56 protein-coding genes and 18 tRNA genes (1 of these 74 only partly in view) are annotated in these 57,246 nt (G+C 43.6%); 9 read left to right on the top strand and 65 right to left on the bottom strand.

Translation table 11 applies throughout. The features are described from left to right. The 4 genes from LXO72_RS07865 to LXO72_RS07850 all read right to left on the bottom strand — a co-directional run. Positions 1-152, bottom strand: partial view of a hypothetical protein gene (locus LXO72_RS07865; RefSeq protein WP_233332023.1) — the 5' portion only. It extends 439 nt beyond the left edge of the window; 152 of the gene's 591 nt are visible here — the first part of the coding sequence; its start codon is at positions 150-152; the stop codon falls past the left edge of the window. Between the two features lie 85 nt (positions 153-237). Further along, positions 238-717: a V-type ATP synthase subunit K gene (locus LXO72_RS07860; protein WP_023024938.1), complete on the bottom strand. Its 480-nt coding sequence runs from the start codon at positions 715-717 to the stop codon at positions 238-240. Between the two features lie 41 nt (positions 718-758). Next, entirely contained in the window at positions 759-2,708 is a 1,950-nt protein-coding gene (locus LXO72_RS07855; RefSeq protein WP_233332022.1) for a V-type ATP synthase subunit I, read from the bottom strand. Beyond that, the gene (locus tag LXO72_RS07850) at positions 2,698-3,021 is read right to left on the bottom strand and encodes a hypothetical protein (RefSeq protein ID WP_233332021.1); all 324 of its coding nucleotides are present in this window, start codon (positions 3,019-3,021) and stop codon (positions 2,698-2,700) included. The genes LXO72_RS07855 and LXO72_RS07850 overlap by 11 nt, the downstream gene beginning before the upstream one ends. A gap of 266 nt (positions 3,022-3,287) precedes the next feature. Between LXO72_RS07850 and LXO72_RS07845 the strand changes: the two genes are divergently transcribed. Further along, positions 3,288-4,127 (top strand): MurR/RpiR family transcriptional regulator, encoded by an 840-nt coding sequence (locus tag LXO72_RS07845; protein WP_126403602.1) that lies wholly within the window; start codon positions 3,288-3,290, stop codon positions 4,125-4,127. A gap of 374 nt (positions 4,128-4,501) precedes the next feature. On the opposite strand, the gene LXO72_RS07840 is transcribed toward LXO72_RS07845, so the two are convergent. The 8 genes from LXO72_RS07840 to LXO72_RS07805 all read right to left on the bottom strand — a co-directional run bounded on the left by LXO72_RS07840 (position 4,502) and on the right by LXO72_RS07805 (position 11,778). Beyond that, positions 4,502-5,395: an ROK family protein gene (locus LXO72_RS07840; RefSeq protein ID WP_233332020.1), complete on the bottom strand. Its 894-nt coding sequence runs from the start codon at positions 5,393-5,395 to the stop codon at positions 4,502-4,504. A gap of 30 nt (positions 5,396-5,425) precedes the next feature. After that, the gene (locus LXO72_RS07835; RefSeq protein WP_233332019.1) at positions 5,426-6,343 is read right to left on the bottom strand and encodes a dihydrodipicolinate synthase family protein; all 918 of its coding nucleotides are present in this window, start codon (positions 6,341-6,343) and stop codon (positions 5,426-5,428) included. A gap of 45 nt (positions 6,344-6,388) precedes the next feature. Further along, positions 6,389-7,036 (bottom strand): YesL family protein, encoded by a 648-nt coding sequence (locus tag LXO72_RS07830; protein ID WP_233332018.1) that lies wholly within the window; start codon positions 7,034-7,036, stop codon positions 6,389-6,391. Between the two features lie 21 nt (positions 7,037-7,057). Further along, entirely contained in the window at positions 7,058-7,510 is a 453-nt protein-coding gene (locus tag LXO72_RS07825) for a YhcH/YjgK/YiaL family protein (RefSeq protein WP_233332017.1), read from the bottom strand. A 164-nt stretch (positions 7,511-7,674) separates the two neighbouring features. Further along, a complete protein-coding gene (locus LXO72_RS07820) occupies positions 7,675-8,514 on the bottom strand; it encodes a carbohydrate ABC transporter permease (RefSeq protein ID WP_048717106.1) in 840 nt (279 codons plus the stop codon). 15 nt (positions 8,515-8,529) lie between these two features. After that, complete coding sequence (locus tag LXO72_RS07815; RefSeq protein ID WP_048717104.1) at positions 8,530-9,417, bottom strand: carbohydrate ABC transporter permease; 888 nt, start codon at positions 9,415-9,417, stop codon at positions 8,530-8,532. A 203-nt stretch (positions 9,418-9,620) separates the two neighbouring features. Beyond that, positions 9,621-10,937 carry an extracellular solute-binding protein gene (locus LXO72_RS07810; protein ID WP_233332016.1) on the bottom strand — a complete coding sequence of 439 codons (1,317 nt, stop codon included), beginning with the start codon at positions 10,935-10,937 and terminating at the stop codon, positions 9,621-9,623. Between the two features lie 142 nt (positions 10,938-11,079). Beyond that, on the bottom strand, positions 11,080-11,778 hold the full coding sequence (locus LXO72_RS07805) for an N-acetylmannosamine-6-phosphate 2-epimerase (protein WP_048788698.1): 699 nt from the start codon (positions 11,776-11,778) through the stop codon (positions 11,080-11,082). 537 nt (positions 11,779-12,315) lie between these two features. On the opposite strand from LXO72_RS07805, the gene LXO72_RS10160 reads away from it, so the two are divergent. The 6 genes from LXO72_RS10160 (at position 12,316) to LXO72_RS07780 (ending at position 13,491) form a co-directional block, all read left to right on the top strand. Then, entirely contained in the window at positions 12,316-12,444 is a 129-nt protein-coding gene (locus tag LXO72_RS10160) for a hypothetical protein (protein ID WP_267913793.1), read from the top strand. A gap of 33 nt (positions 12,445-12,477) precedes the next feature. Continuing rightward, the gene (locus LXO72_RS07800) at positions 12,478-12,624 is read left to right on the top strand and encodes a class IIb bacteriocin, lactobin A/cerein 7B family (RefSeq protein ID WP_233332015.1); all 147 of its coding nucleotides are present in this window, start codon (positions 12,478-12,480) and stop codon (positions 12,622-12,624) included. 5 nt (positions 12,625-12,629) lie between these two features. Then, the gene (locus tag LXO72_RS07795) at positions 12,630-12,800 is read left to right on the top strand and encodes a hypothetical protein (protein WP_164555422.1); all 171 of its coding nucleotides are present in this window, start codon (positions 12,630-12,632) and stop codon (positions 12,798-12,800) included. Next, a complete protein-coding gene (locus tag LXO72_RS07790) occupies positions 12,801-12,953 on the top strand; it encodes a class IIb bacteriocin, lactobin A/cerein 7B family (protein WP_233332014.1) in 153 nt (50 codons plus the stop codon). Positions 12,954-13,149: 196 nt separating this feature from the next. After that, a complete protein-coding gene (locus LXO72_RS07785) occupies positions 13,150-13,317 on the top strand; it encodes an alcohol dehydrogenase (protein WP_129270552.1) in 168 nt (55 codons plus the stop codon). A 12-nt stretch (positions 13,318-13,329) separates the two neighbouring features. Further along, positions 13,330-13,491 (top strand): hypothetical protein, encoded by a 162-nt coding sequence (locus tag LXO72_RS07780; RefSeq protein WP_006595272.1) that lies wholly within the window; start codon positions 13,330-13,332, stop codon positions 13,489-13,491. Positions 13,492-13,807: 316 nt separating this feature from the next. Here the strand turns inward: LXO72_RS07780 and LXO72_RS07775 are convergent, their stop codons facing one another. The 14 genes from LXO72_RS07775 to LXO72_RS07710 form a co-directional block, all read right to left on the bottom strand. Beyond that, the gene (locus LXO72_RS07775) at positions 13,808-14,857 is read right to left on the bottom strand and encodes a zinc-dependent alcohol dehydrogenase family protein (RefSeq protein WP_023027479.1); all 1,050 of its coding nucleotides are present in this window, start codon (positions 14,855-14,857) and stop codon (positions 13,808-13,810) included. A gap of 220 nt (positions 14,858-15,077) precedes the next feature. After that, the gene (gene adhE / locus LXO72_RS07770) at positions 15,078-17,729 is read right to left on the bottom strand and encodes a bifunctional acetaldehyde-CoA/alcohol dehydrogenase (protein WP_233332013.1); all 2,652 of its coding nucleotides are present in this window, start codon (positions 17,727-17,729) and stop codon (positions 15,078-15,080) included. Between the two features lie 358 nt (positions 17,730-18,087). Next, on the bottom strand, positions 18,088-19,905 hold the full coding sequence (locus LXO72_RS07765; protein WP_233332012.1) for an acyltransferase family protein: 1,818 nt from the start codon (positions 19,903-19,905) through the stop codon (positions 18,088-18,090). Further along, positions 19,895-20,308 carry a hypothetical protein gene (locus tag LXO72_RS07760; RefSeq protein ID WP_129270555.1) on the bottom strand — a complete coding sequence of 138 codons (414 nt, stop codon included), beginning with the start codon at positions 20,306-20,308 and terminating at the stop codon, positions 19,895-19,897. Before LXO72_RS07760 ends, LXO72_RS07765 begins: the two co-directional genes overlap by 11 nt. A gap of 57 nt (positions 20,309-20,365) precedes the next feature. After that, a complete protein-coding gene (locus LXO72_RS07755; RefSeq protein ID WP_061564578.1) occupies positions 20,366-20,788 on the bottom strand; it encodes a low molecular weight protein-tyrosine-phosphatase in 423 nt (140 codons plus the stop codon). A gap of 119 nt (positions 20,789-20,907) precedes the next feature. After that, a complete protein-coding gene (locus tag LXO72_RS07750; protein ID WP_233332011.1) occupies positions 20,908-21,474 on the bottom strand; it encodes a nucleotidyltransferase family protein in 567 nt (188 codons plus the stop codon). Positions 21,475-21,480: 6 nt separating this feature from the next. Continuing rightward, entirely contained in the window at positions 21,481-22,479 is a 999-nt protein-coding gene (gene ruvB / locus LXO72_RS07745) for a Holliday junction branch migration DNA helicase RuvB (RefSeq protein WP_045760104.1), read from the bottom strand. A 705-nt stretch (positions 22,480-23,184) separates the two neighbouring features. Further along, a complete protein-coding gene (locus LXO72_RS07740; RefSeq protein ID WP_233332010.1) occupies positions 23,185-24,225 on the bottom strand; it encodes an aldose epimerase family protein in 1,041 nt (346 codons plus the stop codon). Between the two features lie 27 nt (positions 24,226-24,252). Beyond that, positions 24,253-25,416, bottom strand: coding sequence for an SIS domain-containing protein (locus tag LXO72_RS07735; protein ID WP_233332009.1), 1,164 nt, complete (start codon positions 25,414-25,416; stop codon positions 24,253-24,255). A 97-nt stretch (positions 25,417-25,513) separates the two neighbouring features. After that, entirely contained in the window at positions 25,514-25,918 is a 405-nt protein-coding gene (locus LXO72_RS07730; protein WP_233332008.1) for a PTS sugar transporter subunit IIA, read from the bottom strand. Positions 25,919-25,929: 11 nt separating this feature from the next. Then, a complete protein-coding gene (locus tag LXO72_RS07725; RefSeq protein WP_118096341.1) occupies positions 25,930-26,748 on the bottom strand; it encodes a PTS system mannose/fructose/sorbose family transporter subunit IID in 819 nt (272 codons plus the stop codon). Continuing rightward, positions 26,735-27,649, bottom strand: a complete 915-nt coding sequence (locus LXO72_RS07720) for a PTS mannose/fructose/sorbose/N-acetylgalactosamine transporter subunit IIC (protein WP_129270569.1) — start codon at positions 27,647-27,649, stop codon at positions 26,735-26,737. The genes LXO72_RS07725 and LXO72_RS07720 overlap by 14 nt, the downstream gene beginning before the upstream one ends. A gap of 39 nt (positions 27,650-27,688) precedes the next feature. Further along, a complete protein-coding gene (locus tag LXO72_RS07715) occupies positions 27,689-28,165 on the bottom strand; it encodes a PTS system mannose/fructose/N-acetylgalactosamine-transporter subunit IIB (protein ID WP_006595287.1) in 477 nt (158 codons plus the stop codon). Then, entirely contained in the window at positions 28,162-29,949 is a 1,788-nt protein-coding gene (locus tag LXO72_RS07710) for a glycoside hydrolase family 35 protein (RefSeq protein ID WP_233332007.1), read from the bottom strand. The genes LXO72_RS07715 and LXO72_RS07710 overlap by 4 nt, the downstream gene beginning before the upstream one ends. Before the next feature lie 132 nt (positions 29,950-30,081). On the opposite strand from LXO72_RS07710, the gene LXO72_RS07705 reads away from it, so the two are divergent. Next, entirely contained in the window at positions 30,082-30,798 is a 717-nt protein-coding gene (locus LXO72_RS07705) for a GntR family transcriptional regulator (protein ID WP_006595289.1), read from the top strand. Between the two features lie 397 nt (positions 30,799-31,195). Here the strand turns inward: LXO72_RS07705 and purB are convergent, their stop codons facing one another. From purB to purD, 8 genes are all read right to left on the bottom strand, one after another. After that, on the bottom strand, positions 31,196-32,494 hold the full coding sequence (gene purB, locus LXO72_RS07700; protein WP_233332006.1) for an adenylosuccinate lyase: 1,299 nt from the start codon (positions 32,492-32,494) through the stop codon (positions 31,196-31,198). 13 nt (positions 32,495-32,507) lie between these two features. Then, positions 32,508-33,374, bottom strand: coding sequence for a hypothetical protein (locus LXO72_RS07695; RefSeq protein ID WP_233332005.1), 867 nt, complete (start codon positions 33,372-33,374; stop codon positions 32,508-32,510). A 145-nt stretch (positions 33,375-33,519) separates the two neighbouring features. Next, positions 33,520-33,759, bottom strand: coding sequence for a DUF6261 family protein (locus tag LXO72_RS10200; RefSeq protein ID WP_006149148.1), 240 nt, complete (start codon positions 33,757-33,759; stop codon positions 33,520-33,522). 42 nt (positions 33,760-33,801) lie between these two features. Next, complete coding sequence (locus LXO72_RS07690) at positions 33,802-33,969, bottom strand: hypothetical protein (RefSeq protein WP_006149146.1); 168 nt, start codon at positions 33,967-33,969, stop codon at positions 33,802-33,804. Between the two features lie 169 nt (positions 33,970-34,138). Next, positions 34,139-34,816: a hypothetical protein gene (locus LXO72_RS07685; protein ID WP_233332004.1), complete on the bottom strand. Its 678-nt coding sequence runs from the start codon at positions 34,814-34,816 to the stop codon at positions 34,139-34,141. Positions 34,817-34,825: 9 nt separating this feature from the next. Further along, positions 34,826-35,917: a 5-(carboxyamino)imidazole ribonucleotide synthase gene (gene purK, locus LXO72_RS07680; RefSeq protein WP_233332003.1), complete on the bottom strand. Its 1,092-nt coding sequence runs from the start codon at positions 35,915-35,917 to the stop codon at positions 34,826-34,828. Continuing rightward, positions 35,904-36,392, bottom strand: coding sequence for a 5-(carboxyamino)imidazole ribonucleotide mutase (purE, locus tag LXO72_RS07675; RefSeq protein ID WP_233332002.1), 489 nt, complete (start codon positions 36,390-36,392; stop codon positions 35,904-35,906). Before purE ends, purK begins: the two co-directional genes overlap by 14 nt. 234 nt (positions 36,393-36,626) lie before the next feature. Next, positions 36,627-37,892, bottom strand: coding sequence for a phosphoribosylamine--glycine ligase (purD, locus tag LXO72_RS07670; protein ID WP_233332001.1), 1,266 nt, complete (start codon positions 37,890-37,892; stop codon positions 36,627-36,629). Positions 37,893-38,077: 185 nt separating this feature from the next. Between purD and LXO72_RS07665 the strand changes: the two genes are divergently transcribed. Beyond that, complete coding sequence (locus LXO72_RS07665; protein WP_233332000.1) at positions 38,078-39,091, top strand: GBS Bsp-like repeat-containing protein; 1,014 nt, start codon at positions 38,078-38,080, stop codon at positions 39,089-39,091. Between the two features lie 51 nt (positions 39,092-39,142). Here LXO72_RS07665 and purH read toward each other — a convergent pair whose 3' ends face one another. From purH to LXO72_RS07510, 31 genes are all read right to left on the bottom strand, one after another. After that, positions 39,143-40,690: a bifunctional phosphoribosylaminoimidazolecarboxamide formyltransferase/IMP cyclohydrolase gene (gene purH / locus LXO72_RS07660; protein WP_233331999.1), complete on the bottom strand. Its 1,548-nt coding sequence runs from the start codon at positions 40,688-40,690 to the stop codon at positions 39,143-39,145. Positions 40,691-40,764: 74 nt separating this feature from the next. Further along, positions 40,765-41,319 (bottom strand): phosphoribosylglycinamide formyltransferase, encoded by a 555-nt coding sequence (purN, locus tag LXO72_RS07655; protein ID WP_233331998.1) that lies wholly within the window; start codon positions 41,317-41,319, stop codon positions 40,765-40,767. After that, complete coding sequence (gene purM, locus LXO72_RS07650) at positions 41,319-42,341, bottom strand: phosphoribosylformylglycinamidine cyclo-ligase (protein ID WP_233331997.1); 1,023 nt, start codon at positions 42,339-42,341, stop codon at positions 41,319-41,321. Before purM ends, purN begins: the two co-directional genes overlap by 1 nt. Positions 42,342-42,586: 245 nt before the next feature. Then, positions 42,587-44,026 (bottom strand): amidophosphoribosyltransferase, encoded by a 1,440-nt coding sequence (gene purF, locus LXO72_RS07645; RefSeq protein WP_154859181.1) that lies wholly within the window; start codon positions 44,024-44,026, stop codon positions 42,587-42,589. Between the two features lie 12 nt (positions 44,027-44,038). After that, entirely contained in the window at positions 44,039-47,764 is a 3,726-nt protein-coding gene (locus LXO72_RS07640; protein ID WP_233331996.1) for a phosphoribosylformylglycinamidine synthase, read from the bottom strand. A gap of 55 nt (positions 47,765-47,819) precedes the next feature. Continuing rightward, complete coding sequence (gene purC, locus LXO72_RS07635) at positions 47,820-48,527, bottom strand: phosphoribosylaminoimidazolesuccinocarboxamide synthase (protein WP_233331995.1); 708 nt, start codon at positions 48,525-48,527, stop codon at positions 47,820-47,822. Positions 48,528-48,696: 169 nt separating this feature from the next. Further along, complete coding sequence (locus LXO72_RS07630) at positions 48,697-48,942, bottom strand: acyl carrier protein (RefSeq protein WP_023027448.1); 246 nt, start codon at positions 48,940-48,942, stop codon at positions 48,697-48,699. Next, a complete protein-coding gene (plsX, locus tag LXO72_RS07625; RefSeq protein ID WP_233331994.1) occupies positions 48,939-49,943 on the bottom strand; it encodes a phosphate acyltransferase PlsX in 1,005 nt (334 codons plus the stop codon). Before plsX ends, LXO72_RS07630 begins: the two co-directional genes overlap by 4 nt. Further along, a complete protein-coding gene (recO, locus tag LXO72_RS07620) occupies positions 49,940-50,719 on the bottom strand; it encodes a DNA repair protein RecO (RefSeq protein ID WP_048789397.1) in 780 nt (259 codons plus the stop codon). Before recO ends, plsX begins: the two co-directional genes overlap by 4 nt. Next, on the bottom strand, positions 50,703-51,884 hold the full coding sequence (locus LXO72_RS07615) for a pyridoxal phosphate-dependent aminotransferase (protein WP_233331993.1): 1,182 nt from the start codon (positions 51,882-51,884) through the stop codon (positions 50,703-50,705). Before LXO72_RS07615 ends, recO begins: the two co-directional genes overlap by 17 nt. 164 nt (positions 51,885-52,048) lie before the next feature. After that, positions 52,049-52,912, bottom strand: a complete 864-nt coding sequence (srtB, locus tag LXO72_RS07610; RefSeq protein WP_233331992.1) for a class B sortase, LPKTxAVK-specific — start codon at positions 52,910-52,912, stop codon at positions 52,049-52,051. Positions 52,913-53,067: 155 nt separating this feature from the next. Next, on the bottom strand, positions 53,068-54,042 hold the full coding sequence (locus LXO72_RS07605) for a ribose-phosphate diphosphokinase (RefSeq protein WP_154859165.1): 975 nt from the start codon (positions 54,040-54,042) through the stop codon (positions 53,068-53,070). 159 nt (positions 54,043-54,201) lie between these two features. Next, complete coding sequence (pcsB, locus tag LXO72_RS07600) at positions 54,202-55,449, bottom strand: peptidoglycan hydrolase PcsB (RefSeq protein WP_233331991.1); 1,248 nt, start codon at positions 55,447-55,449, stop codon at positions 54,202-54,204. 143 nt (positions 55,450-55,592) lie between these two features. Continuing rightward, positions 55,593-55,680, bottom strand: a tRNA-Ser gene (locus LXO72_RS07595). A gap of 3 nt (positions 55,681-55,683) precedes the next feature. Then, positions 55,684-55,757: transfer RNA gene (locus tag LXO72_RS07590), tRNA-Ile, on the bottom strand. Between the two features lie 33 nt (positions 55,758-55,790). Then, positions 55,791-55,861, bottom strand: a tRNA-Gly gene (locus tag LXO72_RS07585). Between the two features lie 16 nt (positions 55,862-55,877). Continuing rightward, positions 55,878-55,950 (bottom strand) — tRNA-Phe (locus LXO72_RS07580). A 5-nt stretch (positions 55,951-55,955) separates the two neighbouring features. Further along, positions 55,956-56,029, bottom strand: a tRNA-Met gene (locus LXO72_RS07575). A 9-nt stretch (positions 56,030-56,038) separates the two neighbouring features. Beyond that, a tRNA-Ser gene (locus LXO72_RS07570) sits at positions 56,039-56,128 on the bottom strand. A 9-nt stretch (positions 56,129-56,137) separates the two neighbouring features. Continuing rightward, positions 56,138-56,211 (bottom strand) — tRNA-Ile (locus tag LXO72_RS07565). A 16-nt stretch (positions 56,212-56,227) separates the two neighbouring features. Then, positions 56,228-56,301, bottom strand: a tRNA-Met gene (locus LXO72_RS07560). A 5-nt stretch (positions 56,302-56,306) separates the two neighbouring features. Continuing rightward, positions 56,307-56,380 (bottom strand) — tRNA-Pro (locus tag LXO72_RS07555). Positions 56,381-56,399: 19 nt separating this feature from the next. Further along, positions 56,400-56,473, bottom strand: a tRNA-Arg gene (locus tag LXO72_RS07550). Positions 56,474-56,509: 36 nt separating this feature from the next. Continuing rightward, positions 56,510-56,583 (bottom strand) — tRNA-Arg (locus tag LXO72_RS07545). A 21-nt stretch (positions 56,584-56,604) separates the two neighbouring features. Next, positions 56,605-56,690, bottom strand: a tRNA-Leu gene (locus LXO72_RS07540). Between the two features lie 7 nt (positions 56,691-56,697). Beyond that, positions 56,698-56,769: transfer RNA gene (locus LXO72_RS07535), tRNA-Gly, on the bottom strand. Between the two features lie 23 nt (positions 56,770-56,792). Beyond that, positions 56,793-56,865 (bottom strand) — tRNA-Thr (locus LXO72_RS07530). A 17-nt stretch (positions 56,866-56,882) separates the two neighbouring features. Further along, a tRNA-Leu gene (locus LXO72_RS07525) sits at positions 56,883-56,964 on the bottom strand. Positions 56,965-56,969: 5 nt separating this feature from the next. After that, positions 56,970-57,042, bottom strand: a tRNA-Lys gene (locus tag LXO72_RS07520). A 31-nt stretch (positions 57,043-57,073) separates the two neighbouring features. Further along, a tRNA-Asp gene (locus tag LXO72_RS07515) sits at positions 57,074-57,146 on the bottom strand. A 2-nt stretch (positions 57,147-57,148) separates the two neighbouring features. After that, positions 57,149-57,221 (bottom strand) — tRNA-Val (locus tag LXO72_RS07510). Positions 57,222-57,246 lie beyond the last annotated feature (25 nt).

Below are 57,246 nucleotides of genomic sequence, written 5' to 3'. Positions count from 1 at the left end.
ACCGCCCGTTGGTGTAACTTTTCTTCTACCAAACGAGCTTCCTGCAACTGGGACTCTGCTTGAACCTTGGCCGTCGCTTCTGCCACTAATTTCCGGCCTTTTTCATGGGCCTGTTCAAGGATGGAATCCTTTAATTGGGAATAATCCGTCATTGTTTTTATTTCCTCCTTTGGAGTTCTTCGCCACCGATAATAGACGAAGAGAACATTCCTCTTCTTTGACTGAGGTGTGTCTAGATTAGCCGACGCGAAGAGTCAAAAGGAAGGACACAACGAAGGCCAAGATGGCATAGGTTTCAACCATGGCCGCAAGGATAACCCCTTTCATCATGTCTTCAGGGCGTTTTGCCAAGATTTGCATCCCAGCAGTTGCGACATTTCCTTGGTGTTTTGCTGAGAAATAGCCGACAATCGCTACTGGAAGGGCTGTGAAGAAGTAAGCAACTCCTGTTTCAAGAGCCATATCTGGTTTAATTTGCAACCAAATCAAGATCCCGATAACGAAACCGTACAAACCTTGTGTACCTGGCAACAATTGCAAGATCAAGGCTTGGGCAAATTTTTCTGGCTGTTCTTTCAAGAGTGCGGCAGCAGCCTGACCGGTCTTACCAACACCGAGGGCTGAACCCATTCCACTAAGAGCCACTGCAATGGCTACACCAAGTGCGGCAAAGAAGGCACCCCCATGGGTTGAGAAATATGAAGCTAAAGATTCCATGAATATACTCCTATAAAATTTTTTATGATTGATTTACTGAATTATTTTTTTGTTTTGACATAGCGTTCCGACGGTTTTAGAGGTCGGAAGGGCTTGCCACCACCCTCGTAGAACTTGCCAAAGAACTCCACAAATATCAAACGGGCTCCATGCACATAGCCTGATAAAAAGGACAGGAACATGTTGATGGCATGGAGGAGGACAAAGAGGACAAGGCCGACGGTGAATCGTCCCAGGGTTGGGAAGAGATTGACAATCAGGTTAAAGGCTGAACCGATGCTGGCCCCTGATAAACCAAGCGCCATCAAACGAGTAAAGCTGACCAAGTCTCCGACATAACCACTGACGTTGTAGAGATTAAAGAGACCTGCTGCAAGTCCTGATAATTTCTTTGCACTGACAATGGACACGACCAAAATGCCAATCGCATTGAGAATGGCTAGCCACTGGCCAATGGGGACTAGATAGGATAAACCTGGTAGGATGTTTCCGACTGCTAAGAGCATCAAGCCCAATAAGATCAAGACCCAGGCAAAGCCTGCGTTGTAGGCTTCCGTGTAGTCTTTCAGACGAACGTTTTTCATCCCTCCTAGGAAAAGGCCGACCAAAACGGTAATGAAACCAAAGACGACCGATAGGATCAAGATAGTCATGGCATTGGTCGTCGTACTGATCAAAGCAAAGGGCATCTCAAAGCCGAAGAAGGAACCGTAGACGACTCCCCAAAGGGCTACCGAGATTCCTAAAAGGCAGAAAAAGCGAAGGTTTTTTGCTGCGCTCGGCTGAAGCTGGAAGGCCTTTAGAGCAAAGCCAGTTGCCAACGTCAACAAGAGACCATAGCCGATATCTGCTACCATCATGCCGAAGAAAACAAAGTAGAAGAGAGAGACGATTGGGGTCGGATCTTTCTCGTAATACTTGGGCAGAGCATACATTTCCGTCACTAACTCGAAGGGCTCCACCAAGGCATTGTTTTTCAGTTTGATGGGTACCTGGTCCCATTCTTCTTGAGCGACTTCACGTGTCTGCAAGACGACTTGGTTCCCAAACTCCTTTTGAAGTTTGGCTTTTAAAGCATCGAGTTGAGCAGTTTCAATCCATCCCTCTAATGCAACCAAATGAGCTGTACTGGCAAGAGAGCCTTTGGCCTCTTCCCTAGCTCCTAGACTCAAGACATAATCGAGTTGGTACTTGAGCTGGTTGAGGTCTTCCTTGGCTTGACTGAGCGTTTCCAACGTAGCTACTTCGACAGCACCTTGTTCTTTGATCTCTCTCTTGAGTTGCTCCAAACGTTCTTTTGGTAGCGTCTCTCCTCGGTAGTCAAACTCTTTGAAATGCGAACTGGTCAGCGTATCTTGAAGGTCTGTTAAATCCCCAGACTTATACAAGACTACCACTCCATGTTCCGTTTCCGAGCTGAAGACCACATCAACTTCTACATCCGGGTGCGCTAGCAAGGCTTGTCTCGCCTGATCCTGTTCACTATTCGGAATGGTACCGATTAAGCCACGAACATAACGGAAACCTTTGATCTGGTCTGGCGTTGTCGTCAAGCCTGCCCATTTTTCTAAAGAGACAATTTCCTCTTGGGCTTGCTGGATGCGATCCCGAGCCTTTGCTAAGACAGCCAATTGTTTTTGTACGGACTGTAAAAGACGTTGCTCATCACGGATGACCCCATGAGATTCTAAATCGTGAAAAGACAAGGACAAGGGAGCTTCTTTAAGTTTTTCTAATCCCTTCTTCTGAGGAATAAAAGGCTCCAGGGCCTGAATAGCCTTTTCTAACTGCTCTTCCCGACATCTTAGTTCATCCATTCTTAGAGCAGATCCTTTGGACCCATCACTCGTCTGAAAGGCAACTTGCCAATCCTCTTGCTCGCTCAAATCATAGATTTGGACGGATTCCTCTGACTGGAGCGACAAGAGAAGCTCGTCCATTAGATTTGTGGGCAAAACCAGAGAAAGGTGTTGCATTGGACTAATTGCCATAGGTTGCTACCACCTTTTCTACAATTTCGTCTACCAAAGCTGCGCGCTTATCTGTCATGGCTTGTTGCACCTTTTCGTCATTGCGTTGACTGGTCACTGCAAGGTCTGCTTCCAAGCTAGCAATCGTCGCTTTCGAGTACTCTTCCCGCTCTGCAACCAGCTTAGCAGTCTCTTTGTCATAGGATGCTGCTATCTCCTGTAGGTGATCACCTAGCTGTTGGCGCAAATCTTGGACCTGATCCTCGTAACTTGCGACAACGGCTTCTGCCGCCATTTCAATCTCTTGCATCATTTCGAGAGTTGCGTTGGCCATCACTCCACCTCCTTACCTATTCCTTTACAAGAAGGAACAAATTCTTGTGTAAATTATAACATATTTCATCAACTTTTTTCAGTGTCTTTCCTTTGTTTCCAGAGGTTATTTTGTAACAAAATTGTTTCAAAAAAGATGCTGATTCTGTTCCTTCTTTCAGTCGTTCGCTGGTCGTATTCCTTGTATATCTCGGTTTTTTATGTTATACTGTGAAATATATTATAGGATTTTCTCCATGTGTAACCTCAGTTGAAAGGAGGACCGCTGTGAAACAAGATCGTGATCTCCGAAGCATTATTAAGAGCCATCAAGAAGAAATGACGGAGCTAGAGTTAGACATTGCCCGCTATTTTTTATCTCCTGAAGCACAGCAACACTCTCTTTCCTCGTCTAGAGTGACGGAACTGTTGCATGTATCAAAAGCTGCTTTGACCCGTTTTTCCCAAAAGTGTGGCTTCACAGGCTACCGTGAATTTATTTATCACTTTAACGAAGAAACCAAATCTCAAAAGCAACAATCCCCGCACGACGAATTAACCCAGGATGTCTTGCGTCGCTACCAGCAGGTCCTTCAGGCTACAGAAAACCTAGCCAAAGATGACCAAATCAAAGAAGTCGCCAACTTAATCACTCAAGCAGATCGGGTCTACTTCTTTGGAAAAGGAAGCTCAGGATTGGTCGCTTCTGAGATGAAACTTCGTTTCCTCCGACTTGGCGTTGTTTGTGAGGCCTTAACCGATCAAGACGGCTTTGCATGGACGACCAGTATCTTGGATAAATCCTGTCTGGTCATTGCCTTCTCTCTGTCGGGAACCACACGCTCGATTATCCATAGTCTCTTAGATGCTCAAGAAATGGGTGCAAAAACGGTTCTTCTTACTGCTCAACCAGACGCTATCAAGGATGACTTTACGGAAATTTTACCAGTTGCTCCCCTACCTGGAAGCACTTATATTGACCGTATTACGGCAACCCTTCCCTTCTTAACCACGATTGATTTAATCTACGCTCACTTTCTTGAAATGGATCGGGAGCGCAAGGAGAAAATTTTCAATAGCTATTGGGAAAACAAAAAACTCAATGGCTACGATTCACGTAGACGTTAATCTTCCGATTTATCACCAGGAGCTGAGGATCCTTTCCTCTGCATTCTAGTTTTTTTCTAAAAAAATGATGCTCACCACTTAGGTGAGCATTTTTTGAATGTAGACAAACTATTGTTTTACATAAAACGGCTAGATAATTTTCAAAAATTGACTTATATTTATAGTCATTTAAGAAGATTAAAAACTTTCCGCTGTGAGAAAAGTTTCTGAAACACTTGTGTTTCAGGAACTAGGGAGTTTTGGAACCTTAGGTCCAAAACTACGTCATGGAACTTCTTCGAAGTTCGCTGACGTCCGTACTCACCTAAGGAAAGTTTTTCAGAAGACTTTATTTTAAATCAAAAATGCTCACCTAAGTGGTGAGCATTTTTGATTTAATTGCGTCTGGCTTGTTGTTGTTTGAAATGGTAGTAAGCTCCTATCATCCCTGCCGTATTTTGATGATGCGCAAACTCCAAGTGCGTCTTGTCTGCTAGGCTTGGAACGAGGGAGTCTTTCAGGGCAGCTGAAATCCTTGGTTTCAAAATAGCTTCCTGTCCCATGACTCCACCACCAAGAATGACCACTTGAGGATTGACAACATAACAGATATTGGCAAGCCCCTTGCCCAAGTAATCAACCATGCGATCAATTCCTGCCATACAGATGGTATTTCCTTGAGTCGCCTCCTTAAAAATGCGACGACCACTCCATTGTTCAACAGGATCCCCATGCTGCTTGGCAACATATTCAACCAAAGCCGTCGTCGAGGCCAAATCTTGGAAGGCCCCATCTTGAAGATGAAGGTAACCTACCTCGCAGGCAGAATTGCTAAAGCCATGGAAAATCTCCCCATTGATCAAGAGACAGCCACCAATGCCAGTACCAACCGTTAAACAGACGGCAACTTGAGCCCCCTGGCCATTCCCTGACATCACTTCTGCTAAACCAGCACAGTTGACGTCATTTTCAATTTCGCAGGGGATTTGATAGGTCTCTTCAATTTCTTTTTTGAACTGAGTTCCTGCATAATTAGGAATCTGAGGGCCTGCATAAAAGATTTCCCCCTTATCGGGGTCAACCATCCCAGCTGACGAAATACAGACTCCAAGAATGGTATTTTCTTCGAGGTAAGATTCTACTAAAGCTTTGGTTTTCCCTAGAATCCCAGGTCCCCCTTTTTCAGCTTCTGTCGGCATTTCATGCGACTCGATCAAATTCTCTGCTTCATCAATCAGACCATATTTGATATTGGTCCCACCGATATCAATCGCTAGGTAATAGGCCATACACCTCTCCTTTCCGATTTACACTCTTTTTTAGAGGAAACGTTCCTTGACTTCACGGATTAAGCTAGCTGCTTTTTGGACCACTTCCTGGTCTGCTTCAATTACTGGACTTAATGGACTCCGAACAGATCCCAGTTCTAGACCTTCATTGATCCGCAAGACTTCTTTAATGACGCCATACATGTTTCCATGAGCAGACGTCAAGACTCCGATAATGCCATTGATGGCAAACTGCAAGGCACGCGCAGTTTCCAAGTCTTTCTCAGCAATCAGCTGATTGAGTTTCAAGAAGAGCTCCGGCATAGCACCATAGGTGCCTCCAATACCTGCTCCTGCTCCCATAAGGCGGCCACCTAAGAATTGTTCATCTGGACCATTAAAGACGATATGGTCATCGCCTCCCAAAGAAGCAAAGGTCTGGATATCCTGAACAGGCATAGAGGAATTCTTCACCCCAATCACCCGTGGATTTTTCAACATTTCTTTATACAGACTCGGTGTCAAAGCCACCCCTGCCAATTGCGGGATATTGTAGATGACAAAGTCTGTGTTTGGCGCTGCTGCGCTGATTTCATTCCAGTAGTGGGCAACACTGTATTCTGGCAAGCGGAAATAAATTGGCGGAATGGCCGCAATGGCATCTACTCCTAGCTCTTCTGCATGTCGTGCCAATTCCACGCTGTCCTTGGTATTGTTGCAGGCCACGTGAGCGATGATGGTCAATTTCCCTTTAGCCACTGCCATGACTTCTTCCAAGACTAGCTTGCGATCGGCTACGCTCTGGTAGATACATTCGCCGGAAGATCCGTTGACATACAAGCCCTGCACACCTTTCGCGATAAAATATTCTACCAGCGCACGTACCCGCTCCGGGCTAATTTCTCCTTGGTCATCATAACAGGCATAAAAAGCCGGGATGACTCCTTCATATTTTTTTAAATCTGACATTCTTTTCTCCTTTCACGAATGTTTACCAAATCCTATTTTTCTTTTTTATTCTTTAAAACGAGCAAATATCTTTTCCATCAATCCAACCTGTAGGAAGGTCAGGCTAGAAAAACCAATCAAGAAGAAGACCATGAGTCCTAGTAGAAAGCTTAAGACAGAAGTCATAAACACCATAGCTACTAGCAACAAGAGAGCCCCCATAACGAAGAACCATGGGAAATACAAACCAGATACAATCAGAGCTTTTTGAAGGCATTCTACCCAAGTCAATTGGTAACGCGCCGCAATTGGATAGGCCGCTAGCATGACCAGAACTAGGAAGATAAAGAGCCCTAGACAAACAGCTTTTAACACCTGCATTGGCAAGGCTGTCTGGCTCCAAAAGAGGAACAAGTCAAAGAGACAGATCCCTGAAATGAGCAACTCTATCCCTCCGAGCTGAAGCCCCAACTTCCAATTTTCACGAAAGGCGCTGATGTAGGTCCGAATGACTGGTAAGCGACGCTGGTGTTTGATGGCAAAAACCGTTTGATACAAACTAATCTTTGCGATCCCGATTGTGACAATCGGCAGACAGCTCAGCACAAAAAGAAGATTGACTGTGACTAAGTCCGCTATTTTCTCGCTGATTCGCATCACCAGATTGTCAGTATTAAAAACTGTTTTGATCAATCCTGTTTCTCTTTGTGACATACCGTCTCCTTTCTGACTCTCTTAATCGATTAAAATTTTCACTAACTGTTTTCGAACGGTATCTTCTTGACCCGCATAGCCATTGGGCTGATGAGGTTCCCCTGGGAAGAAAATCGCAAAATTATGATACCCCAGATGAAGTGGATAAGACTCCTGGCAATGGACAAAACCGATGTCCGATGCTTCATCAAAGGCGAGCGCCTCACCTGTCACACGAGATCCATAACTCGAAAACTCATGTCCTTCTACCAAAAGATGCAAATCGGCATATTTTTTGTGATGCTCAAAGCGATTGCTTTCTTCTTTATTGAGGGTGTTTTCTTGAACGACGAGAAAGACCTTATCCCCATCAATGTCGTATCTTCCCAATTCAAAAGAATCCTTCCGATGCTCATAGAGAAAGTCAATGGCCTGATCTAGATTGGGATGAATCCCTTTGTAAAAGGTGATGTTTTTTAAATCATCAAATATCATACACTTTTCCTTTCGACACTTCTTAGGACGAGAAAAGAAAACAAGTGATTTCTTCCCCTGCCCCCTCTAGGGCACCGATGAGGTGTAAAGCCTGCAAGAGCCCCACACCTCTCAGCCTAGAAAAAAGTATCTGTACACTATTATCGTTTGTCCAAGCAGACGGCTTATCCCTTGACCGCTCCCATGGTAATCCCTTGAGTGAAGGATTTTTGGAAAACGAGGAAGACCGTAACGATTGGTACCGCAGCTAGGGCTGCCCCAGCCATGATTAAGCCATAGTTGGTGGCCATTTCAGCCTGCATGGTCGCTACCCCTAGTGAAATAGTCAAGTTTTGACGAGAGGTCAGCATTACCAATTGCATAAAGTAGTCGTTCCAGGTATTGATAAAGGTAAAGATGGCAAGGGCTGCAAACCCCGGCTTGACAATTGGGAAGGCAACGCTCCAGAAAGTCCGCAACTCTCCACAACCATCGATCTTAGCAGATTCTAAGAGTTCTGTTGGGATGTTTTCACTAAACTGCTTCATCAAGAAGACCCCGAATGGCCATCCAACCAATGGTAGAATAACCGCTGCTAGAGTATCATGGATTCCCATAAAGTTGATAATACGTACCAATGGAACCAAGACAACTTGTTTTGGAAGGGCCATGGCTGCGATAAAGGTAGCAAAGAGAATCCGCTGACCATAGAAGCGTTTCTTAGCCAAGACATATCCTGCCAAGGAAGAGGTCATACACACCAAAAGCATGGTAGCAAGGGAAATAAAGACACTGTTCCACAACCATTGTAGAGCTGGGTTTTGAACCATCAATTGTTGGAAGTTTTCCATGGTTGGTGTCTTTGGCCACCATTGAGGTGGGATCATAATGGTATCTGGCTGAGACTTAAAGGCCCCTGTCAAAATCCAATAAAATGGGAAAATGAACAAGACCGTCAAAAGGAGCAAAATGATCGTTGAAATCACTGTAAAGGCAGTGATGGGTTTCTTTTGTGTTGGTTTCATCTGAGGCTCCTTTCTTTAGTATTCCACGTCGTTTCCGAGAATCTTGAATTGCGCAAAACTGATAATGGCAATCATCACCGCAAGGAAGACACCCATGGTGTTGGCATAACCGTATTCAGACAGTTTAAAGGCTTTTTCGTAAAGGTAGTACATAAGGGTACTCGTTGAGTAGTTAGGACCACCGGATGTCAACAATTGGATCAAGGCGAAACATTGGAAAGAGTTAATGGTCGTAATGATCGCAATGTAAAGAGTTGTTGGCAATAAGCTTGGCCATTTGATCTTCCAGAAAACTTGAAGTTCTGTCGCACCATCGACACGCGCTGCTTCTACGAGAGAATTATCAATATTTCCCATAGCAGCGATGTAGAGGATGATTGGTTGACCAACGGAGGTGGTCAACAAGATGATGATAATGGCCATCAAAGCCCAGTGTTTGTCTCCCAACCAAGAAATGTTTTGGTTGATGACATGTCCAGATTTCAATACAAAGTTCAAAATCCCTGATAGCGGATCATAGATCCATTTCCACACAACCGTTACCGCTACACTCCCTGTAACAACTGGAAGGAAGAAGACGAAACGGTAGAAGGAACGCGCAATGGCATTTTGATGATAGGTCTGAGAAGCCACAAACAAGGAGAACAATACTACGATCGGAACCGAGCCGATAACGATGATGACAGTATTGATCAAGGACTTGATAAAGACCTTATCCGCAAACATGCGGGAATAATTTTCAAGACCAACGAATTTGAAGGAGGTCATCGAGTAGTTGAAGAAACTAGTGACAAACCCCATAATCATTGGTGCTAATACAAAGACAATAAAGAAGATTAAAATGGGTGCTAAGAATGCGTAGGAAACCAGCGTCTCCCTCATTCGGATTTTGTTTACCTTCACAATAAGGCACCTCCTGATGTTCTTTTTCTATTTTTTCCTTGATTCCTATGTGGAACGGATAGCACTGCCCTTTCCTACATATGATAATTAGGAGAGCGAAAACACGAAGGCCCCCTCTTTCAATCTACACATGGAGATAAGAAATCGAGGGGACCTATGCTTTCTTATTTCTATGAAAGGATCATTTGAGTTTCATAGATGATCTATTTTTTCTTGATCGTTTCGTTTGCTTTTTCAGTAAAGGTCTTCAAAGCTGGTTCTGCTTTTTCATCCCCGTTTGAAACAGATTGCAACATTGGGAACCAAAGTGTACGCATTTCTGCAAAGCCGTCGATTGTGTTGTAGTATGGTGAGTAGTATTGAGTCCAAGTGCTGATGGTTTCCATCCGTTTGTCATCATACAATTTACCAAATGAGCTACGAACTGGGAAGGCACCTGTACGAACAACGTTCTTAGGACCCCATTCTTTGTCATCCGCGATGAATTGAACAAATTTCTTAGCTGCTGCTACTTTCTTTTCATCCTTGTTGTTGAAGACTGCAAAACCATTGACAAGGTATTCCAATTTTGGTTTGCCTGTATCAGATGGGAATGGCACTTCGACTACTTCAACTTTACTTGCATCCAACAATTTAGCTTGGATACCGTTTTGTGAAGGCGCCCACAAGATAGTGTAAGAAGTTTGTCCGTTAGCGAAGTTTTGGATGTCTGCTCCACCGTCGAATTGGGAACCATTCATCATCAAACCATCATTGATCCATTTAGAAGCTTTTTCTAAACCTTTGACAAATTTTGGATCATCTGTTGTATACTTGGTTACTTTTTCATCTGTTACAGAACCACCGTAAAGGTTAGCAATAAAGGCACGAGTACCTTGGTCTCCACCTTGACCGTTACTGAAGAGTGATCCTGGTGTGTAACCTTTGTCTTTCAAAGCTTTCAAGACTTTTTCAAAGTCGTCTGTTGTCCAGCCTTCTTTGACAAGGTCTAGGACTCCTGCATCTTCCAACATCTTCTTGTTCATCGCCATGTAGAATGGTGCTGAACTGATTGGGTACATGTAGGCAGTGTCGCCAGCTTTACTAGCTTGGATGATATTGTCGTTGTTGACATCTTTTACAAAATCTTCTGTAAAGAGGTCGTTCAAGTCAGCCAATTTACCATTTTTACCGTATTGAATAATCCGCCCTGGTGCGTCAAAGAGCACGTCTGGAGCAGTTCCAGCTTCGATAGCTGTCGTAATCTTTTCAGGACCAGATTTGAAGTCGATGGTTTCTAGTTTAACTTTGATATCTGGATTGGCTTTTTCGAAGGCTTCGATAATTGATTTTTCGTAGGTTCCGACACCATCTTCAGCTTTTTCTTGTGTAAAGACTGGGAAAGCCCACCAAGTGATTTCTGTTTTACCAGAGTTATCGCTTGAAGATTCAGACTTAGATCCTCCTCCAGATCCACAAGCTGCAAGTGCTAGCACCGCCGCACCAGCTACCAACGAGCACAGTACTTTTTTCATTTTCATGTGATTTCTCCTCACGTTTGCGGTAAGATTTCTCTTACTTAGTGTATCCTCACTGAGGACGGTGATTGTTAAATATTCTCATTTCTACTGGATGATTTCTCTCTTCCTAGCTTCCTCCTTGTCTCTTTTTACTGTTCTTTTTTTATTTTAAAGCTGCGACGAAGCGTTCTGTAATTTCTTTAGGTCGCGTAATAGCTCCCCCTACCACAAGCCCTCTGACACCCAAGTCATGAATTTCTTTGGCTTGTGCAGGATAGTGGATCTTACCTTCCGCAATGACATCGACACCCGCTTGGCAAAGTTGGCGAATCAAGTCAATGTCAGGTCCGTCTACTTTCGGGCTGTAATCTGTGTAGCCCGATAAGGTTGTTCCGACAAAGTCAACCCCTGCTTCGACAGCTGTTAAGCCTTCTTCAAAGGTGCTGATATCTGCCATCAAGAGTTGATCAGGATATTTCTCCTTCACTTGCTGGATAAAGTCGACAATCGATAGACCGTCATGACGCGGACGTTTGGTACAATCTAGGGCAATCACTGCGATATCTAATACGGCCAATTCATCTACTTCTTTCATGGTAGCAGTAATGAATGGTTCTTCAGGAGGATAATCTCTCTTGATGATCCCGATAATCGGAAGCTTTGTTACTTCCTTGATTTCTTTGATATCGCGGACACTATTCGCCCGGATTCCAACCGCCCCTCCTTGCTCAGCTGCTTTGACCAAGAGAGGAATCACACCTCCTGCCTCTGTGTAGAGAGGTTCATGAGGAAGCGCCTGACAAGAAACGATAATGCCGTCTTTGATCTGTTGAATTAATTCTTCTTTTGTGATCTTGGACATACATTCCATCTCCTTTGTTTATTACGTCAACTCGAGTACTTGTAAGGTTATTATATAGCATTTTTAAAGCGCTTACAATATTGTCGAGCCATTTTGATAATAGTTTCATATTTTAAACTATTATCCCATTCCTCTGAAACTAGTTTCAGAGATGCAAACATTCTAAAACTTTTTAAGAAATTTTTTCCATTTCCAGATTTTTATACGAATAGTATAAGTGACCAAACAAAAAGAAAGGAGGACCACAGATGTACTATACTCCCATTATCATCCCATGGTTTTTGTATTACTTCTTCCGCAAATAAATAAGGAAAGGGAATACCGAACATGAAAAAGAATACACAATTTTTTATTCTATTACTATTCTTATCACTGATCATCCTGTAAGGAGATATCATGAAAATAAGGAAAAATAAAAAAATGGCACTCATCATACTCGCTAGCATTCTAGCACCCGTTTTGATGTATGGCATCTATCAAGTAGGCTACGAACTAGGAAAAACACTAGCCAATGTGCTCTAACAGAAAGGAAATATCATGACAACAATTGATAAAAAGTTTTCAAAACTAAACGAAGCTGAACTAGAAGAATGTACTGGAGGTTTCATCCCTTTCATCCTGATTCCTCTTGGACTTTTGGCTTTAAGTAGTTGCCAAAGAAAGTAATAACAGATAATACATTAGAAAAGGAGATAGCTTATGACACAAACAAATCAACTGATTGACAATCAATTCACTACTCTGACGGATGAAGAGTTAACTCATGTCAACGGTGGGGTAGCACCTTTTATCATCTACGGAGGATGCATCATCACTGGTCTAGCCCTTGGCTTCATTTTAGGATAAGGCTTATGAAACGACATTTACACACCATTATTTTCGCCATCATTATCGGATTAACCATGTTACACGATGCACATCTGATTGCGTTTCAACCCAATATGAATTTAGCCATTGCAGCCACAATCTATTTGGCAGTCGATGCTACCCTAAAACAAGTAAAAAATAAAAAGGAAAACTAAATGACAACAGAATTCACACAAAACTTTGTAACCTTGACGGAAGATGAACTAGTCGATGTTAGCGGCGGAGCAGTAGTTTCAGCAGGAGTCTGCGTCGCCCTCGTCGCTCTATGCTATACAATCGGTAAAGATATCAAAAAGAAATTCTTCTAAAAGGAGGCATTTCTATGATTTCTCTACCCTTTATCACCCTCATCCTTTTGACAGGATACTGCATTCTTGATAAAAAAGCGCCCAAACAGGTAAAAGGGTACTTTCCTAAATTCGCGATTGCCTTCATGGTCACTTTCACCATTCTCAACGAGGCAATTGATTTACTGTACACAATCTTACATTAAGGAGGACACCTATGGATACAAGCATCCATTATACTTGCCTAACGGAAGCTGAACTGGCGACCATTGATGGAGGAGTCTCCGTCTTTGACTCGGCAAAATTCATCGTTCAAACATGGAATATTTTATACAATTCCGGACGTGATTTTGGCCGTAGTATCATCAATGGCATCATGCACTAGAAAGGAGCAAGCATGAAACTCGAAGAAACACGTTTTAGAAGCTTGTCCGAGCAGGAACTCAGCCATGTAGATGGTGGATCCGTCTGGATTACTGTCGGACTAATCGCAACTCCCCTACTCATGGGAACCTTCGCTGGTGCCTTTGACGAATACGCTCGCAAACGAGGCAAATAGTAACACTTCTTTATCATCTCACTTAACAGTACAAACATCCCAGCTATCATTCTATAGCTGGGATGTTCTATTGTTTAAACGATCCTTTTAAGCAGAAAAATGAGGCTGGGACAAAAGTCCTAGCCTCTCAATTATTTTTGGATTGTTGAGAAAGACGCAGTGGTTGAGTGGGCTCTACCACGCTGATTTCATCAGCTTTTACAGCCCTACTCAACTGTGCGGAGGTGGGACGACGAAATCGAATTCTGACGAATTACCGATTTCTGTCCCACTCTCATTTTTCTATCTTATTTAGGCGATGGAACCATCCAACTTCTTAGCTGAGGTCGTTATCAATAATGACTTTCAAGGCATTGTTTTCGCCAGCATGTTTGAAGATTTCGTATGCCTTTTCTGCTTCTGACAGTTTAAAATGATGGGTCACCAACTTCGTTGCATCAATCTTACCAGATTTCAAGACGTTAAGAAGCATTTCAGTTGTATTGGCATTGACCAAACCGGTATTGAGCGTAATGTTCTTGATCCAAAGGTCATCAAGATTGAAGCTAACTGGTTTACCATGTACTCCGACGTTGGCAATATGACCGCCGACAGAGATAATATTTTGACAGACATCAAAGGTAGCTGGATAGCCCACACATTCCATGGAGATATCAACACCACGACCATCAGTCACTTCATTGATAAAGGCCTTGATTTCATCAATATCACTTGAACAGATGGTATGAGTAGCCCCAAACTTCTTAGAAGCTTCAAGACGTGATTCTGACAAGTCTACCATGATAATGGTAGCTGGTGAGAAGAATTGTACGGTTAAGAGGGCTGCCAAACCGATTGGCCCTGCACCAACGATACAAACGTTGTCTCCAGGTTTCACGTGAGATGGGAGCACACCAATCTCATAGGAAGTAGGCAGAATATCAGAGAGCATAACCAAGGCTTCGTCATCTACAGAAGCTGGTGCATGATAAAGACTCCCGTCTGCGTGAGGGATATGGACATACTCTGCTTGGGTACCGTTGATCAAGTGACCAAGGATCCAGCCCCCATCTTCACAGTGGGAAGGCAAGCCACGTTTACAGTAGTAGCAAGTGTTACAAGCTGTTACGCAAGAGATGATAACCTTGTCTCCTACCTTAAAGTTCGTAACCGCATCGCCGACTTCTTCGACAATCCCAATTCCTTCGTGACCCAGGATGGTCCCTTCTTTACAAGCTGGAACATCACCACCCAAAATATGGAGGTCTGTTCCACAAATGGTCGTTTTCACTAAACGCACAATCGCATCAGTTGGTTTCTTGATCACTGGTTTTGGTTGATCAATCAACTGAAGATTTCCTGCGGATACATATGTTGCTGCTTTCATAAGCGACTCCTTTTTTGTTGGTTTTATCAAACCATTTTATTACAGCTTTTATTTTGTGAATATTATAACATATAAAGTAAGCGCTTGCAACTTATTTATTAGATTTCTTTATAAGATAATTTTCAGATCACAAAAACCAATTTTAGCATTAAAATAAAGAAAAATCCCTCGCTCTTTTGAGCGAGGGATAGCTGATAAACATCAGTTGTTCTCTAGCGTCTTATTTACGACGTCCTGGACGTTCTTTGTAACCATAGTATGCATCTTCGATGATTTCTTGCATGTGGTCTACCATTGGAAGACGTGGGTTAGCTGGTGAACATTGATCTTCGTAAGCAAGGAAGGCCAATTCGCGAGAATGTTTCTTCCATTCTTTTTCATCGATTCCTTGTGCTTTGAAGTTCATTTCGATACCTACGCGCTCACCAAGTTCGTAAACAGCTTTCGCGAAAGATTCAACCCCTTCTTCTGGTGTAGAAGCTGGAAGTCCAAGCATACGAGCGATGTCTTGATACTTCTCATCTGCACGGTAGTAGTTGTACTTAGGCCATGTTGCTGTCTTAGCTGGACGTGTACCATTGTAGCGGATAACGTATGGAAGCAAGATTGCATTGGTCCGTCCGTGGATGGTGTGGAATTGCGCACCAATCTTGTGGGCCATTGAGTGAGAAATACCGAGGAAGGCGTTGGCGAAGGCCATACCTGCGATGGTTGACGCATTGTGCATCTTTTCGCGTGAATGGAAGTCCGCGTTCTTCACTGAGCTTTCCAAGTTTTCAAAGACAAGTTTGATGGCTTGAAGCGCAAGACCATCTGTGTAGTCACTGGCCATTTGAGATACGTAAGCTTCAGTCGCGTGAGTCAAGACGTCCATACCAGTATCAGCCGCAACAGATCCTGGAACTGTCAATACCAAAGCAGGGTCTACGATGGCAACGGTTGGTGTCAATGAGTAGTCAGCGATTGGGTATTTACGGTTGTTTGCTTTATCTGAGATAACGGCAAATGGTGTTACTTCAGATCCTGTACCAGATGTTGTTGGGATCGCAATGAATTTAGTCTTCTTACCAAGCAATGGGAATTTGAAGGCACGTTTACGGATATCCATGAATTTTTGTACAAGGTCACGGAAGTCCACTTCTGGTTGTTCGTAGAAGAGCCACATTACTTTGGCAGCATCCATTGGTGATCCACCACCAAGAGCAATGATCGTATCTGGTTTGAAGGAACGCATGATCTCTGTACCACGTTCAACAGTTGTGATGTCAGGATCTGGTTCAACGTCTGCAAAGATTTGGTAAACTACCTTATTGCGACGAAGGTCAAGCTGTTCGATGATACGATCAAGGAAACCAAGCTCTACCATAGCGTGGTCTGTAACGATCATGACACGTTCAACGTCACGACATTTTTGTAGGTATTCAATTGAATCACGTTCAAAGTATGTTTTTGAAGGAAGTTTCATCCATTGCATGTTATTTCTCCGGCGTCCGACTTTTTTGATATTCAAGAGGTTGATGGCACTAACGTTGTCCCCAACAGAGTTGCGTCCGTAAGAACCACATCCAAGTGTCAATGATGGCAAGAAGGCATTGTAAACATCCCCGATACCACCGAAAGTCGAAGGAGAGTTGCAGATCACACGAATGGCTTTAACTGCTTTACCAAATTCTTTGGTCAATTCTTCATCTGCTGTATGGATGGCAGCTGAGTGACCAAGACCGTTGAATTCAACCATTTGGCGTGCTTTGTTAATTCCGTCTTCACGGCTTTCAGATTTCAAGACAGCGATGACTGGTGACAATTTTTCACGAGTCAACGGTTCTTTTTCGCCAACTTCTTTACATTCTGCCGCAAGAATATTGGTTCCTTCTGGGACTGAGAAGCCAGCTTGTTCTGCGATCCATGCTGCTGGTTTCCCAACGATGTCCGCATTCAATTTCGCACCTGCACAGTTCTTGCTGTTAGCTTTCACACCGAAGCAGAACTCTTCAAGAAGGGCTTTTTCTTTTTTGTTAACAAAGTAAGTGTGGTAAGATTTGAATTCTTCAACAAACTCATCGTAGATTTCTTTATCGATGATGACCGCTTGTTCAGACGCACAGACCATACCATTGTCAAATGATTTAGACATAACGATATCGTGTGCTGCTTGGCGGATGTTAGCTGATTTTTCAACATAGGCAGGAACGTTTCCGGCACCGACCCCAAGAGCTGGCTTCCCACATGAGTATGCTGCTTTAACCATGGCGTTACCACCGGTCGCAAGGATAGTCGCAACTCCTTCGTGGTTCATCAGGGCACTGGTTGCTTCCATAGATGGTTGCGTAATCCATTGCACACAGTTTTCAGGAGCTCCTGCTTTAATCGCTGCATCGCGGACGATTTGTGCCGCATGAGCAGATGATTCTTGAGCTGATGGGTGGAAGGCAAAGACGATAGGGTTCCGTGTCTTCAAGGAAATCAAAGCTTTAAAGATTGCTGTTGAAGTAGGGTTGGTTGTAGGTGTGATCCCGCAGACAACTCCGACTGGCTCAGCAATCAAGGTCAAACCAGTGACGTCATCTTCTGAAATGACACCAACTGTTTTCGTGTGACGCATGTTATTTACTACGTGTTCACAAGCGAACAAGTTCTTAGTCGCCTTGTCTTCAAAGACTCCACGACCAGTTTCTTCATAGGCATGAAGAGCGAGCTCACCGTGTGCGTCAAGAGCTGCTACAGATGCTTTCGCCACAATGTAGTCGACTTGCTCCTGATCCAATTTGCGCATTTCTTCAAGCGCTACGAGCGCTTTTTGCACCAACTCGTCTACGTGTTTTTCAGCAGCGAGTTTCTTTTCTTCAGGTGAGAGAGTTTTTTTATCAGCCATTTGATGCTTTCCTCCAATGTTTGAAACCCTTATCCTTTTCCGGAACTTTTTCCTGTTTTCAGAAACTTTCAAGAATAGTGTAAGAAATTTCGATTTGTTAATTTTTTCACAATATTATTGTACTCTATTTTAGAAAATTTGTAAATAGTTTCACAAAGATTTTTTTAACTTTTTTCCATGAACCCTCCTTCTCCTTCTATACAGGAGTATTTTCAAGAAAAAATTGAAGGATTTTTTTGAGAACGCACTTCAATTTCACAAACAAATATTTTCACGCAATTTTTGTAAGCGTTTTCTTAATTTTACTAAAAAAAGCAATTTTCTTCAAGTGAAAATTGCTTAAATTATATAGTAAATTTTAGGGTTTAACCGGTCCCTGATTGGCTTGATCAACTGCTTCTTTCACGACGTTGGCATACAAGTTTCCTCCAACATCAATGGAACCATCTGATTCTAAACCAAAGTGGACACTATCTGTTCCAGCCCAAATCTCTGGATTATCGATAGCAACTTGGTACCAGTCTGCTACATAGACATAGTCATATTTTTTAGCCAACTCCAGCTGATACTGTCGAGTCTGAACGGTAACGCTATTGCTATCATTGGCTTCACGCCCATCATATGGGGTCACAAAGATTAAGCGATGTCCTTTTGGTAGTTCTTGAACAAACTTATCCAACAATTCTTGATAATTATTAGAAGAGTTGGTTCCAAGAGCGATTACCACGTTCTTGAGCAAGACTCTATTGGCAATATCCGTTTCATATACTTTTAAGCCCGAGTCCAGATTGCGGCTCACCAAAGCATCTAATTGGATATCTGGCAGAACTTGTTTCAGATAATCTGATGCCCGGAGGTTTACAGAATCTCCGATCATGGTCACGCCATCTGACACATTGTAGGAAGTCGCTGAAGCATTGTCAACTTGGGCACGCGTGATCTGCATCTTGCTGTCGGATTGACGAAGCCCTTCGGTAATCAAGTTTTCATCAAAGGCTCCGACGCGTGGCGCAAAGAGTGCAATTCCAAACATGAGCAAGGTCAAGGGAATCGCGCTGTAAAAAAGTGGTTTCGTGAAACTTCTGAGATCCATCGAGATCCCGAAAATCTTCGGTTCACGCCCAGCCAAGGTTGGTTCAATAATATAGAAACTCAAGGCAGCAAGACTAAAGGATACAAGCGCTGTTAATAGAGAAGCCCAGCCATTGGTCATTAATTGAGAAAAGATGATGTAAAATGGCCAGTGGAAGAGATAAACCCCATAACTGGTATCTGCTATAAAGGTAATTACTGCTGGTTCTTTCTGATTCGGTGTCTTTTCATGAAGGACACGCGTCATCACAATCATCACAGATGCAGCAAAAGTTGCTACTAAAAAGCCAAATAAATAGGTCCAAACACTATCAAAGGGAAGGATAAAGGTCAAGACCAACAAAACTAGAAAAGCACCCGCTAAAATCGCTAACGTCTTCTGTAGAGATAGCTTCTTCACTAATTGAGTAAGATTTGGGCTGGTCGTTGTAATCCCTGTCACTGTCGCTAAAGCACTCCCCACAAAGAAAGGAAAGACGTGAGCGATACTAGAAAAGTAGACATTGGACAAATTCTTGGTGACCAGCGCTCCGACAAAGAAGGTCAGGAAAGTCACCAAAAAGAGACCTGTCGAAGATAGGAAGATATAGCCTCTATATTGGCCAACTGATTTAGCTTTTTTACCCAAAAACCAAGCCAAGAGCGCCCAGAGGACATAGTAATGAACTTCAAGAGCCAAACTCCAAGTATGAATGAACAGATGGGGGATGAACTGACTTTCGTAACTTCCGCCACTTAACATCTCATAGAAGTTGGTCACAAAGCCAAAGACGGCTGCAATCTGTGTCCCAATCCCAGCAATAAAGTCTCGTCTGACCAAGAAGGTAAAAGGCATGACCAGCAAGACCATAAAGACTAAAGGAGGGACAATCCGGTAGAAGCGTCGGCGAAGGAAGCCCTTGAGATCAATTTTTTGATGACGGGCAAACTCATCGATCAGAAGAGCCGTGATCAAAAATCCTGAGAAAGTAAAGAAGATATCGACTCCAATAAATCCACCAGGAAAAACTTTTTGAAAGAAATGGTAGAGAAGAACGAGAAGAAGTCCCGTTATCCGTACCAATGAAAACCATTTAATTCGCATTTTGATAAATTCCTTGTTTAAACGTTCCCTTATAAACGACATTTTGTTCTGTCGTCAAGGTTCCCTGGCCTTCTGGTTGGCCATTGACAAATTCACCTTCATATTTCCAGCCAGCCTTGGCTGTAAAGGTTCCATAACCGCTAAAGGTCCCATTGACAAAATTGCCCTTGTAGGTGTCCCCGTTCTCAAAGGTCACCGTCCCTTGGCCATTCATCTTGCCTCGGACGACACTTCCGTCGTAGCGAATAGCTCCCTTATCGAGGGTCAACACACCTCCGAAAGGAATGGAGGAAAGAAAAACCCACAAAGCAGACAGAACAATAATCCCCAAGGACAAGCGTTCAATATTCTCTCTCGTAACATAGACCTTATAGGTCTCATATAATTCTTTTATTTTTTCCATACTCTGTTCATTCTTTTTATCTTCAGCCGGTTAGTCCTTTAAGGAGCCAGTCCGAAACTAATCTTCTAATCGGTCCAACCACTCTTGACAACCAGCTAGGACACGGCGATAGGTCTCTTCGAAATCTCCTGTGTACCATGGATCTGGGACACTTTCTCCTGCAAAGAGATGAATCTTGTGCTCTGTTCCAGGCGGTGCCATTCGTTTGAGGTCAGCCACATTGTTTTCATCCATCCCTAAGATCAGATCAAAGGTATGAAAATCTTGGTCACTGATTTGAAGGGATGTTTTAGACGCATCATAGGGCACACCATGACTGCGAAAAATCTTTTGAGTCCCTTGGTGAATAGGGTTCCCGTGCTCCCAGTTAGAAGTAGCACGACTTTCAATCTCATACTGGTTGGTCAAATCCTTCATGACAAACTCCGCCATGGGGCTTCGACAAATATTTCCTAAACACACAAATACGATTTTTTTCATGACAGCACCTCCTTTCTATTATAACAGAATGTAAGAAAAATATAATCTGCTAAAATTATAATTTTGAGGCAAGACGAAAAAAGCCTGTCCACCGTTGAGGTGGGCTGACTTTCTTATTTTTATTCAGGCAGGATGATCTGAAGGGATGGCCATTTGCGTTTCCAATCTTTCTTCCGCATGCGCTCTCTATAAACCGCCAAACGCTCTGGACTAGCTAAAAAATGTGGAGTCGGCTGAACGATGAAGTCTTCGATATCCCTTGTCCCATAGGGGAGAAAGAGTTCTAGCTGACCATCTTTCCTTAAGCGAACCGCAAGTGCCGTACACTGCTCAGGGTATTTAGAGACCGCATCACAGGCACTGCGATAAGGAGCTGTCCCCGGACTATGCTGGTGCATGTAGACTTGGTTTTTGACTTCCCAAGCGTACTGGGGATAGGTCTTCTTTAATTCCTGCTCGATCTGGAGAGTCTCCTCATAGCTGATCGCAGGGTCATAAAAGACCAGATCCAGATCTGTCGACGCGTCAAACCCTGGTCTTCCAGAAAGTTGGTTCCAGATGAAATTTCGTACTGCACCCGCTGCTAACCAAGCGTCTGCCAGGTTGAGATCTCGAATAATAGCCAAGACTGTCATCATCTCTTGATCCGCTTGGATTTGCTCTACTATCGCTTCTTCCGTCAGCATCTTCTTCTAGTCTCCATTGTAGGGATAACCCAGGTGTTCATAAGCTTTGCGGGTCGCCACGCGCCCTGTCCGGGTCCGCATGATAAAGCCTTTCTGAATCAGGTAAGGCTCATACATATCTTCTACAGTCTCGCGCTCTTCGGCAATATTGACCGATAGGGTCCCAAGGCCAACTGGGCCTCCTCCGTACATCTCAATCATGGTCCGCAGGATCTTTTGATCGACATAGTCCAGCCCTTCATGGTCCACATCCAGCATAGAGAGGGCCTTGTCGGTAATGGTATCGTCAATCAAGCCATCGCCCATGATCTGGGCAAAATCGCGCACCCGTTTGAGCAGACGGTTGGCAATTCGAGGAGTCCCCCGACTACGAAGAGAAAGCTCTTCGGCAGCCTCGTGGGTAATCTCCATCTCAAAGATCTCGGCGGTCCGCTCGACAATCTCTGTCAGATCATCTTGCTCATAATATTCCATGTGGCCGGTAATCCCAAAGCGAGCGCGCAAGGGATTGGACAGCATCCCAGCTCGAGTCGTCGCCCCAATCAGAGTGAAAGGAGGAAGATCCAGGTGGACACTCCGGCTAGTCTCGCCAGCACCAATCATGATATCGATGTAAAAATCTTCCATGGCGCTGTATAGCACTTCTTCGACTGACATAGGCAGACGGTGGATCTCATCGATAAAGAGGACATCGCCCGGCTCTAAGTCATTAAGGATGGCTACTAAGTCACCAGCCTTTTCAATGACAGGACCGGAAGTCTGCTTGAGATTGACGCCCAGTTCATTGGCAATGACAAAGGCCATAGTGGTTTTCCCAAGCCCCGGAGGGCCAAAAAGAAGGACATGATCCAGCGCTTCATCCCGAAGCTTGGCTGCCTCAATAAAGATTTTCAGCTGGTCCTTGACCTTATCTTGACCGATATATTCATGTAAATATTGCGGGCGCAGCGTCCGTTCAACAGCCTCTTCATCGCCCATGATTTCATTGTCTAAAATTCTACTCATACAGTCTATTATAGCAAAAAATGATGCCTCCAGATGATTTAAAATCATATTCTATTCAATTTATCACTAATTATTGATTGTTGGGTGTTGGGAATCGTTTCCCTCTTAAACTACCTTGTTTCTATTTAAGGAACGTACCTAAACTCGCTGATGCTCGTTAAAAATAAGGTACGTAGTTTTCGCTCCGCTCAAACTGCGTCAACGTTCCTAAGTTCGTCTACGTCCCTACCATGTTTGGTTCACAAAAATAGATTAGTAACAATTACATAACGCAGTGGTTGATTGGTATCTTTGTTCGCTCTTATAGCTCCAAAGATTGCCTACTAATGAGGAAACGAGGTTCCCTATATCCGCAACCTCAAACAGTCTCCCAGACTGTTTGACCTGTGCAGGAGTGAGACAATTGAAAAGTTTTGGGGAACCTTTTCAACCTGAGCCTAAAAATAAGGACGCGAAGCAATTTTAAAAAATTGTTCTGTCTCACCCCCATAAAAAAAGCCACCGGTTTTGGTGGCTCTTATAGGGAGATTATTATGAAAAAGTTTTAGGAGTTTTATCATTCAAAGTTAGGAGGTCTTTGATGATGGTATTAGTATACGACGGGAAGCTTAAAGTTTCCTTATAGTCATTTTTAAATTTTTTTCAAAAAAGAGGAGGTTCCAAGCAAAGATTTCACATCCTTGTTTGGACACTCCCCTGTCCTCATTATTTCTTAGCGATGGCATGGTAGCTGGTCTTGCTGGTGAAGACTTGACCCGCTCTCAAGATAACCTTTTCAGCTTGGTCGCTATGAATGGCATCTGGTACGGTTTGGAATTCTAGAGCCAAGCCATTGTGTTGAACCATTGGTTTTCCTTCCAGATAAACCGTTTCATCCACAAAGTTAGCAGAATACACCACCAAGGCGGGAGCTTCTGACTTGAAGGTCAAAAAGCGTCCAGACGGCTGATGATAGAAGAATCCGGCATTTTCATGCCCTTCTGGAAGAGCAAATGGATGGTCCAAACCTTCTACCAGGCGGATTTGCGGATCCGAATCCTTAAAGAGATCCTCTAAGAGCATAGCTTGGTAGAGATGCTGAACGATCGGACTTTCTTTATCCACAGTGTGAAGAGGGACACCGTCGGGATGGATAGGGTAAAGCCCTTGATGGTTGATCTGAAAGACATGGTCATTAATCGGCTGAGTGAAGTTGCCTGATAGGTTGAAATAGCTGTGGTTGGTCGGATTAACTAGAGTATCTTGGTCCGTTTCTACTCGATAGCTGATTTCCAACTCCCCTGCTTCCGTCAAGCCATAGGTCACCCAGATCTTGAGATTTCCAGGGAAACCACCGGTACCATCTGCACGCTCTTTGTACAGGGTGATTTCTTGGTCTGTCACGGATTCCACGCTAAACAAGGCGCTGTCCCAGCCAGTCGATCCACTGTGGTTGCAGTTGGCACCATTATTGGCTTCTAAGTGATAGGCTTGACCATTGAGCTCAAAGCTGGCCCCTGCGATCCGACCAGCAACTGGACCAATGCTGGCCCCATACTTGGGACTATTGCCGACATAGGCATCAAAATTGTCAAAGCCCAATACAATATTAGCGAATTGATCCTGTTTGTCAGGCGTCACATACTCTAAGATCGTCGCCCCATAGGTCATGACAGACAATTGATAACCTAGGTCATTTTCGAGGCGATAAGCTTCTACATCTTGGCCGTCCAATTGACCAAATAGATATTTTTGATAGTGTTTCACAAGTTGTCTCCTCCAAGATCATTCATTCTAGTGAAAAGGGTGAATCACCACTCCTTGTACAACACGGTTGACTGTTCCAGTTGGTGATGGCGTGTCTGGGCGATTTTGAACCTTGAGCGAAGTCAAGAGAGAAATCAATTGACCGTAGATAATGTAAGGGAAGGCACGGTAGATATCTAGTGAGTCTGCAGAAGCGTCTACTAACACTTCCCGTACATGCTCAATCCCTACAGCATGATCCGTCAAAAGGACGACCTGACGGGCAATCTGATCTCCAGCTACTTCTCCAACCAAATCTAGATCATACTGACGCGTATAAGGATCAATGGAGCCAAATACCAGGACTAGAGTTTGGTCATTGATGAGGGATTTCGGTCCGTGACGGAAACCGACAGGACTCTCATACATGGTCGCGATTTTACCAGCAGTCAATTCCAAAATCTTGAGCTGGGCTTCATGAGCTAGCCCAAAGAAAGGTCCTGCCCCCAGATAGATGACGCGTTCAAAATCTAAGTCTACAATTTCCTTGACCTCGCGGTCTTTCTCCAAGACTTGCTCTGACAGGCGAATCAATTCTTCTACTCGTTTTGCCTTGATTTCTTCCTCACTTGGATCAAAGACTAGGAGGGCTGTCAAGAGCATAGAGGTAAAGCTGGAGGTCATAGCAAAGCCGGCGTCGTTGGTTTCTTTTGGTTGTAAGAGCAAGAGATTGCGCTCATCTCCGTGGGCTTGCTGAGCCAGTTTCCCTTCTGCTGCACAGGTAATGGTGATTTGATAAAGTTCATCAACCAAGTCTTGGGCCAGTTGCACGGTTGCGACACTCTCTGGGGAGTTGCCACTTCGTGCAAAAGAAACCAAGACAGTCGGCACTTCTTTTTTGAGGTAGGTTTGTGGATGCGCCACGATATCGGTCGTCGCAATGGATTGGAAATTCCAGTAGCGTTCATCGTGCACTTCCTGCAAATACGGAACCAAGGTGTCCCCCACATAGGCTGAGGTCCCTGCCCCTGTCAAGATAACCTTGATGTAGCCATGACACTTCCCAATAGCCTCCAAAAACTTTTGGATTTCTTTTGCTTTCTCTTGATAGAGACGATAGGTTTCTTTCCAAACTTCTGGTTGCTGGTAAATTTCGCGCGTCGTAATCTCAGCCCCCAGTTCCAGCAGTTCTTCTTTTGTATAATCTAGCATGCTTCTCCTCTTTTCTACTCGCCTTATAAGCGGTAAGAGGCCGAGACAATTGTCCCAGCCCCATTCCGAATGTTCAAGCGGTTTTCGCTATCGTATTTTACTCATCCTCGTCGTCATCAAAGTTGGATAAAAGATCATTAACCTTCACGATGCTTTCTTGTGCACGCGCTGGATAAGCTTCTTCTCCTCCGACCAGGCTGTTATTAATAAATTCAATTACCATTGGCAAGTTCATCCCTGCATAGAGGTCAATGGCACGCCCTTCAAGGATCAGACGGCTAACCGTATTACAAGGAGTACCTCCCAAAAGATCCGCAAAGACGATATAGTCCTCAAAGTCTGCAACACAGGCTTCAAACTTGGCTGTAAACTCCTCAGGACCTTCCTCTGGCAAGAGGGCCACGGTATGAATGTTGTCTTGTGGTCCCATAATCATTTCTGTACTGGCTTTGAGCTCTTCACAGAAGCGACCATGACTGACCAATACTAACTGTTTTGCCATACCTTACTCCATTATGCCATTCCAAAGAAGAAGTGGCCAAATGCTGAGAATGCGATTGCTGCAAGGATGATGAGCAAGATAGCTTTTGTAGAGTTCATACCCTTACGTCCAAGCAACCAGTAGATTACACCTGTGATGATAGCTGGTACCAAACGTGGGAAGATAAGGTTGAGCATATCTTGAATTTCAATCGCTTTGTCCCCAATGTGTGGAGCCCAAGAAACTTCAACACCAATCATGCTAGCAATCAAGGCACCGACCATGAAGATACCCAGAACGGAAGCTGCGTCGATCAAAGCTGTCAAGGTACTTTGCATGTTGTTGATGAGGTTAACCCCTTCTTTATAGGCAAATTCCAACTGTTTCCAACGGAAAATGTCATAAGCAACTGCCACAGCGATCCACAAGAAGATACCGGCTGGGTTTCCTGCAACAGCCAAAGTTGCTGCGATTGAACCCATAATAGCTGGTACCAATGATCCAAAGATTGAGTCCCCAAGAGGAGCGAATGGTCCCATGAGACCTGTCTTGATCCCGTTCACCGCATCTTTTGATTTGACACCATCTTTTTCTTCCAAAGCAAGGTCAAAACCAGTGATAATGGTGTGGAAGAATGGTGAAGTATTGAAGAATTGCGTATGCAATTTCATCATTTCTTTCAATTCAGGTGTACCGTCTCCATACATTTTACGCAACTGAGGTAAAAGCATATAAAGGTAACCAGAAGCCTGCATCCGCTCATAGTTCCAACCCAATTGGAAGGTGAAGAGGCTACGTTTGTTGATTTGTTTAAAATCTTCTTTTGTTAGTTTGTAATTAGAATTCGTCATCTTCAATTTCCCCGCTTTCTGATTCAGTTACTGGAGCAGCTACAACTGTACGTTGGCTGTTTTTGAAGTGTTGTACTGCAAGGAAGATACCGATAATGGCAATACCAATCATAGATACACTCTTGAAGTTGTTAACAAAAGTAATAGCTTGTTCTTTTGGAAGTTTAGTGAACACTTCAGAACCAACAATGCTAGACACTGCAGCACCAAGGCTTTGAACATTGCTATAAAGCACTGTCAACATAGCTGTTAAGCCAAAGCCAAGTGCTAAGTAGTGAAGGTTACGACGAACAGGAAGGTAACGAAGCAAGATCGCAAATCCAAGACCTGGAAGCATTTGACCTGCAAGTTTCAGACCGTTTGCCAACCATTGTACATTAGCAAGACCTGTAACAACAGTTTCTACGAAAGCTCCACCATAAGCAAGCGCGAAGAAAACTGGGAGAGCTCGAGAAAGAGCCCAAGGAATCGCTCCAAGAAGGTAGTTGCGTTCGATACCTTTGTAGTCAAAGCGGTCGATTGCAGCATCTACACGGTGAGCGAAGTAAGTTGTAGTCATACGACCAAGAATATCAAAGTAGGTCAACAAAGTTGCTACTGGCACAGCGATTGTAGCAATAGCAAGCTCTGGATCAATCCCTTGTGCTACTGAGAAGGCAGTCGCAAGAACGGCACCAGAAGTGGCGTCAATACGAGAAGCTCCACCGAAAGTACCAACACCGAGCACTGTCAATTGAAGAGAAGCTCCGATAAAGAGACCTGTCTTTAAATCTCCCATGACAAGTCCTGTAATGAAACCAGCAAAGACTGGTGATCCTGCTGATGAAACGATCGTCAACTCATCACAGATTTGATAAGCTGAGTACAAAGTAAGTAGTAAAATTTGCCACCATTGTATCATGACAATTTCCTCCTAAAATTTTTCTTTTTTATTTATAAACTATTTGAGCAACTTCAAGAAGTCTTCAACTGGATCATTTGGAACCATTTGAGCAGTTAGCTTAACTCCTTTTTCAGCTAGCTTGTGGAAAGCTTCCACATCGGCATCCACCACGTTGATCGAACGAGTAACGGGACGAGTCTCGTCTGATTGAGACATATTCCCTACGTTTAAGGTTTCAAGTGGTACACCTGCTTCTACTAAGCCTAAGAAGCGATCTGGCTTACGGGCTACGATGAAGAGACGTTGGCTGTCATATTTTCCAGCCAAGATATTTTCTGCAGCCTTTGCTACTGGCAAGATACTGAGTTTGACACCAGGTGGTGTCGCCAGTTTCAAGCCACTTTTTTCGATATCATTTTGAGCGACTTCATCATCGATCACCATGATACGTGAAATATTTAGTTTGGTAGTCCAAAGGTTGGCTACCTGCCCGTGGATCAAACGTCCATCGATACGGCATCCTACAATAGTCATAAGTTTTCCCCCTTTACTTCTTTGAATGTAGGTTGTGAAACAAGTTTTAAGGTCTCCGTCCAAGTGCCCTCTGTCTCAAAGACGAGGATCTCATTTTCCCCATCTTTGAGAAAACCATGAGGGATGTAGAGGGAGAGTGTTGGACCGACTTCCCAGAAACGACCGATATGGTGGCCATTTACAAGAACGATCCCTTTTCCAAATCCAGTCATATCAAGGAAGGTATCCTCAACCTGATCTAGATGAAAAGCAAATTGATAAAAAGCTGGTCGACCTTCTTGCCATTCTTTTGAAAAATCCAAGCGGTCCAGCTGGCTAAAATCAAGCGCATATTGTTTCCAATGAAGCTTGAAATGAAGATCGATACAAACCCCTGTTCGGATTCCTTTTCGTTGGGTGTCCGCTAAGAGTTTGTGCCCATAATTGACTCTTCCCATGTTTTCGATCAAGAGTTTTAGGTTTGTAATCGTTTTCTTTTTTCCGTTTAAAAAAAGATCTTGACCGATTTCTTCTTGGTATTGAGTGGCAATCAACTGATCATTGGCATAAACCTGTACCCGATCACGCGCATCGATGATACGCAAGCGCTCTTCTTCCGCATCCATTTCAACTTCTGTCTCATAGAGCAGATAGCCTAAAGGATGAGCAATTTCTTCCATGGTCTGTGGATACAGACTTTCTGTGACCTGAGCAATCTCATTTAAATTGCCAAACAAACTAGTCTTTTTGGTCAACTCCAATGTTCGTTCAGATAAACTCGACTTCACAAGCGGATCCATCTGTGGATACTCTGGATAGTAGGTCGCCATCATCTGCTTGACTGCATAGTACTTAGGAGTCGGGTTGCCCTGCTCATCTAAGAGAGCGTCATAGTCGTAGGATGTCACCTGTGGGAGATCCACGGTTCCTCGTGCTGAGCAACCGTTCATAAATCCGAAGTTGGTCCCACCATGAAACATGTAGAGATTGATAGAGCCTTCTTGTAAGACTTCATGGACTGCTTCTGCCAACTCTTCTGGATCTCGCTTGATGATCGGTTCTTTCCAACGATTGAACCAGCCATCCCAAAATTCCATACACATGAGTGGCCACTTTTTGTCATGCTCCGCAAAGAACTCTTTCATCTGAGAGAAATTGTAATTTGCTCGCGAACCAAAATTACCGGTTACAAAGAGTCCATCCTCAATCAAAGTCCCTGCTCGAAGAGTCGCCCTCCAAGGTCCATCAGAGGTAAAGAGTGGACAGGTAATGTCCCGCTCGATCATTAGATCTCTGATTGCCCGAAGATAGGCTTTGTCTTCGCCGTAAGAGCCGTATTCGTTCTCGACCTGCATCATGAGGATATTGCCCCCACGATCCAATTGGTACTTGGCCACACGTGGCAGGAGCTCGTCGTAATAGTGAGCCACTTCCTTGAGGAAGGCCGAATCCGATGAGCGAATCCGAAGGTCTTCTTCGATTAACCAGGCTGGCAAGCCCCCAAATTCCCACTCCGAACAGATAAACGGTGATGGACGGAGGATCACATACAGATCCAACTCTTGAGCTACTTGGATAAAGTGCTCCAGGTCCAAATTCCCTTCAAAGTGAAAGTGGCCTCTTTGTGGCTCATGAGCATTCCATGGAACATAGGTTTCAACAGTATTAAAACCTAGAGCTTTTAGGTTATATAAGGAATGATACCAATCCTCACGATCGATCCGAAAATAATGAATTGCACCAGATAAAATCTTAAAAGGTTGATCATTTAAATAAAAATCTTCACGGATTTCAAATGCCCCCATACTGAGAACCTCCTTCTAAGAAACCCTTTTCATTTATTAATATAATATATTAATAAAAAAATGTCAACAACTTTTTAAAAAATATGTTAAAATAATATTAACAAGGGATATCCGAAAGAAGAGGTGAAGTACATGGCAATCCCAAAATACCAACACATCAAAGATGATTTGAAACAACAAATTATCTCAGGCAAATTCGAAAATGGAGATAAATTTTACACAGAAGCCGAGCTTATTAAGATTTATAATGTTAGCTCGATTACTGTTGTTCGGGCTTTGAACGATTTGGCTAGCGATGGATACATCGTCCGCCAACAAGGAAAAGGAACCTTTGTTTCGCGCGCTAGAAAACACAAGCTGGTTGAGTTTTCAGACGTTGAAACCTTCCCTATCCAAAAAGCGACTGTAAAAGTTCTCTCTATCAAGCGTGGCAACGCGCTGAACATCTTGGATAAACTAGGGCTCGCTCCGACTCAATTCTATTATAAGATTGATCGGACCCGTCATATTGGTGAAGATACTTATATCTACCACCAGACCTACGTCCCAGAGCAATATATTAACCCAAATTATCCGAGCTTAGATTACTATAGTTCGATTTATGACCGCTTTAAAGAAGATTATCATATCCATATGAATGATGAACACTTTGAAGAAATCAATGATATTGTATTTCCAACACCAAGCAAAATCGCTTCTGTGTTGAATATCGATGAAAACTTCCCAACTGTCCGTCAAGTGAAGACGACAAAATTGGAAGCGACCGGTCAAATTCTCGAATATAGCGAAACCTATAAACGCGGCGACTACTATAAAATCAAATTTATCTCTTGTGATCGTGATCATTGATCATTCAAAGTCTGGGGTCTGGCCTCAGACTTTTATGATACAAATTATAGCATGAAAAAATAGTTCCTAAAACATGTAAAACGAATAATCTATAATTAGTGATAGACTTCCTATAAATAGTTTAATCAGTCAAAATTTATTATGATAAATTCAGGGTCTAGAGCACCTGATATCGGCAAAGAAAAGAGAGTGGGACAGAAATCGGTAATTCGTTAGAATTCGATTTCGTCGTCCCACCTCCGCACAGTTGAGTAGGGCTGTAAAAGCTGATGAAATCAGCGTAGTAGAGCCCACTCAACCACTGCGTCTTGCTCGATAATCCAAAGACGAAAAGAGGCTAGGACTTTTGTCCCAGCCTCTTTTCGTCTATTTTTCAAATTCCCGTTTTTAGTTGCGATTAGTCACCCAAACCAATACGTTCGAAGATTTCATCCACTCGTTTGGTGTAGTAAGCTGGGTTGAAGATTTCATCGATTTCTTCTTGGGTAAGGCGTGATGTTACTTCTGGATCTGCTTCAAGAAGTGGTTTGAAGTCTACTTGGTTATCCCATGATTTGGCAGTCTTTGGTTGAACAAGGTCGTAAGCTTGCTCACGGGTCATGCCTTTTTCAATCAAGGTAAGCATCGCACGTTGGCTAAAGATAAGACCAAACGTAGAGTTCATGTTGCGGATCATGTTTTCAGGGAAGACTGTCAAGTTCTTAACGATGTTTCCGAAACGGTTGAGCATGTAGTCAATCAGAATAGTCGTATCTGGTGTGATGATGCGCTCAGCTGATGAGTGAGAGATATCACGCTCATGCCAAAGAGCTACGTTTTCATAAGCTGTTACCATGTGACCACGGATGACACGTGCAAGACCTGTCATGTTTTCAGAACCGATAGGGTTGCGTTTGTGAGGCATTGCTGAAGATCCTTTTTGACCTTTGGCAAAGAACTCTTCTACTTCGCGTTGCTCAGATTTTTGAAGACCACGAATTTCAGTCGCCATACGCTCGATAGAAGTCGCGATGCTAGCAAGAACTGCAAAGTACTCAGCGTGAAGGTCACGAGGAAGCACCTGTGTAGAGATTTCTTGAGCACGGATACCCAGCTTATCGCAGACGTATTTTTCAACAAATGGTGGAATGTTGGCAAAGTTACCAACCGCACCAGAGATTTTACCAGCTTCCACACCAGCAGCCGCATGCTCGAAACGCTCGATGTTGCGTTTCATTTCGCTGTACCAAGTCGCCAATTTAAGACCAAAAGTTGTCGGCTCAGCGTGCACACCGTGGGTACGACCCATCATAATGGTGAACTTGTGCTCCTTAGCCTTGTCAGCGATGATGTTGGTGAAGTTTTCAAGGTCCTTGCGGATGATGTCGTTGGCCTGCTTGTAAAGGTAACCGTAGGCAGTATCCACCACGTCAGTAGAAGTCAAACCATAGTGGACCCACTTGCGCTCTTCACCAAGAGTCTCAGAAACCGCACGTGTGAAGGCCACTACATCATGGCGAGTCTCTTGCTCGATTTCCAAAATACGGTCGATGTCAAAGTCCGCCTTCTCGCGAATCAAAGCCACATCTTCCTTAGGGATTTCCCCCAATTCAGCCCATGCCTCATCAGCCAAGATTTCCACCTCAAGCCAAGCACGGTATTTATTTTCTTCAGTCCAAATGTTCGCCATTTCAGGGCGAGAGTAACGGTTGATCATGTTGTTTCCTCCTTTAAAGCATTTCTTTCATCTTGAACAGGTTAGAATGAAAATTTTCAATTCTTTTTTCAAGTGCTTCAACAGTTTTTTCTTTACTATCGTTATAATAAATAGATAGTAATTGACTATCTTCCTTACTGATATCTTTCCGATTCTCATCAGGTAGACTATTTAATTTTTCTGATGCCATCGCAATCATGTCTACAATTCTAATTGAAGCATTAAAACCAATAGCAAAAATATTTTTCTTTTCTAAATCTTTCTCTTGAGATACCAAAAAATTATATGAAATAAATAGTAATTTTGAATAATCTTCAAAAAAGTATCTTGTGTTTCCAAACTCTCTTCTAATTTTTAGCGGAACTTCCTCAAGCTCTATTTCCCTCCACTTTTCTAGCAATTCTCCCATAGCATAATGTCTAGCAACGACATTCATTGTGTTTTGAACCCTTGAGTCACTCTGAATATATTCCTCAATACGATCAATATTTTCATATAAAAATTCTAATCCCTTCGGTAATCTTATTCGTCTTAACTCAAGCGCTGTTTTTTCTAGAGATTCCCCCATCTTTTCTTGTTTTGTATTCTGTGCATCTAAAATGTTTGTAATTTCTACAAAAGTTTCTTGCATTTGTTTCTGATTTTCTTCTTGTTTATCTAAACGTTGCTCTTGCAAAATCAGATCGTCTTTCCTTTCCAAACTCTCGACATGAAAAAGAAATAATGATATTAATACAGGAATCAACATACACAGTAATTGGATAAGGTAATCACCTGGTTTAGTTTCAAAGTTATTAACAATGCTATTCCAATAAGAACAGCTCAATATTATTAATAAAAGTGTAATTACGGCTGTAATTAAGTAAATTACTTTTTTCAAACTTCCTCCTCAACTCTTACCCTCTGGTTTTGTAACTTTCTTCTTCCCACTAGCCCTATATCTCTTCCTGATGGTGTTGAGTTGGGCTTTGAGATTTTGGTAGTCTTAGTGTTCGGGTTGGCCGTGGGATAGGACGGCGACTAGGTCAATGATGTAGTCGTAAGCGGCTTGCAGGGTTTGTTTTTGTTGCTTGCTTTGGCCAATCTTGTATTGGCTTGCTCGCTGAGGCGGGCTTTATAAACCGCAACGAATTTGCTTTGCGCAGCTTGGTGTAGGCTGCCTCCACCGCCTGTCCGTCAACATGAGCGTAGGCTTTTACAAAATTGACCAGCGTTTGGTAGGCATTGTCACGCTTTTGGTCGACCTCGTCCAAGTCCTTGACCACAGCCGATGCTGCTTTGCCCTTTGGCGCGCTCTGATAATTAGCCTAAGCCGTTTCCAGACGGCTAGCGTGAGTCGTGAGCAAGTGCTCCTGCTTGTGCTCCTTGGCAAAAGTTATCAAAGCTGAAACCGTGTCAGCTGTCAACTGCGAAAACTCAGCGGTTTTCAACTTCTCTGTCGACAGAGACTCAATCCCATAAGTTTTCAAATTCATCTATCGTCTCCTTTTTTTAAAAATATTATTTTCATAAATGATATGGGAGAAAATCCCAAAGGTTTCCCGCAAACAGAAACACATAGTCGGGAAGTTTCAGCGGTCTGATTCTGACGGGGAGGGATTGGGGAGGAGGAAGCAATTGATCACCTTTCATATCGTCTACTTATCAAAATCCCGAAATAAAATGATCTAAACTGTACGCAAGCTTCTTCCAAAATCCACCTATGATTATGTCATCTTCATCAATGTAAAGGCTGCTTTTTAAAATAGTATTTACAAATCGCATATCGTAAGTAAAGGCTTGAACAGCAAGATAATAACCTAGTAATCCTAAAATTATCAGAAACATCAACAATGCTAAAAAAACAACCAAATCATTTTGCAAACCAGCATTTTCATCAATTAACAGTTTTGAAAGTTCTTCTTTAGGAATAGAATCTTTAAAAAAATTAAGATAGGTTGTAGTCACAAATATTGAAATAGTTGCTAAAATACCACAACTCCAATTTGCAAAACTATTTATTTTTTTCAACGATAATTCTATATCAGAAATTAACATTTCCGTATGTTCTTCATTTAAAAAATATCCTTTTCTAAAAGCTATCGTTAAATTTTTAATATTAATTTTCTCAAAAAGAAAATTAAATCTATAAAGCACTCCCATAATTAATAATAAAGCAACAAGTCCCCCTGAGGAATCTGGATCTTGAACTCTACCAATTAGAAAAAGCGCATATAAAATCCCATACAATAATACATACTTCATAACTTTTCCCGTAAGGGAGTCAACTAAACCTATCTGGCTTCTTAATAATTTTTTGATCTCAAAATACTTTAATGGCATACCTCTCCTCTAAAAATCCATCCCTTCCCCAAACTCCTCAACCTTATCCGGCACATCACTAAACAAAGTCACATGTCCCATTTTGCGGTTATGCTTCGCTTCTATTTTACCATACATGTGGAGGTGGGCGCTTGGATTTTCTGTGACATATTTTTCAGCGGCATCGACATGCTGGCCGAGTACGTTGAGCATGACGGCAGGGGCATGTAGTTTGATAGCTGGCAATGGAACTCCGAGAACACCCAAGATATGTGTGTCAAATTGTGAAAAGTCACAAGCTTCAATCGAGTAGTGGCCTGAGTTATGTGGGCGTGGAGCAATCTCATTGACAATGATGTCATCAGCTGTCGCAAACATTTCCACGCAAAGAGTTCCGGAAAGATTCAGTTGTTCTGCGATTCGCACTGCCATTGCTTGGGCTTTTTCAGCTAAACTTTCTGAAATGCGAGCTGGCACAATGGTCTTAGACAGGATATTGTTGCGATGGATATTTTCCTGAACTGGGAAAACAGTCACATCCTTGCCATTTCCAGACACGATGACAGAAATTTCAAGGTCAAAGTTGACAAATTCTTCCAAAACACAGTCTGCTGAGTCAGCTAGCGCATAGGCTTCTGCCAAATCTTCTGCTGAACGAATGACCTTTTGTCCATGCCCATCGTAGCCACCAGTCGCCGTCTTGAGGACATAGTTTTTCGACAGGTCCATATCTGCCAAGTCTTGACTAGAAGTCACAACCTTGTAAGGGGCCACGGTGACTTGAGCCTTGTTTGAGAGGAAGTCCTTTTCAAAAATGCGATTTTGAGAAATACGGAGTAGGTCTGTCCCTTGAGGGAGCTGTCCATCCTTAATAACGGCATCCAAACCATCGGCGTCGACATTTTCAAACTCATAAGTGAGAACATCGCAACGCTCCGCCAACTGACGAAGAGCATCTACATCGTTATAAGGAGCCACGATGATTTCCGCCACGCGAGAGGCCGGGCAATCAGCCGCAGGATCCAGAGCGATAACCTTGTGCCCCATGTAGATAGCAGAAATGGCCATCATTTGACCCAGCTGACCACCACCGATAATTCCGATTGTTTTAGATGAGCTCATTTGTAGACTCCTCTGCGATTTTTCCTTGCTCTTCTGCGAAATCTGCCAAAGCTGTCGCGATAGCCTGGTCTTCTACTGAGAGGAGACGGAGAGCAAAGAGGGCAGCGTTAATCGCACCTGCTTCACCGATAGCCATGGTCGCAACAGGTACCCCACCCGGCATCTGAACGATGGAATAAAGCGAATCCACGCCACTAAGAGCACGTGATTTGACGGGTACTCCGATGACTGGAAGAGTTGTTTTAGCAGCAACCATCCCTGGCAAGTGAGCTGCACCACCAGCACCAGCGATGATAACCTTGATGCCACGACTACGTGCTTCCTCGGCATGTTTGAACATGAGGTCAGGTGTACGGTGTGCGGAAACAACTTTCTTTTCGTAGGCTACACCGAAGCGGTCTAATACCTCGGCTGTTTTTTGCATGGTTGCCCAGTCGGATTTTGAGCCCATGATAATGGAAATTACTGGTTTCATTTATTCTCCTTTTTTGATAATCGTCTATTGTAGTGCGGACGTAAGCGACCGCCTGTGGCGTTCCATTACTAAAACTGGAGCCTGAGTCTCCAGTTTTCCGCTCCTAGTAGCTCTGCTACTAGGAGTTCCACTACTGCGACGATTATCCTATACTAGCTCGCTAACGCTCGCGAATTAAGCGACCATTATCTTACTTTGGCTCGCTTTCGCTCGCCATGACAAAGTTAATACCTGTTAATCTTTTATCGCCTTGCTGCCGATATCGTTTCGGTAGAACAAGCCTTCTGTGTTTTGGTTGTCGAGTTGGCTGTAGATGGTATTTTGGCCATCTTTTACGGTATCTGCTGTGGTAACCAGCATGTAGACTCGTCCGCCGTTTGAGAGAAGGTCTTGCCCATTTTCAGCGATTTTAGCACCGGCATAGTAAGTGATGATGTCGCCCTCTGTCTTGGCTGGAAGTTTGACACCCTTCTCATAAGCAAGTGGATAGCCGTTTGATGCGACAACTACACCCAGTGTCACACCCTTGTCCGTCCAAGTGATAGTTGGCTCTTTGCCATCCAAAATGTCAGTGATATTTTGTGCAAAGTCAGATGTCAAACGAGGCAAAATGATTTGCGTTTCAGGATCGCCGAAGCGTGAGTTAAACTCGATGACTTTAGATCCGTCAGCTGTCAAGATAAGCCCCGCGTAAAGGACACCAAGATAGGGGCGTCCTTCTTTAATCATCCCTTCGAGAACTGGCTTGACAATGGTGTCAACCGCTGTGTCAACCACGCTCTGTGGCAAGTGAGGAACTGGCGCATAGGCACCCATCCCACCAGTGTTAGGACCTTTGTCGCCATCGTAGGCACGTTTGTGGTCCTGAGCCGTTGGCATAATGTAGAACTTGTCTCCATTGACAAAGGCAAAGAGAGAGAACTCTTCTCCATCCAGGAATTCCTCGATGACCACACGCGCACCTGAGTCACCGAATTTATTGTCCAACAGCATCTCATGAGCAGCTTCGACAGCTTGCTCAACCGTTTCAGCAACGACGACACCTTTCCCAAGGGCCAAGCCATCTGCCTTGACGACGATTGGAGCGCCTTTTTCTTCGATGTAGGCCTTGGCTTCCTCAAAGTCGGAAAATGTTCCATAGGCTGCTGTCGGAACATCATATTTGACCATGATTTCCTTAGCAAAATCCTTAGACCACTCCAGCTCAGCCGCAGCTTTGGTCGGGCCAAATGCTTTGAGACCAGCTGCATTGAAATCATCCACGATTCCAGACGCAAGCGCATCATCTGGACCGATAAAGGTCCAAGCAATATCTTTGACTTTTGCGAAGTCAATCAGCTTAGAATGTTCGGAAATTCCGACATTAATCAAATCCAGACCATCTAATCGCATTCCATCATTACCAGGAGCCACAAAAACCTGCTCAACGCCTTTAGACTCCAACAATTTCTTAGCAATCGCATGCTCACGACCGCCAGATCCAACAACCAAAAGTTTCATCTCGAACCTCTTTTGCGAATTATTTTATTAAATTATACCACAAACGTTCGTTTTGTTCTAATATTTCAAGGAATATCCGATGATTTTCGTTAGAAAACAAACTTTTTTCATTATTTTTTAAATTTCTGCTCCTTTTTACGAATATTATAATTGAGACCTCTACTATTTTTTAAAAAAGGAGTTTTATGCAGAGAATAAAGAAACTACTCTTGGCAGCTTGTCTTTTCTGGGCAGGGGCTTCACAAGTTGCTAGAGCAGAGCAAAACGTCAATTATATCTACAAAGAAAAGGGACAATTAGTTGTCCACCTCGGGACCATTCCAGACCGCTTCCAAAGCGTTAGCATCCCCATTTGGTCCGAGCAAAACGGCCAAGACGACCTTATTTGGTATCCTGTTCAACGAGGAGAAAATGGATTTGATTTGCAAGTACCACTGACCAATCATTTGGATCAAGCAGGACTTTATCACATCCATGTCTACGGCATCCATTCTAACGGAAACCTTGAAGGACTATTTCCACTACAGACAATCGTTGAGAAAAAAGACCTCGCATCTTCCCAACCTAAGATCACAGTCCGACCTAGCGGTGCGCAGCTATTTGAGATCCAACTCCAGCTCTTTGAAGATGTGGAGGAAGTCCTCTTTCCCATCTGGTCTGAACAAGATGGCCAAGACGACTTGATCTGGTATCTCGCAAAAAAAACGGCACCTGGTCGCTACCAATTGTCCTTCAACGCCGAGAAACATACAGGGAAAGGAACCTTTCATCTCCATGTTTACCAGAAAAACAAGGGACACTTAAAAGGCTTGCTCGCCACAGAATTTCAGGTCGAGCGGGCTAAAGCTACTCCACTGGTCACCCAACCGGATAATTACTATCCCGTTGGTGAATGTACCTGGGCAGCAAAAGAACTGGCTCCTTGGTCACAAAACTGGTGGGGAAACGGTGGCATGTGGGCAGCTAGTGCACGCGCTGCGGGCTTCCGGACAGGAAATACCCCAGAGGTCGGTGCTATCGCCTGTTGGGATAATGGAGGCTATGGCCACGTTGCAGTCGTGACGGAGGTCGAACATGATCAAAAAATCCAAGTGAAGGAAGCCAATTACAATGGAAATCGGACCATCAACAATTTCCGTGGCTGGTTTGACCCCACGAATGTTGTCTGGGGAACGGTCAGCTATATCTATCCAAATTAAAGGTCGCTTGATTAATAAAGGCACTCATCTATCGATGAGTGCCTTATTTGATTAATGTCTAAAATGTCTCACGCCTGTGAAGACCATGGTTAAGCCGTATTTATCAGCAGCTTCGATAGACTCTTGGTCACGTACTGATCCACCTGGCTGGATGATGGCCTTAATCCCTGCTTTAGCGATTTCTTCCACGTTATCCGCAAATGGGAAGAAGGCATCCGAAGCAAGGACAGCACCGTCAAGACGATCTTTAGCTTGGTCAATAGCAATACGGACGGAAGCCACACGATTGGTTTGACCAGGGCCAACACCAAGTGTCATGTGGTCGTTAGTCACGATAATACCGTTTGATTTGACATACTTGATTGCTTTCCAAGCAAACTCAAGAGCAGTCGCTTCTGTCTCAGTTGGCTGGCGTTTGGTTACCACTTGCCAGTCAGCTGGGCTTTCTTTGATCACGTCTTGGTTTTGAACGAGGAGTCCACCGACAACACCTGTGTATTCTGCTTCCACTTCACTAGCATCTTGTGCGTCAAATGGCAAGGCAAGGATCCGCAAATTTTTCTTTTTGTTGGTCAAAATGGCTAGCGCTTCATCCGTATAGCTTGGTGCGATGATGATTTCAAGGAAAACACCATGCATCTTCTCAGCTGTCGCAACATCTACCTCACGGTTGAGAACGACGATACCACCGAAAATTGATACTGGGTCAGACTCATAAGCGTAATCCCAAGCTGTTTCGATATCCTCAGCCTGACCAATCCCACATGGGTTCATGTGTTTCAACGCCACAACGGTTGGACGTTCTTTAAAATCACGAATGATACGGATGGCAGCATCAGCGTCACGGATATTGTTGAAGGACAATTCCTTACCGTTGAGCTGTTTCGCTGATGCAATCGAATAATCCGTAGGCAAGGCTTTTTGGTAGAAATCAGCGTCTTGTTGAGGGTTTTCCCCGTAACGCATTGCTTGCTTAAGATCATAAGTCAAGGTGAGTTTTTCAGGTTTTTCTTCACCCACTTGAGCTGTGAAGTATTCTGCAATCAAGGCATCGTAGGCCGCTGTGTGACGGAAAACCTTGGCTGCCAAACCTTGGCGAGTTTCGTAAGTTGTTTCACCGTTTGCTGCCAATTCGTCAAGCACAACAGCATAGTCAGCAGGGTCTACCACAACTGTTACGCTAGCGTGGTTTTTTGCTGCTGAACGAAGCATAGATGGCCCACCGATATCGATGTTTTCCACCGCGTCAGCGTAAGTCACGTCTGGTTTTAGGATGGTTTCCTTGAATGGGTAAAGATTGACCACAACAAGGTCTATCAGTTCGATCTGATTATCCTTAGCAGCATCAAGGTGACTATCGAGGTCACGACGAGCGAGAAGACCACCGTGGATATTTGGATGGAGAGTCTTCACACGGCCGTCCATCATTTCTGGAAAACCAGTCACATCGTCAATGGCAATGGTATCAACACCGGCATTATCAAGGGCAATTTTTGTCCCACCTGTTGAGATGATGTCCCAACCGAGTTTCTTGAGTTCTTGGGCAAATTCAACAATGCCCACTTTATCTGAAACACTAATTAGTGCGCGTTTAGTCATTTTTTTCTTTTCCTTTTTTAAAAAAGTTCTTCATCTGCTAGAGTCAAAAATGTTTTTTCATCTCTAGGGCTTCCTTATTTTCGTGCAACTCCCAAATGTTCCAATACTTCTGGATAGAGCTTGTACTCTGTTTCGTGGATGCGCGTCTCGAAAGTATCAAGGGTATCACCTTCAAGCCGTGGCACACGGACTTGTTGGATAACCTTTCCCGTATCCACACCCGAATCCACCCAGTGAATGGTCACACCGCTCTCAGCAACACCCGCATTCCAAGCATCCTCAATGCCATGAGCACCTGGAAATTCCGGAAGATAGGCTGGGTGAATATTGATGATACGGCCTTCATAAGCTGCTAGCAAGGTTGGTCCGACGATTTTCATGTAGCCGGCTAAACAAACTAGGTCAATCTGGTGTTCTTCCAAGAGCTCGACGATGGCTCCTTCATAGTCAGCCTTGTTCTCAAACTCTTTAAGCTCAAAAGCATAGGTTAAAACCCCAAGCTTTTCGGCACGCTCTAAGACATAGGCATCTCGGTGATCTGAGAAAACAAATTCTACTGGAAATTGTTCCGCAATCACCTGAAAGTTTGAGCCGTTACCAGAGGCAAAAACAGCAATCCTTTTAGTCATTATTTAATCACCACACTTGCACCATCTTTCTTCACAATCCGACCAATTTCATAAACAGGTTCGTCAAGAAGTTCTTTGACACGTTCCACATTCTCTGGTTTAACCGCAAGCATGAGACCGATACCCATGTTGAAGATTTCAAACATTTCTTCATGCTTGATTTGGCCATATTTTTCAAGGGCTTTGAAAATTGGAAGAACTGGCACTTTGCTTTCGTCAATTTCAGCAGCCAAGTCATCAGCGAACATACGTGGTACATTTTCGATGAAACCACCACCTGTGATGTGGGCAATCCCGTTGACCAATTCTTCTTTGATGAGTGGTAGAACAGCCTTAACGTAGATACGAGTTGGTTCAAGAAGAACGTCTTTAAGTTTCTTGCCTTCTAACTCAGGCAATACTTCTTCACCTGTGTAATCCGCAAAGACACGACGAACAAGTGAGTAACCGTTTGAGTGGATACCACTTGAAGCAAGTCCCAGAATCACATCCCCTTCAGCTACTTTTGAACCGTCGATGATTTGAGATTTTTCTGCAACACCGACAGCAAACCCAGCCAAGTCATAGTCATCTTCACCGTACATACCAGGCATTTCAGCAGTTTCACCACCAATAAGGGCCGCACCAGCTTGCACACAACCTTCAGCAACACCAGCAACGACCTGCTCCAATTTAGCTGGTTCATTTTTACCAGTTGCTACGTAGTCAAGGAAGTAAAGGGGCTCAGCACCTGCGGCGATGATATCGTTAACACACATAGCGACACAGTCTTGACCGATAGTATCGTGTTTGTCGTACTTAATAGCAAGCATGAGTTTAGTACCGACACCATCTGTACCTGAAATCAAAACTGGCTCTTTGACACCTGTTTTTGAAAGGTCAAACATACCACCGAAACCACCAAGAGCTCCCATAACACCCGCACGCTCCGTACGTGCCACGTGTTTTTTGATCCGTTCAACAACTTCATAACCCGCTTCAACGTCCACACCCGATTGAGCGTATGCATTCTTATTTGTCATTTTTTAATCCTTTTCTTTTTTTGAGAAAGAGTGCGACGTATTTTTAGATAAACCATCTTTTTATCTAAAAATACTAGTCAGGTCTCTAGCTTTGATCCCATAGGAGAAAGCGCCTACTGACAAATGCTTTAGCTTTTAGTCAGTAGTGAGACGTGGCGCGTAAGCATTTTTGTTTGTCATTTGTTTATTCCTTTTTCTCTTCCTAGATCCTACTGATGATTGATCAGATTCACTTGCAAACATTCCTAATAAAAGGAGGTCTGCTCATTCAAGCTTTCCAAATAGCGTTCTTCGTAGTCATACAAAGGCGTTGGGTATTTCCCATCGAAGTAAGCCACACAAAGACCACCGTTTGGTGCATCAGTATCAATGCCAATAGAATCAATCAAGCCATCAACAGATAAATAAGTCAAGCTATCCGCACCAATAATCTCACAAGTTTCCTCTACTGTATGGTTGGCTGCGATCAGCTCTTCGCGGCTCTGAATATCAATTCCGTAGAAACATGGATAAGCCAGAGCTGGGCTAGCAATTGCCACATGGACTTCTGTAGCCCCTGCTTCTTTCAACAATTTCACAATCCGACGAGAGGTTGTCCCACGAACGATAGAATCATCAATCATGACAACCCGTTTGCCTTTCACGACCCCAGATACGGCAGAGAGCTTCATCCGCACTCCTTGTTCCCGCAATTCCTGAGTCGGTTGGATAAAGGTTCGTTGGACATACTGATTCTTGATCAAGCCCATTTCATTTGGCAGACCGGATTCTTCCGCAAAGCCCATGGCCGCACTGAGAGAGGAGTTGGGAACCCCCACCACTATATCTGCTTGGTTCTTAAATTCTCGAGCCAACTGAGCGCCCATCCGCTTACGAGCTGTATGGACGTTGACCCCTTGGATATTGGAATCAGGGCGAGCAAAATAGATATACTCCATGGAACAAATTGCTAGCTGGGTATCATCCGTATAGCGATCATAGGTAATGCCATTTTCATCAAAGATCACGAGTTCACCAGGATGCACATCTCGGATCCATTCTGCCCCAATCACCTCAAAGGCACAGGTTTCAGAAGAAACAACCAAGGCACCATTTGCCATTTTCCCGATGGAAAGAGGACGGAAGCCATTTGGGTCCAGCGCCGCGATCAACTTATCTTCAAACAACATCAGATAAGCAAATCCACCTTTGACCGTATTGAGTGCTTCCTTGATTTTCCCCATAAAGGAAGGGTTGTGGCTCCGACGGATCAAGTGGGCCAGAATTTCTGAGTCAGAGGTCGAGCTAAAGATGGCTCCATTTTTTTCTAATTCCGATTTGAGCGATTGGGCATTGGTCAAATTCCCATTATGGGCCAGACCAAACTGCGTATCATGAAAGCGGAAGAGGAAGGGTTGGATGTTATCCACAGACGCTTCCCCCGCTGTCGCATAGCGAACATGTCCAATAGCAGAAGATCCTGTCAATTTTTCTAGATTTAAAGGATTCCGAAAGACTTCTGAAAGCAGACCTGTATCCCGATGACGTCTCAAGGTTCCTTGGTCATTGGCCAAGATGCCTGCTCCCTCTTGTCCCCGGTGTTGGAGACTGTGAAGACCAAAATAGGTGAGTTTTGCTGCGTCTGGATGTCCCCAAATCCCAAAGACTCCACACTCTTCATTAAGAGATTTTACTTCGTATGTCATGTTGTATACCTTTTATTTTCCAGTAAAATATTGAACCGCTGATGCAAAGAGATGTTGATCTTTATTTCCTGGAATATTTTGGAAGAGACCATCTTCAAAACGTTCTGAGTGACCCATCTTCCCGATGATTTGACCGTTCTTGCTGGTAATTCCTTCGATTGCATGGACAGAACCATTTGGATTGTATTTAGAATCCATGCTTGGGTTGCCTTTGAAGTCAACATATTGGCTAAAGATTTGACCATTGTCACGAAGCTCTGCGAATTCCTCAGCTGTCACGACAAACTTCCCTTCACCGTGTGATACTGGGATAGCGTGGATGTCTCCAACTTCTACTCCAGCAAGCCATGGTGAGTTAGTATTGGCAATACGTGTTTCCACCATCTTAGCCACGTGTTGGTTAGCATCATTGTAAAAGAGGGTTGGACTCGTGCTACTTGCATCTTCAAAGTTACCATATGGAAGGAGACCTGATTTGACAAGAGCTTGGAATCCGTTACAGATACCGATGATCAAGCCGCCGCGTTCGATGAAACCATCGATAGCTGCACGCACTTTTTCATTGAGCAAGATGTTCACGATAAATTTAGCTGATCCATCTGGTTCATCCGCTGCTGAGAAGCCACCTGCAAAGAAGATAATGTTGGCTTTTTCAATGTTGTCAACCATGGTGTCAACAGACTTGACAATCGCTTCTTCGTTGAGTGTGACAAATGGTACTAAGTTGACTTTGGCACCTTCTTTTTCAAAGGCCTTAGCGGAGTCGTATTCAGAGTTGGTACCTGGGAATACTGGGATGTAAACCACTGGCTTTTCAACTGTTTCTTTAGCTTTAATCACAGCATCTGATGCTACAGCAGGTACTTCTTCCAACTCAGTTGCCTGTGCAAATTCTGTTGGGTAAACCTCTTCCAATTTACCTTGGAAGACACTGTCAAGTTTGTGTCCATCCAGCGTTACACCGTTGACAACTAGTGTAAAGTCTGCTACTGTTTGTCCGATCTTGGCAACACCTGCAATTTCTTCAGGCGATGTGAAGACGAATCCACCCAATTGGGCTGTCAAGCTAGTGTCAAGGTCAGCTAATTCGACATTTGCTCCGATATGGTTACCAAATGTTGCAAGTGCAAGAGCTTCAACCACACCACCATATTTAACAGCTGATGCGGCTGTCACTTTGTGGTCAGCTTGGATGGCTTCAAATTGAGCAAAGTTAGACTTGATGAGTTCAAAGTCAATTTCTTGTGCCAAAGCTTGACCAGGAATGTAGTAAATATTTTCACCAGCAGCTTTAAATTCTGGAGAAAGAACCTTACGGCTATCCGCAGTTGTTACCCCAAAAGCAACCAAGGTTGGTGGTACTGTCAATTCTTCAAAGGTACCAGACATAGAGTCTTTCCCACCGATAGATGGCAAACCAAGTTGAATCTGAGCTTCAATGGATCCAAGGAGAGCTGAGACTGGTTGACCAAAACGCTCTGCTTGTTTATCCATACGCTCGAAGTATTCCTGATAAGAGAAACGAGCCTTAGACCAGTTTGCACCAGCAGCAACCAAACGAGCTGTGGCTTCGATGACCGCATAAGCAGCGCCATGATATGGAGACCATTCTGCTACATAAGGGTTGAATCCTTGCGCCATAACAGATGCAGTTGTTGTCACGCCATGTTGGACTGGCAATTTCTGTACAGAAGCTTCCGTTGGTGTGATTTGGTAGCGACCACCAAGTGGGTGATTGACTGTTGAACGACCAACCGAGCTATCAAAGATAGTTTGCAACCCTTTTTGACTGGCATGGTTCAGGTCAGCCAAGACTTCAAGAGTATCCGCTTCAAGGGTTTCAGCAGATGTTTGACGTTCTTCTGGAAGCTTGACATCCTTGTCAACCACCTTAGCATCTACAACCACACGTACACCGTTTGTATCAAGGAAACGACGTTCCAAATCAACGATGGTTTCACCATTCCAGTGCATGACAAGATTTGGTTTTTCAGTCACTGTCGCAACGACAACAGCATCAATATTTTCTTTGTTACATTCAGCAACGAAAGCATCTACATCTTCTGGACGAACCACTACGGCCATACGTTCCTGAGATTCCGAGATGGCAATTTCTGTACCGTTCAAGCCTTGGTATTTCAATGGCACTTTGTCTAGATCAATTTCAAGACCATCTGCCAATTCACCGATAGCCACACAGACACCACCAGCACCAAAGTCATTTGATTTCTTGATCAGACGTGTCACATCCCCATTACGGAAAAGACGTTGAATCTTACGTTCTTCGATGGCATTCCCTTTTTGAACCTCAGCACCAGCTGTTTCAACAGATTCAACCGTTTGAACTTTAGAAGAGCCTGTCGCACCACCGACACCATCACGTCCAGTCTTACCACCGAGCAAGATAATCACATCACCTGCTTCAGGTTTCTCACGGACAACATTTTCCTTAGGAGCCGCACCGACAACGGCACCTAGCTCCATACGCTTAGCAACGAAACCAGGGTGGAAGTATTCACGAACGTAAGTTGTTGCAAGACCAATTTGGTTACCGTATGAAGAATAACCGTGAGCCGCTGTTTTAGAAATCACTTGTTGTGGCAATTTACCAGCACGAGTTTCAGCAATTGGTGTTGTAATATCACCAGCACCTGAGATACGCATGGCTTGGTAAACGTATGAACGACCTGACAATGGGTCACGAATGGCACCACCGATACAAGTAGCCGCACCACCAAATGGTTCGATTTCAGTTGGGTGGTTGTGAGTTTCGTTCTTGAACATAAGAAGCCATGGTTCTTTGACACCATTGACATCCACTTCAATTTCAACTGAGCAGGCATTGATTTCATCAGACACTTCCATGTCATCCAAACGACCATTAGCACGCTCATAACGGCCAAAAATAGTTGCCATATCCATCAAGGTTTGAGGTTTTTCTGTACGTCCCAACTCATCACGCATGGCAATATACTTGTCATAAGTCGCTTGCAATTGTTTTTCAAATTTAGAAGCTGAGAAGTCGATGTTTTTCAACTCAGTCTCGAAAGTTGTATGACGGCAGTGGTCAGACCAGTAAGTATCCAAAACCTTAAGCTCAGTCTCAGTTGGCACCCGTCCAATAGACTTGAAGTAATCTTGAATGAAGAGAAGGTCATCCACTTCCATTGCCAATCCTTGCTCAGCTTTATACTTAGCAAAATCTTCTGCCGTATAAGTTTCAAAGAAATCCAAGCTTGGAATGGTCTTGTCAGACTCAGAGAAATCCTGTTTAGCAATACCAACAGTGATATCTTTAAAACGAGAATCCACTGGGTTCAAAAGGTAGTTTTTGACAGCCTCCAACTCATTCGCATCAATATCCTTGTTAACCAAGTACAATTGTGCTGTGTTCACTGTTACATCATTTGAACTACCAAGCAAAAGCAAAGCTTCTTGCGAAGATGCTGCACGTTGGTCAAATTGACCAGGCAAACTTTCGATAGCAAAGAAAGCATACTTCTCAAGATCAGCCTGAACCGCAGCTTCATCCAAAACAGTATCGGTCACCTGCTCTGAAAAAATATGTTTTTCCGCACTCGCAAACAAATCCTCTGCCAAATTAAAGACATCGTAAACCTGAACAATCCGAAGATCCTTCAAGGTTTTCAACTGAAGATTATGCTGCAATTCTTTTACTAAAGAGTCCGATTTCACACGAAAATCAGCTTTTTTCTCAACGAAAATACGTTTATCCATTTTATTTCCTTTATCTATTTCTACTTAAAGATTGTAGTGACGACCAAGTAAAACTTTACTTCAAGCCCTGCAATTTCTCCAACACAACCTTATAAACATCTGTCAAACTGCCCAGATCCCTACGGAAAACATCCTTGTCCATATGGTGCCCTTCAGCATCCCAAAGTCGGCAGTTATCTGGTGAGAATTCATCTGCCAAGATAATCTTGCCATCCTTATCAAAACCAAATTCCAATTTGAAGTCAATCAAGCGAAGGCCAATTTGTGCAAACCAATCTTTCAACAATTCATTGATGCGACGTGTTTCTTCCTTGATATAAGCAATTTGTTCATCATTGGCAATATCCAAGAACTTCACATGCTCGTCATTGATGAATGGGTCATCCAAATCATCGTTTTTGTAGTAAAATTCAACGATAGGGGTTTTCAAGTCCAAACCTTCTTCAACACCGAAACGTTTTGAGAAAGAACCCGCAGTCACGTTACGAAGCACAACCTCCAAAGGAATGATTGAAACCTTCTTGTTCAATTGTTCTGTATCAGAGATACGTTCAATAAAGTGCGTCGCTACACCCGCAGTATTCAATTTTTCAAAAATAAGAGACGAAATCTGATTATTCAGCACACCTTTCCCCTCAATGGTCTCTTTGCGAGCTCCATTTAGCATGGTGGCCTGGTCCTTATAAACGGACTTAATCACATGTTCGTCTTCTGTACTATAAATATCTTTTGCTTTCCCCGTATAAATTAATTGATCGGACATCTTCTTGTTCGCCTTTCATCTTTTATCCCTTTCAGTGTATCACAGAGATGTTGTTTTTTCAAGTTAAATCCGTATCTTGTTCGCTTGTAACACAAAAATAATAAGAGATTGAATCAAAAAGATTCAACCTCTTATTTTTAGATGCTTGTTCGTTCGTAAAAACCGAACTTTATTTGCTTGTTTTCTTCAAAACGTAGTCTACCATATCTCCAACAGTTGCCATGGCATCAATGTCTTTATCTGGGATATCAATTTGGTAGGCTTCTTCCAAATAAATAATGTATTCCATGAGATCAACGGAATCTACTTCCAAGTCCTTTCGTAAATCCAAATCCAAAGTAACCTCATAGTCAGATCCTTTATGATCTTGAATCAACCCTTCAACTAGTTTAAAAATTTCTTGATGACGACTCATTTCTCTTCCTCCAATTCTGATAATTCAACCACAGATTTACGAATAACATCTGTATCCAACATGGTCCGGATCTGGCGAATCGTGCTATAGACTGCCTTGGCATCACTAGAACCATGGGTTTTCACGACAGGGGCTTGCAAGCCAAACAAGACCGCACCTCCAACATCTGAATAATCCAAGGTCTTTTTCAAACCTCGTAGATCATTCTTCAATAGGAAGGCTCCTATCTTAGCTTTCAACCCACCACCACTAAGGACCGTTTTCAACTGTTTAAAGAGGCCCAGAGCAGTTCCTTCCATGGTCTTAAGGACAGCATTTCCTGTAAATCCATCTGTAACAATGACGTCAGCAACTCCATCCATCAAGTCACGCGCTTCCACATTTCCTACAAAATTAAGAGAAGGATCTGCTGCTAATAATTGATAGGTCTCCTTGCGTAGGGGATCCCCCTTACTTTCCTCTGTTCCGTTATTTAAGAGACCGATACGAGGCCGCTTAATGCCACGGACATTCTCTGCATAATAGGCTCCCATAATCGCATATTGGTGCAAGTGTGTTGGCGTATTTTCAGCATTTGCCCCCAAATCCAACATATCATAGCCCTTCCCATCAAGTGTAGGAAGAGTCGACATCAAACCTGGACGATCGATGACCTTGATCCGACCGACGATGAAGTAACCAGAGGCAAGAAGAGCTCCTGTATTTCCTGCTGAAAGCATCGCATCCGCTTCTCCATTCTTAACTGCATGCGCTGCTAAGACCATGCTGGCTTGCTTTTTCCGACGAATCGCACGAGTCGGCTCATCATCTGAGTTGATTTTCTCATCCGTATGGACGATGGATACCCGTTCAGTTGCTGTCAGGTATTGCTTAATTTTAGCCTCATCCCCATACAAAATGACTTCAATATCCTTAAATTCTTGTATGGCTTGATTGACCCCTTCTACCAGGGCCTGTGGAGCATGATCTCCACCCATTGCATCAACTGCAATTTTTTTCATTTCTTACCTCCAGACTGATCTTTTAAGATCTCTCCCCAGCTTCCCAGGGAATCAATAAATTTCTTAGCTTTTAGATGAATGCCTACATATTCATCATAGAGTTGGTCTAGACACTTTCTCAACTCTTTCTTCATCGCATCATGGATGGAAATCGTCTCTAACTCACTAAATTTCACAGCTTGAAAACGATCCAGCAAATAGAGGGCGTTTGGATCCCAGTGGGCTCGTCTTTCGTCACGATCATAATGATCTGGGCAAAGGACACCACCCAAGCGGAATGAAAAATCAAAAGGCAACCCCACTCGATGACAGACGCAACACTCATGGACGTTTAAGGCGACACCAAATCGGGATAAAATCTGCATTTCAAAAATATTGGTCAAGATTTCATAATCCAAGCCCCGATCCATCAATTGCAAGGTCTGCTCCAAAAAAGCAAATAAAGCTGGATCAGGTTGACGATCCTGTATACTAGCATCTGCCAAGGCCAGTATATAGGTTGCGTAGGAAAGACGAAAAAGATCTTGGTTAATCCCTTGGAAACTTTGAACCTCATGAATATCTTCGATATAGCTGAGTCCGTCATCATTGATTTTCAGATACATATCCGCTAAAGTCAACGGTTGGATCATAGAATTCAACCGAGAACGATTGGCATGTTTCACGAAAAACATGAGCTTGCCAGCTTGCTCTGTAAAGATTTTAACCAGCTTATCGTCCTCTCGGTAATCCCGATGGTAGAGGACGATGCCACGACTCTCAATGCTCTCCAACATGTTCTTTCATAAACTCCTTCAACCGACTCATCGCTTCTTGGATCACTTCCATACTGGCTGCATAAGACAAGCGTACATAGCCTTCGCCATAAGGACCAAAAGCCATTCCTGGAATAAAGGCAACAGCTTTTTCTTGGGCAAGAAGCTTCAAAAAAGCGAAGGAGTCTTGGGTATATCCTTGTGGGATCTTAGCAAAGATATAGAAGGCTCCATCCGGGCGGATAATATCAAAGCCCATGGCAGACATTTCTTTGATGATATAATCTCGACGCTCTATGTATTCCCGTTTCATCGGCTCTGCGTCGTCTTTACCAACCGTTAAGGCTTCAATGGCTGCATACTGGTTCATGGTCCCCGCTGCAGTCACCAAGTACTGATGACTCTTGATTAATTGAGTTGTCAAGGAAGCCGGCGCAAAGATAAAACCGAGTCTCCAACCTGTCATAGCATGAGACTTAGACAAGCCATTGATAATAATGGCTTGGTCCCGTAGGTAGGATCCCAAGGAAACATGAGGCTGACCTGTGTAAGTTAGCTCCGAATAGACCTCATCACAAATGACAAAAACTTCATATTTTTTCAAGACCCTAGCCAAATCCTGCATCTGCTCCTTAGAGTAAGTAACACCTGTCGGATTAGCTGGGTAGTTGAGAATAACCGCCTTGACGCGATCCCCTTGCTCTTCTAAAGCCTTTTCTAAAACCTCTGGGCTGAGGATAAACCGATTGTCTGTCGTATCAATTTCGACGACACTAGCCCCCATCAGTTTAATAATAGGTTCGTATCCAGGATAAGCAGGTGCTGGTAATAGCACTACATCTCCAGGTTCCAATATAGCGGTCAAGGTCGCAGAAAGGGCTTCCGTTGCCCCAATCGTAACCAAAATTTCATCCTCTGGTCGATACTGTAAATTATATTTTTCAGCGACAAACTGACTAGCAGCTTCACGTAGAGCTAGCAAGCCACTCATCCCCGTATAATGGCTCTGGTTGGAATCGATAGCTGCTTTTGCTGCTTCCTTTACATGGTCTGGTGTCGTAAAATCTGGCTCACCCAAGGTTAAGCGTAAAACACCTGGAATAGAAGAAATGGCTTGGTCAAACTGACGAATCAAAGAAATCTCGATTCGATTCAAATTTTGATTAAACCGTTTTGTTAAATCCATAGCCACCTCCAAAAAAAGTCCTATCACCATTATACTATAAATAGAAAACCATCGCAAAAAAGGGGCTAGCCCCCACTAAGATGATACAATAATGACCTTTCTCATCAAAAAAGGACTTAGCACATGCTAAATCCTCTCATTGAATAAATTTCACCAAATCTTTTCTATTCTTGACCACGTGTTGCAACATAATTCAACTGATCACCATGTTTCGCCAAGAAATCCTTCATTTCCGAATCCGGTATCTGACGGAGATAGAGATTGGATCGGATGCTATTATCTTCTTCCCGACAAGTAGATAAGACCAAATAGCGGTCCGAAGCTTTCACTTTCATTGTTGGATTTTTTGTTTTCGCATTCTGATACACTTGATCCAGTTGATCAGTGAAGTCTCGATCATCTTTAAAATGGATGCGATAAAAAGGAGTTTCTTCAGGAACAATGACAAGACAAAAAGCTTGATAGACATACTTTCGTTGAGGAGTTTCGATGACCACATAAGGATGCTGATCAAAATACTCCTGCCGGTCGAAGTAATTAACATCATTAAACATACGATGATCTCCAAGTAAACTACCACGAGCATGACCAAACAGCCAAGTCAACCGATCACTGAAGTCTTTCTGATTATCCATATCCATAAAGACTGTCCCTAAGAAAGGTTCAAAACCTCCTTCAAAGGTCTTATCCAAATAAGTAGCATTATCCCTTGTTTGAACAACAGGCTCATCCAATTCCGTACCTGGAGCATAGATATAGGCTACAGTTTCTGGATTCACCTTCAATAATGACGTAAACCGCTTATTTAAGTAATCTTTCTCTTCTTGACTAGGAACATATGGAGTTTCTTGCTTTGACTGGACCTGTCTTGCGGACGGATTATTTGCTGAACTAGTAAGATTTGAGTTCTTCCGTTCAGAGGAATTCCGCATCAGAAAAAGAACAGCCAATCCAAAAATGACCATCAAGAAAATAAACAAAAATAATCCCTTTAATCGTGAACTGGATTCATTCTTTATCGTCTTCATGGCGTCACCCCCTTCTTACAACTACTTCTAGAATTTAAAACCATTATTTTCTACTAACTACCTCTATTTGCTTCAATAATGATAGCATGTATTGCCCATAGCAATCCAAATTTTTATCAAAAGAAAAGAGGTTGGATTTCCCAACCTCCTACTTTTTAAGATTTTTTCGCATTTCCAATTTCAAATAGAGGAGACAAAGGACGTTTTTCATGGATGCGGATAATCGCTTCTGCCAAAAGTTTTGCGATGGAGATTTGTTCAATTTTATCGATTAAGCGGTCTTCAGGTAGGAAGATGGTATCCAACACCACCAACTTCTTAATCGCTGATTTTTGAATATTGTCCATAGCTGGACCTGACAATACAGGGTGCGTACAACTTGCATAGACTTCTACAGCTCCTGCTTCAGCAAGTGCATCTGCAGCGTGGCAAATTGTTCCCGCGGTATCGATCATATCATCGATCAGGATACAAGTTTTCCCTTCGACGTTCCCAATGATGTTCATGACTTCACTGGTGTTCATTTTATCGACACTCCGCCGTTTATCAATGATGGCAATCGGTGTTTTCAAAAATTCAGCTAGCTTACGAGCACGCGTCACACCACCGTGGTCCGGACTGACTACCACATAGTCAGAACCAACCATGCCACGACGTTCAAAGTAGTCTGCAATCAATGGAGCCCCCATCAAATGATCCACTGGAATATCAAAGAACCCTTGAATCTGAGCTGCATGCAAATCAATGGTTAAGAGACGATCTACACCGGCAATCTCTAACATATTAGCAACCAATTTAGACGTAATTGGCTCACGAGCACGAGCTTTACGGTCTTGACGAGCATAACCATAATAGGGCATCACTACATTAATGGTTTGAGCACTGGCACGTTTTAAGGCATCTACCATGATCAAAATTTCCATTAAATTATCATTAACAGGAGAGCTCGTAGATTGAAGAATATACACCTCTTTACCACGAATAGACTCCTCAATATTGACCTGGATTTCCCCATCTGAAAATTGACGTACGGTCGACTTACCAAGTGGCAATCCCATCTCCTTAGAGACACGTTCAGCCAAATCTTGGTTAGAAGATAAAGCAAACAGCATTAAATCCGAAAACGACATGATTTCCTCCACATAAATTTAACCACAATGTACAAATGTACAAATCTTCTCTTTACCCATTGTAACCCTTTTTACATGATTTTTCAATCCATAATCCACCAAAAATTAAAATAGTAACTATAGTAAAAAACACCCACGAAAAGTGAGTGTTTTGAATTCTTAATTTGGATAGATATAAGTAACTGATCCTTGAGCATTCACTGGGTTAAACCATCCACGGTAGTTCCCAATGCTACGGATACCTAAGTAGTTAGATTCAGATACTTGGATACTTGTAGTAGATTGAACAGCTGTAACCACTGCTACGTGTCCATATCCACCGTCATTCCAACATGCAATAGCTCCAACTTGTGGTTGGCTACCAGTACGGAATCCAGCTGCTGCGGCACTTGTAGCCCACTGTGCTCCATTACCCCAGTAATCACCAGCCCAAGGTGCCAATACTTTCGCACCCCAAGTACATTCACCTACAGGGTATGAACTTGCAGACGAGCTGTATGTTGGACGACTAGTTGCAGCAGGTGTAGCAACAGTTTGAGTTTGAACTGCTGGTGCTGCAGCAGGAGTCGCAACAGTTGCTTGAGGTTGTGCTGCTTCAGCTGCTGGTGTTTGAGTTGCAGCTTGCACTTGTGCTTGCAAGTTAGTATTAGCAGATGCTTCTACAGCCTTACGTTGCTCTTCTTGTTGTGCACGGTAAGCTGCTTCAGCTGCTGCTGCTTCAGCTGCCGCTTTCTCAGCTGCTGCTTTCTCAGCAAGCAAAGCATTCTTTTCATTTTCTGCAGTTGATTTTTCAGCTGCCAAATTCAATTGTGCAACTTTCAACTCAGCTTCTTTAGTTGTCAACGCTTGCGCATCATCATCTAATTTTTGTTGGTTCGCAATAACAGTGTTGATTGCTTCATTGTTTTCTTTTTGCTTAGCGTCAATTGCTTCTTTATCGCGTTTTTGCTCTTCAAGCATTTTGTTGTTGGCGCTAGCAATTTCATTCATTGCAGAAACACGAGAAATAGCTTCAGTCAAAGAACCAGAACTTACAATAGCGTTAATGTAACTTGTAGCAGTTCCTGTTGTTTGAGCACTACGTGCTTGGTTTGCCAATGATTCTTGACGAGCAACAATATTTTTAGAAAGCTCTTCAATCTCTGCTGAAAGTTTAGCAGACTCTTCGTTCAAACGATCATTTTCAGCTTTAAGAGTTTCTTGTTGTTTTTTGATTTCAGAAACTTGAGATTGAATTTGATCAACTTCTGCTTGTGCGCTTTGTTCTTTTGAACTCAAATCAGCAATCTTACTATCTTGTGCAGCGATTTTATCATCAGTAGAATCAGCTCCTACAGAAATAACTGTACCTACTTGTGATAAAGCAACTGTACTAAGTAAAATAGTCGTTAATAATTTTTTCTTCATAAAATAAAAGACTCCTTCATATAAGACACTAACTAGTATAACAGAAAATGAAAGATTTTATGTTACGCCTTTGTTACATTTTTATTTCTATTGATGTATCAAAGTAACAAAAAAGTTAGCTAGAAAGCTAACTTGATTCTCTACGGAGAATGGGGGATTCGAACCCCCGCGCCGGTTACCCGACCTAACGATTTAGCAAACCGTCCTCTTCAGCCTCTTGAGTAATTCTCCTGATGGGCACGAGTGGACTCGAACCACCGACCTCACGCTTATCAGGCGTGCGCTCTAACCACCTGAGCTACGCGCCCAAGTTAAAAACTTGGTAATGAACAAATGTTCAAAGCGGGTGACGAGAATCGAACTCGCGACAACAGCTTGGAAGGCTGTAGTTTTACCACTAAACTACACCCGCTTATTATTAAAGAAAATGGCGCGAGACGGAATCGAACCGCCGACACATGGAGCTTCAATCCATTGCTCTACCAACTGAGCTACCGAGCCAAATATTGCGGGAGCAGGATTTGAACCTACGACCTTCGGGTTATGAGCCCGACGAGCTACCGAGCTGCTCCATCCCGCGTTAATATTAAGGAGGATGTGGGATTCGAACCCACGCACGCTTTTACACGCCTGACGGTTTTCAAGACCGTTCCCTTCAGCCGGACTTGGGTAATCCTCCAGCTAATTATGGACCTTGTAGGACTTGAACCTACGACCACTCGGTTATGAGCCGAGAGCTCTAACCAGCTGAGCTAAAGGTCCGACAAGATCAATAGTATAGCGGCGAAGGGGATCGAACCCCCGACCTCCCGGGTATGAACCGGACGCTCTAGCCAGCTGAGCTACACCGCCATAAATCGGGAAGACAGGATTCGAACCTGCGACACCTTGGTCCCAAACCAAGTACTCTACCAAGCTGAGCTACTTCCCGAACTAAAGCTTACGCTTTATGCACCCTAGAGGAGTCGAACCTCTAACCGCCTGATTCGTAGTCAGGTACTCTATCCAGTTGAGCTAAGGGTGCTCGTTTCTATTCTATTGCTACATAGTCTTGCGACCATGCACCCTAGAGGAGTCGAACCTCTAACCGCCTGATTCGTAGTCAGGTACTCTATCCAGTTGAGCTAAGGGTGCTTCTTCTCCAACCTAAGTCTATGCCGAGGACCGGAATCGAACCGGTACGATCGTTACCAATCGCAGGATTTTAAGTCCTGTGCGTCTGCCAGTTCCGCCACCCCGGCCTCCTCAAGCGAACGACGGGATTCGAACCCGCGACCCCCACCTTGGCAAGGTGGTGTTCTACCACTGAACTACGTTCGCATCTGTTTCTTTATATAAAAAAATGCCGGCTACATGACTTGAACACGCGACCCTCTGATTACAAATCAGATGCTCTACCAACTGAGCTAAGCCGGCTCATTATTATTCTTTTATGCGGGTTAAGGGACTTGAACCCCCACGCCGTAAAGCGCCAGATCCTAAATCTGGTGCGTCTGCCAATTCCGCCAAACCCGCTATAATGACCCGTACTGGGCTCGAACCAGTGACCCATTGATTAAAAGTCAATTGCTCTACCAACTGAGCTAACGAGTCGTATCATTATCTGCTAGAAACTTCGTTCCTACGGTCCCGACGGGAATCGAACCCGCGATCTTCGCCGTGACAGGGCGACGTGATAACCGCTACACTACGGGACCTATGGGAGTTAACGGGATCGAACCGCTGACCCTCTGCTTGTAAGGCAGATGCTCTCCCAGCTGAGCTAAACTCCCAAATGGTCGTTTAACTCAGCCAACG

The sequence above is a fragment of the Streptococcus sp. XMC genome (assembly GCF_021341835.1).
GTDB lineage: Bacteria > Bacillota > Bacilli > Lactobacillales > Streptococcaceae > Streptococcus.
The sequence above is the reverse complement of the archived record's forward strand: the minus strand, read 5'-3'. Positions and strand labels throughout refer to the sequence as shown.

What these genes read in the sequence shown, in the direction of transcription:
- LXO72_RS07860 (WP_023024938.1), bottom strand. Translation starts at nt 717, where the DNA reads ATGGAATCTTTAGCTTCATATTTCTCAACCCATGGGGGTGCCTTCTTT.
- LXO72_RS07855 (WP_233332022.1), bottom strand. Translation starts at nt 2,708, where the DNA reads ATGGCAATTAGTCCAATGCAACACCTTTCTCTGGTTTTGCCCACAAAT.
- LXO72_RS07850 (WP_233332021.1), bottom strand. Translation starts at nt 3,021, where the DNA reads ATGGCCAACGCAACTCTCGAAATGATGCAAGAGATTGAAATGGCGGCA.
- LXO72_RS07840 (WP_233332020.1), bottom strand. Translation starts at nt 5,395, where the DNA reads ATGGCCTATTACCTAGCGATTGATATCGGTGGGACCAATATCAAATAT.
- LXO72_RS07835 (WP_233332019.1), bottom strand. Translation starts at nt 6,343, where the DNA reads ATGTCAGATTTAAAAAAATATGAAGGAGTCATCCCGGCTTTTTATGCC.
- LXO72_RS07830 (WP_233332018.1), bottom strand. Translation starts at nt 7,036, where the DNA reads ATGTCACAAAGAGAAACAGGATTGATCAAAACAGTTTTTAATACTGAC.
- LXO72_RS07825 (WP_233332017.1), bottom strand. Translation starts at nt 7,510, where the DNA reads ATGATATTTGATGATTTAAAAAACATCACCTTTTACAAAGGGATTCAT.
- LXO72_RS07820 (WP_048717106.1), bottom strand. Translation starts at nt 8,514, where the DNA reads ATGAAACCAACACAAAAGAAACCCATCACTGCCTTTACAGTGATTTCA.
- LXO72_RS07810 (WP_233332016.1), bottom strand. Translation starts at nt 10,937, where the DNA reads ATGAAAATGAAAAAAGTACTGTGCTCGTTGGTAGCTGGTGCGGCGGTG.
- LXO72_RS07805 (WP_048788698.1), bottom strand. Translation starts at nt 11,778, where the DNA reads ATGTCCAAGATCACAAAAGAAGAATTAATTCAACAGATCAAAGACGGC.
- LXO72_RS10160 (WP_267913793.1), top strand. Translation starts at nt 12,316, where the DNA reads ATGACAACAATTGATAAAAAGTTTTCAAAACTAAACGAAGCTGAACTA.
- LXO72_RS07800 (WP_233332015.1), top strand. Translation starts at nt 12,478, where the DNA reads ATGACACAAACAAATCAACTGATTGACAATCAATTCACTACTCTGACG.
- LXO72_RS07795 (WP_164555422.1), top strand. Translation starts at nt 12,630, where the DNA reads ATGAAACGACATTTACACACCATTATTTTCGCCATCATTATCGGATTA.
- LXO72_RS07790 (WP_233332014.1), top strand. Translation starts at nt 12,801, where the DNA reads ATGACAACAGAATTCACACAAAACTTTGTAACCTTGACGGAAGATGAA.
- LXO72_RS07785 (WP_129270552.1), top strand. Translation starts at nt 13,150, where the DNA reads ATGGATACAAGCATCCATTATACTTGCCTAACGGAAGCTGAACTGGCG.
- LXO72_RS07780 (WP_006595272.1), top strand. Translation starts at nt 13,330, where the DNA reads ATGAAACTCGAAGAAACACGTTTTAGAAGCTTGTCCGAGCAGGAACTC.
- LXO72_RS07775 (WP_023027479.1), bottom strand. Translation starts at nt 14,857, where the DNA reads ATGAAAGCAGCAACATATGTATCCGCAGGAAATCTTCAGTTGATTGAT.
- adhE (WP_233332013.1), bottom strand. Translation starts at nt 17,729, where the DNA reads ATGGCTGATAAAAAAACTCTCTCACCTGAAGAAAAGAAACTCGCTGCT.
- LXO72_RS07765 (WP_233332012.1), bottom strand. Translation starts at nt 19,905, where the DNA reads ATGCGAATTAAATGGTTTTCATTGGTACGGATAACGGGACTTCTTCTC.
- LXO72_RS07760 (WP_129270555.1), bottom strand. Translation starts at nt 20,308, where the DNA reads ATGGAAAAAATAAAAGAATTATATGAGACCTATAAGGTCTATGTTACG.
- LXO72_RS07755 (WP_061564578.1), bottom strand. Translation starts at nt 20,788, where the DNA reads ATGAAAAAAATCGTATTTGTGTGTTTAGGAAATATTTGTCGAAGCCCC.
- LXO72_RS07750 (WP_233332011.1), bottom strand. Translation starts at nt 21,474, where the DNA reads ATGCTGACGGAAGAAGCGATAGTAGAGCAAATCCAAGCGGATCAAGAG.
- ruvB (WP_045760104.1), bottom strand. Translation starts at nt 22,479, where the DNA reads ATGAGTAGAATTTTAGACAATGAAATCATGGGCGATGAAGAGGCTGTT.
- LXO72_RS07735 (WP_233332009.1), bottom strand. Translation starts at nt 25,416, where the DNA reads ATGCTAGATTATACAAAAGAAGAACTGCTGGAACTGGGGGCTGAGATT.
- LXO72_RS07730 (WP_233332008.1), bottom strand. Translation starts at nt 25,918, where the DNA reads ATGGCAAAACAGTTAGTATTGGTCAGTCATGGTCGCTTCTGTGAAGAG.
- LXO72_RS07725 (WP_118096341.1), bottom strand. Translation starts at nt 26,748, where the DNA reads ATGACGAATTCTAATTACAAACTAACAAAAGAAGATTTTAAACAAATC.
- LXO72_RS07720 (WP_129270569.1), bottom strand. Translation starts at nt 27,649, where the DNA reads ATGATACAATGGTGGCAAATTTTACTACTTACTTTGTACTCAGCTTAT.
- LXO72_RS07715 (WP_006595287.1), bottom strand. Translation starts at nt 28,165, where the DNA reads ATGACTATTGTAGGATGCCGTATCGATGGACGTTTGATCCACGGGCAG.
- LXO72_RS07710 (WP_233332007.1), bottom strand. Translation starts at nt 29,949, where the DNA reads ATGGGGGCATTTGAAATCCGTGAAGATTTTTATTTAAATGATCAACCT.
- LXO72_RS07705 (WP_006595289.1), top strand. Translation starts at nt 30,082, where the DNA reads ATGGCAATCCCAAAATACCAACACATCAAAGATGATTTGAAACAACAA.
- purB (WP_233332006.1), bottom strand. Translation starts at nt 32,494, where the DNA reads ATGATCAACCGTTACTCTCGCCCTGAAATGGCGAACATTTGGACTGAA.
- LXO72_RS07690 (WP_006149146.1), bottom strand. Translation starts at nt 33,969, where the DNA reads ATGAATTTGAAAACTTATGGGATTGAGTCTCTGTCGACAGAGAAGTTG.
- LXO72_RS07685 (WP_233332004.1), bottom strand. Translation starts at nt 34,816, where the DNA reads ATGCCATTAAAGTATTTTGAGATCAAAAAATTATTAAGAAGCCAGATA.
- purK (WP_233332003.1), bottom strand. Translation starts at nt 35,917, where the DNA reads ATGAGCTCATCTAAAACAATCGGAATTATCGGTGGTGGTCAGCTGGGT.
- purE (WP_233332002.1), bottom strand. Translation starts at nt 36,392, where the DNA reads ATGAAACCAGTAATTTCCATTATCATGGGCTCAAAATCCGACTGGGCA.
- purD (WP_233332001.1), bottom strand. Translation starts at nt 37,892, where the DNA reads ATGAAACTTTTGGTTGTTGGATCTGGCGGTCGTGAGCATGCGATTGCT.
- LXO72_RS07665 (WP_233332000.1), top strand. Translation starts at nt 38,078, where the DNA reads ATGCAGAGAATAAAGAAACTACTCTTGGCAGCTTGTCTTTTCTGGGCA.
- purH (WP_233331999.1), bottom strand. Translation starts at nt 40,690, where the DNA reads ATGACTAAACGCGCACTAATTAGTGTTTCAGATAAAGTGGGCATTGTT.
- purN (WP_233331998.1), bottom strand. Translation starts at nt 41,319, where the DNA reads ATGACTAAAAGGATTGCTGTTTTTGCCTCTGGTAACGGCTCAAACTTT.
- purM (WP_233331997.1), bottom strand. Translation starts at nt 42,341, where the DNA reads ATGACAAATAAGAATGCATACGCTCAATCGGGTGTGGACGTTGAAGCG.
- purF (WP_154859181.1), bottom strand. Translation starts at nt 44,026, where the DNA reads ATGACATACGAAGTAAAATCTCTTAATGAAGAGTGTGGAGTCTTTGGG.
- LXO72_RS07640 (WP_233331996.1), bottom strand. Translation starts at nt 47,764, where the DNA reads ATGGATAAACGTATTTTCGTTGAGAAAAAAGCTGATTTTCGTGTGAAA.
- purC (WP_233331995.1), bottom strand. Translation starts at nt 48,527, where the DNA reads ATGTCCGATCAATTAATTTATACGGGGAAAGCAAAAGATATTTATAGT.
- LXO72_RS07630 (WP_023027448.1), bottom strand. Translation starts at nt 48,942, where the DNA reads ATGAGTCGTCATCAAGAAATTTTTAAACTAGTTGAAGGGTTGATTCAA.
- plsX (WP_233331994.1), bottom strand. Translation starts at nt 49,943, where the DNA reads ATGAAAAAAATTGCAGTTGATGCAATGGGTGGAGATCATGCTCCACAG.
- recO (WP_048789397.1), bottom strand. Translation starts at nt 50,719, where the DNA reads ATGTTGGAGAGCATTGAGAGTCGTGGCATCGTCCTCTACCATCGGGAT.
- LXO72_RS07615 (WP_233331993.1), bottom strand. Translation starts at nt 51,884, where the DNA reads ATGGATTTAACAAAACGGTTTAATCAAAATTTGAATCGAATCGAGATT.
- srtB (WP_233331992.1), bottom strand. Translation starts at nt 52,912, where the DNA reads ATGAAGACGATAAAGAATGAATCCAGTTCACGATTAAAGGGATTATTT.
- LXO72_RS07605 (WP_154859165.1), bottom strand. Translation starts at nt 54,042, where the DNA reads ATGTCGTTTTCGGATTTAATGCTGTTTGCTTTATCTTCTAACCAAGAT.
- pcsB (WP_233331991.1), bottom strand. Translation starts at nt 55,449, where the DNA reads ATGAAGAAAAAATTATTAACGACTATTTTACTTAGTACAGTTGCTTTA.